Origin of the sequence: Psychrobacter sp. AOP7-B1-24 (assembly GCF_052376215.1) — a bacterium.
Lineage (GTDB): Bacteria > Pseudomonadota > Gammaproteobacteria > Pseudomonadales > Moraxellaceae > Psychrobacter.
The window spans coordinates 1-56,786 of record NZ_JBQSVL010000015.1; the positions used below are offsets into that span (position 1 = coordinate 1).

Here is a 56,786-nt window from a genome sequence, read left to right on the forward strand (position 1 = left end):
TAAGTAGTATAATAGCAACTACTAAGTGATATTAGTTTTTTTAAATAGTGTGGTGCATTATTTATATGAAAAACATACTTAGCCATTGATATTTTTTTAACAAAAATATCTCACAATTTTAGCGTTATCTTTTTTAATTACAATCAAGTGAATGAGAGAAAATATGTCAAATATCGATGCGTCTTTACAAGAGTTAATGGGTCTTGATGGTGCTATGGGTGCCTGTATTGTCGACTACATGTCAGGTATGGTATTAGGTATGACCGGTGCTGGTGGTAGTATTGATTTAGAGCTTGCCGCAGCAGGTAACGCACAAGTCGTAAAAGCAAAAGTTGCTACCATGAGATCGCTTGGTATTAAAGGTGAAATTGACGATATGTTAATCACTTTAGAATCTCAGATTCATATCATTCGTCCTACACATAACCACGAAGATTTGTTTATTTATTTGGTACTTGATAAATCAAAAGCTAACCTTGCATTAGCACGTCGCAAAGTACTGTCAGTAGAGAAAAGCTTAGAAGTATAATGCGGTGATTCAGACTTAAACCGATGTATATTTTATTGAGGTTTTGTAGTTGTTTGCGCGCCTAGCTAGTTGTTTGCTGTCTTAGAAAGACAGTCAATAGATAAAGAGACACAGCAAGTTACGCTTCACGCTATTTAGACAACTGTAATACGAATATCGCTATCCAACTGTTGGTTGGATAGCGATTTTTGTATTTAAGAAGACAAAAAATATAAATGATATCAACTATTTTTGCGGCTCATTAAGCTATTGGCGACCCATGCTGGCCCAATTAACAAAAACTGTAGATCTTTGAAGAATGAAGGCTTTTCTCCTTCGATTTTATGACCGACAAACTGTCCGATCCAAGCGACAATGAATATACCTGCCCAAACTTTGAAGCCTAAAGGTAACAGCGCCATCACAGATAAGCATAGTAAGATGAATATACCCATGGCTAAGAATAGTGGCGTAGATAATTGCATATAAAACAATAAAACCAAGGCGCTAAGTACTAAGGTAAACCAGACAGAGAGTGACATCCCGACACCTAACAGGCTGATAAAAATGGTTGGAACACATAGCCAATGAATTTTTTTATTAACCAAGTTTTGATGACTGACCGAATACTCACTAAGCCACTGCTCTAGTGTGCGTTTTGACATCCTCTTTTGCTGAATGCGAGACATACTAACCTCCTTGTTAGTAATGAAAATGTAACCCTATCTGAATGTTTAGGTAGGGACTGCTATCAGTTGTATCATTAATCAGAGCACATCACCATACGGTCTGATAGACGGCTCAGTCAAAACCGATGGCATTATTTACTTTTATGCCTAAAACTGTTGAAGTGTTTTTAAGCTAATTTGGTTGAATATAGCTATTAGCCTTGTTCACTGCGATGCCATTCATATAGGCCAATAAAAGAGTTTATTTGATATATCATTGTTTGAATGGCGAAAATATAGTTGCCAGACATAAGGTTGACGATGAGCCAAACGAAATTGACGATAATCCATAACCACCAGTTAAAAGAATAGCGCAAAATCATGGCTGCTTGCGCTGTGATGGATAGTACAAAAGCAATAACATTGATCCAAAAAAAGGAAATGAAGCCTAAAAATTTACTATTATCATCTTCAACTACTGCATAACCATAGCTTGCCAATAATTCGTTTACGGTAGGAAACAGTGCAAGCCCAATGATTATAAAAGCTGCGGTAATCAACCAAACAGCTTTGCTCGCAGATTTAGGTATCATGTCACCATCGGGGTCAGTATGTTTTGACCAATAGAAAATGCCATAGACGTGGGTGAAGAAATTAAAAAGTGGTGCGAGCATCAAACCCACGGCACCTGATGTTGCTTGAACCACCACTTCACCGGCGGTTGCGCCCATGCCAAAGCCATTACCCATGATGTTTTTGCGAAAAGATAGTGACACCACGCAAATCAAACCGATGAATGAAACTGCCAAATAAAACCAGTCAAGGGCAGTGTGGTCTGTGGTGAACCAAAAACCTGTAGATAAGGCAATCACACCACAAATGAACCACGTTATAATCCATTGCATCGCCCACTTTCCAGTGATGTTATCTAGTAACTGAATACGCATAAGGTTTTCATCCTAAAATGAGTAATAATAGCGGTAACACCTACCAAAATCTTTCGTATTACCACGTTTTTGATTTTATAATTTTTTATTATAGATATTTTGATCTATAAGACGTAATGCTTGTTGATAACGTGCATCATAGTCAGTCTCATCAATCATGTGAGGTTGAATATTATGACGATGAAAGATATCGATGAGTCGTTGCTCAAAACGTCCACGTGCTGCAGGTGTGCCTAAAGAGCGCATACCATCATCAATCCATGGTGTGCTATTGCTCAACATAATCGTATGGTCTAAATGAAACTCGTCAATACAAGCTGATACAAAAGGGTGGGTACGATTTTCGTACTCTTCACAAAAAGCTTGAGTCGTCACAAAGTCTGTATCAATTATGGTGACAGGTGCCGTTGCAACAGCAGTAGCATCGCGAATGGCTTGTGCATGATGAAGGGTAATGGGTGCATAATCACTATATTGTAGAGCAACTTCACTACCACCCAAATCTGTACCAACGTACAGTCGTCCCATTTCTAGTACAAATCTGGCTCCATAATAGTTGGCCAGCTTATGTACCAATGTTGTCTTTCCAGAACTTTCACCGCCAACAATCGCAACGGTCTTAGTATAATTTCGACGTGCTTGTGGATGAATCGCTGACCAATATGCAACAGGGTTGCGAGCGATAGCAAATGAGTCAAATTCAGGTTGCAGTGCAGTGGTTACTACTGGTATTTTTAGTTGTTTTTGAGTATCACGTTGCGCTAATGGGTGGTTTTCTGCCAAGAATAATACAGAGTCTGTTGGTAAGTTGAGCGCATCTGCCAAGTGCTGTAATTTAGCATTACTAAGAGGAATATTGATCGTTACGTCATCAAAGCTATCATGCAACGGAAGCTCAATTTCATGGGTGGTATGAATATGAATAAAAGGTAAGTCGGCACAAGCCATTTGTAGCCAGCGCGCCTTATCTTGCAAAGTGATGGTGAAATCTGGATGTGGTGAAGGATGTGCCGTAATGACAATATGCAGAACCTCTGCTTGTCCTGCCGCATCTAAAATACTGCGCATTTGTCCTAAATGTAGAGGCTCAAAATGCCCAATCATTAAGCCAGTATCGTACATAGTTATTCCTATAATGCTATTTATCTATTTGAGTAAGCCCAAAAATAACACAATCAGCAAAGTAAAGTCGTAAGGGTTTAGCAACAAAATCCATTCTGAAACATTTTGAAATAAATATTTAAAATCAGTAAGTTATGAGGTGTTATGAGAGATTAGGGCAAGCTTAGGTAGCATAAACTCACAAAGTACTAGTACATCATCAACAGATCTAGTTTTAGGAGTTGATATACTGGATCTCAAGTTAGAAATATAAAGTAAATTATCAATAGGTTTAAAAAACAAGCAAATAAAAAATAAGCAAAATAACTGTAAATAAAAAACGATAAAAATAAGCAACAGTAATAAAGAAAATAAAGAGGTATTTGATTTGGCTAAATTAGCAAAATTGCATCGCTCACAGAACAATCGTATGCTAGCAGGTGTGATGGGCGGCATTGCAGAATATGTCGGTTGGTCGCCTACTTGGGTGAGATTACTGTTCGTAATTATCTCATCATTGAGCGCAGCAGTCCCTGGTATTTTAATTTATATTATTCTTTGGATAGTAATGCCAAAGGCAACCAACGAGTCCTACCAATAAAAGCAGCTCCATTAAAAAACAAAAAGCCTGATTAATCAGGATGCTACAGACATGCTTTTCCTCCTGCCCAGATGCTCGCGCGTTTGGGTATTTTTTTATCATGATTATCGATATAAGAACGTGCTTCCGTGACATATGGGTCATATAACCAGATATTTGGGTCAATATAATAAAATTAGTTGCGGTAAATATGGATAAAATAGTCAATTTTTAGTAAGGTGAGCAGGCAAATAGAGTCGTTGCCAAATAGGCTATACGAGTGCTATCAATATTTTATTTAATAATACTAATTCCACAGTGGCTTTACTATGACAACCCAAAATATGACATCCCAAGCAAAAGAGTCTCAACCGATGACTTTTCAAGATTTGATCCTAACCTTACAGAATTATTGGGCGGCTAAGGGCTGTGTGGTTTTACAGCCGTATGATATGGAAGTCGGTGCGGGTACCTTTCATACAGCGACGTTTTTACGATCGTTAGGTCCTGAGCGTTGGAATGCAGCTTACGTGCAGCCATCTCGTCGTCCTACCGATGGTCGCTATGGTGATAATCCAAACCGCTTACAACATTACTACCAGTTTCAAGTAGTGTTAAAGCCCAATCCTCCTAATATTCAAGAGTTGTATTTAGATTCGTTGAGAGCCATTGGTATAGACCCATTAGTACATGATGTGCGTTTTGTCGAAGACAACTGGGAATCACCAACGTTAGGTGCGTGGGGTCTTGGTTGGGAGATTTGGCTAAACGGTATGGAAGTCACGCAGTTTACCTACTTCCAGCAAGTAGGCGGTATTGAGTGTTTTCCAGTAACTGGTGAGATTACTTACGGTCTTGAGCGTTTGGCGATGTATGTGCAAGGCGTCGATAGTGTTTACGATTTGGTGTGGGCAGACGGTGAGTTTGGTCGTGTTACTTATGGCGATGTTTTTCATCAAAATGAAGTTGAGCAGTCGACCTATAACTTTGAGCACGCTGATGTGCCAATGATGGGTCAGATGTTTGATTTTTATGAGCAGCAAGCAGATAAGCTGGTCACGGAAGGTTTGCCACTACCAGCCTATGAGATGGTGCTAAAAGCTTCGCATGCCTTTAATTTACTTGATGCTCGCGGTGCAATTTCGGTCACAGAACGTCAGCGCTTTATTTTGCGCGTACGTACACTGGCGCGTAAAGTAGCCTTTGGTTATGTCGAAGCACGTGCTAAGTTAGGTTTTCCACTGGCTGACGAGGCACATCGTCAAGCAGCACTTGATAAGTATTTGCCAAAACAAGATGTGGCAGATGAAAACTCAGGTAACAAGCAATCTACTAATAATAAATAGGAGCATCCCATGAGTACCATTTTATTTGAACTGGGGTGTGAAGAACTACCTCCAAAAAGCTTAAAGTCATTACGTGATGCATTGCAAGCAAGTGTTGTTGATCAATTAAAAGAAGCTGACATTAGCTTTGATAGTATCAAGGCTTTTGCTGCACCGCGCCGTTTGGCCATTCAGATTCAGGGTATTGGCGATAAACAACCTGATCGTAGTGAGCAAAAACGTGGTCCCGCGATCAAAGCAGCCTTTGATGCTGATGGTAATCCAACACGTGCAGCGATGGGTTTTGCCAAAGGCTTAGGTATTGAGGCCAGTGAGTTAATAACGATCAATACTGATAAGGGTGATTATGTCGGTTATGAGCAGACCATTCAGGGTCAGGCGACGACTGAATTGCTACCCACCATTTTTCAAACAGCATTAGACAAGCTGCCGATTGCTAAGCGTATGCGCTCAGGTGCAAGCCGTAATGAGTTCGTGCGTCCGGTACAGTGGGTTGTGTTAATGCAAGACAGTACTGTCATTGACGCCACCGTCCAAGGACATCAGGCTGGTACGCAAACCCGTGGTCATCGCTTCCACAGCCCTGACTACCATGATATTGCTCACGCCAATGACTATGAAGATTTGCTCGATGGCTTAAAAGTTGTGGCTGATTTTGATAAGCGTCAAATGCTTATCAAAAACCAAGTCAAAGCATTAGCGGACGAAGTCAACTCAGATGCTATCGTACCGCAGGCATTGTTAGATGAAGTGACGGCATTGGTTGATTTCCCTGTTGCTCTACGTGCTAGCTTTGAGGCGCGTTTCTTACAAGTACCACAAGAAGCACTTATCTCTACCATGCAAGCCGATCAAAAATATTTTTGCTTGACGGATAAAGACGGAAAATTGCAGCCTTACTTTATCTTTATTACCAATATTGAGTCAAAAGATCCCAATCAAATCATCGAAGGTAATGAGAAGGTCGTACGTCCACGTTTGGCTGATGCAGAGTTTTTCTTTTTACAAGATCAAAAGCAGCCATTGTTTGCATTGACAGAGAGTCTCAAAAACCGTGTATTCCAAGATAAACTGGGTACAATTTGGGAAAAGTCTGAGCGTATCGCCAAGCTTGCTGCATTTATTGCTGCCTTGCTGCAACAGCAAGGGCGTGATATTAGTATCGATGAAACGGTACGTGCGGCTATTTTGTCTAAAGCTGATTTGGCCAGCTCATTGGTTGGTGAGTATCCAGAGTTACAAGGTATCGCCGGTACTTATTATGCTCGCCTCAATAATGAGCCTGAAGCCGTAGCAGCCAGTTTAGAAGAGCAGTACTTGCCTAAATTCAGTGGTGATGTATTGCCACAGACGCCGATTGGCATCTGCTTGGCATTGGCAGATCGCTTGGATACGCTCATTGGTATTTTTGCGATTGACCAAGCACCGACGGGTTCAAAAGATCCGTTTAGCTTACGTCGTTCAGCGATTGGTATCCTGCGCATTCTCATCGAAAAACAGTTACCGATTAATTTGGTCGCGCTCGTTGAGCAAGCTATTAAAGGTTATAGTACAGCAGACGGTAGTAAAATTGCCAAAATGGGTGATACCTTTACCCAAGTCATGGCATTCTTAAACTCACGCTATCGTGCCATGTATACTGAGCAAGGCGTAAGCGTTGATACCATCCAAGCCGTGCAAGCAATTAATCCGCATATGCCGCTAGATTTTGATCAACGTATTCGTGCGGTACAAGCCTTTAGTGAGCTGTCACAAGCGTCAATGCTAGCCGATTCGAACAAACGTGTTGCCAACATATTAGCTAAGTCAGAAGTAAGCGTGGCTGATAATGTTGATGAGGCCTTGTTATCTGAGCCTGCTGAACAAAATTTATATGCCAGTGTGCAGCAAGCGCAAACAGCGGTACAACCGCTGCTAGAACAAGCTGACTATACACAAGTATTGCAAACGCTTGCCAGTCTAGACGAGCCATTGACGCAATTCTTTGATAATGTCATGGTGAATAGTGAAGATGCTGCACTAAAAAACAATCGCTTGGCATTGTTAAAGCAAGTTCGTGCGCTATTCTTAACTGTGGCTGATATCAGTGAGTTACAGCTGTAATTTTTCGATACCGATATAAGTACGAATTAATAAACGTATGACGTATTATCTGATACAGAAACTGGCCCAAAGTGGCCAGTTTTTTATGCTGTATAATGGCACTTAAGGAGCTCGCCAAGTTAATATTCTATCGTCATAATTGATGGTTGTTTTATACTATAGTCAAATCCATATAAATCCGCTACATCGTCACCCTCGCTGACCATACTAATGTATAGCTTGCACTCGGTTTCCTTGTATCGAAATTATTTGAACTCAACTATATAGTCAATCCTCATCCAAGGAGTACTGCCGTGTTTGCTGTTATTATTGTAATCCTTATTATTTGGGCGTCGATGTGGGCTTTTTATAAGTTTATGTACCCACGTCCACCCAAAAGCATGATGCCAAAAGAAGGTGATGTGACCACGCCACGGCAGTGTAATTTTTGTGGTAATAGCTTGGCTGAATATCGCGGTGTACTTGAAACCAAGCCGAACTTGCCAGCAGATAGTAATACCGAAGTCAGTCAGCAGTTGTTTTTTTGCAATTATGAGCATCAAGCTGATTTTCATGCTGGAAAGGTTTATAACGCTAATCATTAAATAGGTTTAGATTGATGTGTTTTTGATTGAACATAAAAAAGCGCTTCGCTTTGATAGGCTAGGCGCTTGTTTTTAAAGGTTCTATTTGTCTACAGAATGGAATGCGCATCCTTGATGATTTTGTTAAGTAACACTTTAGATTGTATGTCTTGCTGTTTGCGATCTTCTTCCGTTTTTTGATTAGCATGGATTTTTTCGTAAAGGTTTAAGCAGCATAATACCAATAGGCTTTCTTGGTTGAGACTGGGTGCATCTCGCTTGAGATCTAGTGCGTAGTCATTAATATAAGAAACGGCTGAATGTAGCTCTTCTTGTTCGTGTACGGGACAATAGATTGGATAGGTAACTCCAGCAATAGCAATATCTACTTTTTTGATTTGTGGTTCAGCATTTGTTTTTGTCTTAGCGCTTGGTTGAATAGAAGTGCTTGGTCTGATTGAGGCAGTTGCTGTTGCTCTCTGTGGTTTTAACTCACGATTTGTTGCCTGATTTTTTGGTAGCTGTTTTTCTATAGATTTTTTGTGGTCATCGGTCATGATAAATCCTACAATGTCTGGTCAGTAAGGTGAGTAATAAAAAATATTACCGTTATAATTTTGGCTTAATTTATAAGAATCAATGGTTGATTGCTCTTAATTATTACCCTTCTACTTGATCAATATGGGTTAATCGTTTTAGTACGACTTGTGTGCGCTCAGCCGCTAGTTGGTTCTTTTTTTGTAGTTCAATGTTTTGTTGTTTGATATCGCTATACTGCTGCTTTAATTCACCATTGTGCCGCTGTAGTTCGCTATTTTTTTGTTGTAACTGGCTGATTTGCTTTTGTAGTTTGTCCTGCTCTTCGCCAATCATATGATGTGCTTCTGCCAGGTTTTGATAGCGTTTGTCTAGATCGTTCAGTTGTTTTTTGGCTCCTTCACGTTCTGTATGGCTGGTTTGTAGTTTGGTTCTCAGAGCCGTAAGTTCCTGTGGGTCGACGACAGGATTTTTTTTGAGGCTGCTAAGTTCAGCACTGACAAGCTGATACTGTTTTTTGATGTCGAGTACCATTTTTTCTAATATTTTAAGTTGGTCATACATAGTCAGTTTTTATCCTTAACAAGTAAGCGTGAATGAATTTTGTTCTCTGCGTTTAATAATGCCATAGGTGACCGCATAATATCTATATTAACAAAGTAATTCACATATTAAGTTCGGTCTTTTTATTTTTTGCTTTCTTTTTCTCCTTCTCTTTTAAGTAATATTCAATCACTAGGACATCTATTATGAATGACAATATCTCTGGCTGGAATACTTGGCTGACCGCGTTTGACAACTGGAACGACGTGTCTATTAGTGAGGTACATGGCTTGATGACAGGGCTGATGACAGCTTGCAATGCACCAGATGAGGCAGTATGGGCTCAGGTGTTTGAAGAGCTGAGCTTTGCGGCATTACCAGAGTCTGCACTGACGTTATTAACCGAAGAGGCAGAAGACACTGTTTTTCAACTGAAAGACAAAGACGATGCTTACGCTTATATGCCACTGATACCTGATGATGAACATGACTTGTACGAGCGTGTGATAGCCTTGAAACAGTGGGCTAATGGCTTTATGACAGGCTTTGGTATCACTGATTGCAATATTAGCGCAGACGAAAACGAGATGCTATCGGATTTGGCAAAGATTGGAAGTATTCGTTTAGCAGATGATGAAGATTTTGAAGGTGGCGAAGAGTCTTATCTTTATATTTATGAATTTGCGCGTATGGTGCCAGTTATCTTTGCTACCCGTAAACGCAAGTCTGTCAAAGACATTGCTTTGATTTCTGGGCTGGCTATCGATGCTAAGACGACCAAAGAGTTACAAGCAGAAGGTAATCTGCCAAAACCAATGCCACCAGTGATTGATATTATGAATCAAGATAGCCCTTCATAAGGCGAAGCGGGCACATAGAAATAAGGATGTTTTATGGCTATAAATGACAGTAACGATAATGATAGGCAGACTATGTCTCATGCCAGTTATCCTGCAAACAGTATAGATTGGCTCTCTCGTTTGATAGGATTTGATACGGTCAGTCGCTATTCGAACTTGGCTTTGATCGAAGATGTGCGAGCCTACTGTGAGCAGTTGAATCTCATGGTGAACCTGACTTTTAATGAGGCTAAAAACAAAGCTAACTTGTTTGTCACGGTGCCAGCAGGAGAGGATGGCGACAAGGTTAATCACGGCCTCGTGCTCTCTGGTCATACAGACGTAGTACCTGTCGATGGGCAGGATTGGGCGTCAGAACCGTTTGATGCGACGATTCGCGGTGATCGGTTATATGGGCGCGGTGCTTGCGATATGAAAGGCTTTATCGCTTGTGCGCTTAATTTATTGCCACAGGCCGTTCAGTTGTCAAACAAGGGTCAGCTACGTCGTCCACTGCATTTGGCATTGTCGTTCGATGAAGAGGTTGGCTGCTTAGGTGCGCCATTGATTTTAGCAGACCTAAAAGCGCGCGGTATTACGCCTGATTACTGTATTGTGGGTGAGCCAACCAATATGGCGATGGTGGTCGCGCATAAAGGCATTGCGGTTTATCGTTGCCGCGTACATGGTAAGTCCGCACATTCATCGCTGACAGCGCAAGGAGTTAATGCCATCAGTTATGCCAGTCGATTGGTTGGTTATGTCGATACATTGGCAGAAACGCTCAGTACTCGTGATGATGGAGATGCACTGTTTGACGTGCCTTATTCAACGATATCTATCGGTACGATAAAGGGTGGTACCGCGACCAATATCGTTCCTAATCTATGTGAGTTTACCTTTGACTATCGGAACTTACCTCATATGACCCAAGACGATATCCTAGTGCCGATTCAAGCAAAGGTCGATGAGCTGACACAGCAAATGCAAGCACGTGCACCAGAGACGGGTATTGAGCTGTTACGAGAAGTCAGCGTACCGGCAATGACCGATAAGGACAGTGCCGAACTGCAAGCACTGGTAGCTGCACTGACTCAAGATCATGAGCGCCACAAGGTTGCTTATGCGACTGAAGGTGGGCAGTTTACCAATGGGGGTATACCAACGATTATCTGTGGCCCTGGTAGTATTGAGCAGGCACACAAAGCAGATGAGTATGTTGAGCTAAGTGAAATAGCGCGCTGCGATGAGTTTTTACAGAAACTGCTAGATAGCTGTACGGCTCAGTAGCCTATGCAGCAGTAGAAGCGTTATTTGTAAGATAGATGAGTATATAGCACACCGTCTCAATGGCGGTGTGTTTTGTTACATGTTATCCAGTTTATTTGAAACGACAAGGTAAGGGGTTGGTTGATGTCTTGGCATCTGTTTGCAGTGTTTTTCGCGAGTACATTTTTTATCTCAGCGACTCCTGGCCCCAATATGCTACTAGCATTTCAGTATGGTATGAATTATGGGGTGAAACGAACGCTATGGACGCTGGCAGGTCTGAGTGTTGGTCTATTTATACTACTATTATCTACATTGCTTGGATTGGATGTCATCAGTCGACAGTCGCCTTGGTTGCTTACCGTTATCAAAGCAGTAGGAGCATTATATTTAATCTATTTGGGCGTCACTTCGTGGCGTGATGCGAGTAGTAGTAGCTTGATGAAAGACGCTCGTGAGATGAGTGAGGAGGTGGCGGCGGAATATTCCATTTCTGACAGTCAGGATACGCTTGGTAAGCCTCAGGCTCGCTCACTCTCCAGTGCAGCAGTTAATATGGCACCAAGCAATACGCGCTTATTTCGTACGGGCGTGTGGGTGTCATTGTCTAATCCAAAAGCCATTTTATTTTTTGCAGCATTTTTTCCTAAATTCATCAATTTTAGTGCGCCGTTATGGCCGCAATATGTCTTGCTCACTATCGGTCTGTTTTTGAGTGAGACAATTTGGCAAACTATCTATACGTTAGGTGGTAAGAAGCTAGCAAGTTGGCTCGATATAGGTAATCGTTTGGCTTGGCTCAATCGTGGTTGCGGGGTGATATTTATTATTATTGCTGCGGCTTTATTGGCTGAAGTATTCAAAAGTTTAATGGTTTAAAAAATAATATAACTTTAAATTAAAGCGCTTAATTAAATGTACGTATCCTATGTTTTTTCTATAAAAATATAAATTAATTATTGACTTTAATTTTTAAATCGTTATTATTACCTCATTGATTTATAGCGCTTGTCTTTACAAGCGATAAATTGTCCCAATTAATCCGCTACTGTCATCTATGACAACTAGCCACAACTATGGAGGAATCATCGTGTCCTATTTAACTATTAAGACGTTTTTAAAGATTGAATGTGTAAACTACCTGACAGCAATGACGACTTCGCAAAGGTGTGGCTAAGCTTGTAAGTCAGTTGTACATTGATTTTCTATCTATGATTATCAAATAACAACTTGCTATATCTGCCCAATTTATCCCTTTTCTAAGTCCATTGTCCAAGATTGCTCTGCAAGCGTGTTAAGCGATTTTGCACCTACTGTTGTCTGTTTATCTAACATTCCTCTTTATCGTTATTGCTAATAAAGCGACTCAGGCTATGGTTTAGCTGTTGCTTTTCCATGCGTATAGTATTTACGCTGTGGCTGACGGTTTTGATTTATATCACCCTTCTTTAAAACGTCCATTATAAATAAACCATATTTTTTATTAGTTTTATAACTAATAAAAAACGGTATTTTATTGTCTAAATTTTATGAGTTATTAAATAATTTTCTTATTAAACGTTTTGTTTAATTGAGATAGGTAAGTAATGTCTAAAAATAATAATAGTCAAAAAAATACTATATGGTTATAAAAAAAATAAAATGGAAATAAAAAACTATGAGCATTCAATTAGTATTAAATGAAAACCGTAAACACGGCGTACCAGTCAAGATTTACACCTCGGATGTTGAGCAAGGGGCGATGCAGCAACTACGCAATTTGGCTCAGCTGGAGTTTGTACACTCGCATATTGCGGTGATGCCTGATGTACACGTTGGTAAAGGCGCCACAGTCGGCAGCGTGATTCCGACCAAGTCGGCAATTATTCCTGCTGCGGTCGGTGTCGATATCGGCTGTGGTATGAACGCAGTACGCTTGTCCCTGACGGCAAGTGATCTGCCTGATAGCTTGAAATCATTGCGGTTGATAGTGGAGCAGCAAGTGCCAGTCGGTTTTAATATGCACAAACAAATTCAAGCCAAGAACTCAACGCTTGATCCGTTAGGAAGGCGTCTAAAGCCAATTACTGACAAGCATCCGGGCTTGCTAAAGATGCTCAAAGGTTTTGAGCGTACGTGGGCAAAGCAGCTGGGCACATTAGGCGGTGGCAATCATTTCATTGAGCTGTGTTTGGATGAAAACAAAGATGTCTGGGTAATGCTACATTCGGGCAGTCGCGGTATTGGTAACTGTATCGGTCGCTATTTTATCAATCTGGCAAAAAAAGAGCGTCAATCGCGTTTTGGTCATGTGCCTGATCGTGATTTGGCTTACTTTGCTGAAGGGTCTGATAGCTTTGCTGATTATGTCGAAGCGGTGGGCTGGGCACAGGATTATGCGCTAGAGAACCGCCGTGAGATGATGCGCTTAGTGATTAAGGCATTACAGTCGCCACAAGCGGGGTTACCACGGTTTCAGCTGACCAAAGAAGCCATCAATTGTCATCATAATTATGTCAATGAAGAAGTGCATTTTGGCGAACAGGTCTATGTGACCCGTAAAGGGGCGATCAGTGCTTATGATGGTGAGCTTGGTATTATCCCAGGTTCCATGGGTGCAAAGTCTTTTATCGTACGTGGTCTTGGCGCGACTGAGTCGTTTTGCTCATGCTCACATGGCGCAGGTCGCCAAATGAGCCGTGGCAAGGCTGTACGAGCATTTACTATCGATGAGCTAAAGTCACAGACTGACGGCGTCGAGTGTCGTAAAGACGAAGGTGTGATCGATGAAATACCTGGCGCTTATAAAGACATTGATGAAGTGATGGCCAATCAAGCTGATTTGGTCGAAGTGGTACATACGCTGAAGCAAGTCATGTGTATTAAGGGTTAGATTTTTTATATAAAACTTGATCTTGTTTTGACGGTTAGCAGCCATAAGACAAGATCAAATTGAGGAGATAATTATGAGAAATTATCCTTATATCAATAAAAATGGTAAAAAAAGATCTCAATCAAAAGAGTGGGCTGATATACGAGCAGAGATGATGCGCTTGAAAACAGAGTTGAATCTAACGGATAAATCTTTTCGAGTTCTCACCCCTTACGATGATTATAAAGGTATAGAAGAGCGGATTTATCAAACCTTTTGCAAAATTGAAAATGGTAAAAGCCGTTCAGTTTGGTTATGGCAAAACTTGATACAAGAAACGTATTCAATGGAAGTCAAAGACTCTCTCAAGAGTTATCTGTTACGTTTGATTAAGCCCAATGAGAGTATCTGGTTTGCTATAACAGGAACGTTTAAGGAACGTTCTAAAATCTGGTTTTACGAGGGCAAAATTGAGGCAATAATAAAAATACTCGATGAAACCTGTTTCTTTGACGAGTGCTATTTTGTTTCTAAAAAGTATGACTGGCTCGTTTGTAGCAATCACCATGACGTTTTGATGGCTACAGGTAAAGGTATGCCACAAAAATTAAAGGCTATAGAAGATATAGCAAAGAATAAAGGATAAGATAATGAGCTTAAAACAAACATTAAAAAAGGCCAAACAAATCGAACGGCAGTTAGAGCAACAAGCTGACGCAGGCGTTCAGCAGTCGCTAGGCACAGTCAAGCCGCGCAACTATTTGGCATTGGATCCACTATTAAGAAAAGGCGGTATTCACGAAAAGGAGGATATCGATATCGTCCGCAAAAAACGTCGCCGTGAGACCAAGCAGCGTTTGCGTCAGACGGATTGGTTGGCTGAACAATAACAGTCAAAATTCACGCACAAAAAAGCCGTTCGCTATTATAGTGAACGGCTTTTTTATTCTTACTCAAATTTATAATTTAACCGTTACGCCAATACTTCAATTAACTCACCTTTGACCATATGCGGGCTGACGAAATCAGTAATACGTACGCTGACGAGCTTACCCAACATCTCATCCATTTGCTCAACATCATGAGGGAACATCACCGTACGAGTATTATCTGCCGTTCCGATTAAGCAGTCAGGGTGGCGATTGGCGATTTGTTCAACCAATACGCGTGTCGTAGTGCCGACCATTTCATGGGTTTTTGCTAGAGTCGAATCAATAATGACTTTTTGGAACTCCGCCAAGCGTGCTTTTTTAGTGGTGAAACTCACATCATCTGGCAACTCAGACGCTGGCGTGCCTGGACGCTTAGAGTAGATAAAGCTATACGAGTGATCGAAGTTCAATTCTTTTGCTAAGTTTAATGTGTCTTGGAAGTCTTGATCTGTCTCGCCAGGGAAGCCAATGATAAAGTCGCTCGACAAGTGAATATCTGGGCGAATGGCTTTAAGCTTATTAATCTGATTGATATAAACGTCGATCGTATGGTTGCGTTTCATCGCAGCCAAGATAGCATTGGAGCCACTTTGTACAGGTAGATGTAGGTGCGATACCAGTTCTGGCAGTTGTGCATAAGCATCAATGATGTCATCCGTAAACTCTAGCGGATGACTGGTGGTATAGCGAATACGCTCCACACCGTCGACATGCGACACATAATGCAACAGCTCAGCGAAGCGGCAAATGCTGCCGTCATCTTTTTCACCGCGGTAACCGTTTACGTTTTGACCCAATAGATTGATTTCACGCACACCTTGCGCTGCTAAGTTATCGATTTCTGCTAATACATCGTCAAGTGGACGCGACAACTCTTCACCGCGGGTGTAAGGCACCACGCAAAATGAGCAATACTTTGAGCAGCCTTCCATGATAGAAACGAAAGCTTTAAATCCTTCTACCCTTGGCTCAGGTAAGAAATCAAACTTCTCGATACTTGGGAACGAGATATCAATCGTGCCGATACGGTTTTTTGGGGCAATATCGCGTTGTTCGTTTGATTGATCATATAGCTCTGGTAGACGGTGTAATGTCTGTGGACCAAATACCATGTCGACATATGGCGCGCGTTTTTGAATATTATCGCCTTCTTGTGATGCCACACAGCCACCCACACCAATGACTAAGTCTGGGCGTTTTTCTTTTAATTTGCGCCAGCGACCCAATTCTGAAAACACTTTTTCTTGTGCTTTTTCACGAATGGAGCAGGTATTCATTAACAATACATCGGCTTCATCAATATCATGCGTGACTTCCATACCATGTGAGTCGCCGAGTACATCGAGCATTTTATCAGAATCATAGACATTCATCTGACAGCCTTGTGTGGTCACAAAGACTTTTTTGGTTGCTGGCTTATCGACTGGCGATTGGGCTGAACTTGCTTCTTTGAGTGCAGTGACAGCAGGCGCAGCAGCAGTTGTTTTGGCAACGGCAGCGTCATTGATGCGGGGATTGAATACAGTAACACTCATAAGGATAAGTCCATGATTGACTAAAAATATAGCAGGGTAGCCGATTAACAGGTGGCGTATTTTATCACAACCCTCTGCCAATGTGAAAAATTAGCGTCGGCGCTTAGTGGTAGTTATTATTAATTATTTATAACAGTATCAATTGCTTACTAAAATTAGTAGTACAATTGGCAAAATGCTCAAGCAACACCATTCCTATGTTACACCGTGCTGTCCTATTTATTAACAAAAGTAAAGGTAATGGTTGAAAGTGCAACGAGTATAGTATGATAAATAACCCCCTTTAGCGGTATGTTATAAACCGCTGTTCATATAGTTTTAGAGAGTTAATAAAGAGAGTCAATATGACAAAGTTGCGCGTTGCTCATAGCACCAAGGATAGAGAGTTAACCAGTCAAAAGCCTACTTCAAAGTACTTTAAAGCAGGTAGGCTGAGACGAGTGAGTGTACTAAGTTTGGCAACGGCAGCGAGTGCGCTAGGATTATCACAAGTCGCTTGTGCAGAGCTGACCTGGGGTGATAATGAGCGTTACCAGCAAGAAAATAACTATCAACCAAACAGTGGTGCGGATTCCTTCACAGCGGCAGCAATTGCAGCTGAGCGAGGTGATGTTAGCGCACTTTATAAATATGAACAGTCAATGAGTGGCGGTTTGTTTGCCATGTATCCGACATATTGGCGTATGAATTTGGATCTAAATACGCAAAGTGCGGCGGCCGTTTCACAGTTTGTTCGTAAATACCCTAATACGGTTATGGCAGAAAAATTGGTTGCTGATTTTGCTGAGACCAAGGCTGCCTCTAACGATTATGCCTCAGTACGCCAAGTGGCGAATTTGATTACCAATGCGGATGCGAGCGAGCGCTGCGCAGTTGCCCTTGGGTTCAATAATGGCGGTGATACCATGCGTGCGATGGCAGCGAAGTCCGATGTCTGGCTGACGACAAAAAAACAGCCCGCTTTGTGCGATCAGCTCGCGATGGAGATGAATAATAACGCATTAATCAGCGATCAGGATCGTGTTTCTCGCCTAAAACGCATGCTGCGTAAAGGGAAGACAGGTGACATCATGGCGTTATCCTCACGTCTTGGCACACCAATTGCTTATTCTGCATTGAGTGAGATTCAGCTAAATCCATCTTCTTTCTTTAGCAGCTTTGCTAGAGAGCCTGCCAGTCAGATCAATCAGTATCTCTATATGTATGCGTTAGGTCGTGTTGCTGATAAGTCGTATCGTGAGGCGGCACTACAGTTAGAGTTTGATATCAAGCAAGACAATCAACGTTCGACCAAACTGTTGAATGATGATACCCGTCGTTATGCCTATCGTATCATTGGCGTGCAGCGTATGAACCACAATACCGATGATGGCTTTAATGTCGAGGCGGTTGACTGGTTTCGCAATAGCTTAGATAACGATTTTAATTTTGAAGAAGCCGAAGATTATGCCATGGCAGCCATTCGCTTCAGTCGCTGGGATGATGTGGTCGAAGCCATCTCCAAAATGGATAGCGATACTCAAAAAAGCAATCAGTGGCAATATTGGGTAGCCCGTGCGTATGAGCAATCAAGTGATGCTAATAAACGTAATACCGCGAAGAAGATGTATCAAAATCTAGCAAAAAGCAACGACTACTATGGTTTAATGGCAAAAGATAAAGTTGGTCAGCGTTTTGATGCTAGTAAGTTGGGTGGTCAAAACTTACCAAACGTCAGTAATTCAGATCGTGCACGTGTTATGCAAGATGCTAACTTTGCTCGTGCTTTTGCGTTATATAACTCCGATGCTAGTCGTGGTTATGCAAATCGTGAGTGGAATTGGGCGGTAAAAGTGGCACGTGACAACCGTGATGAAAATTTAATTATTGCTGCTGCTCGTCAAGCTTACGATATGGGCTGGCTTGATCGTGCAATTTATGCGATTGATAATACCGATAAAGTGGATAGTTTAGCGCTATCGCATCCGATGCCGCACCAAGATGCCGTGGTTCGTTACAGCCAATCAGCAGGTATTGATCCAGAGTGGGCTTATGGCATTATGCGTCAAGAGAGTCGCTTTGTAACCTCTGCTCGCTCAAACGTTGGCGCTAGTGGCTTGATGCAGGTCATGCCCGCTACCGCAAAATATATTGCTCGCAACTTAGGCGAGACGTATAGTGCCAGTCGTGCCAATAGTGGTGATACCAATATTCGTTATGGTACATGGTATATGGGTGATATCTTAGGTAAATTGAATCGTCAGCCTGTCGTAGCCACCGCAGGTTATAATGCTGGACCTAATAATGCCAAACGTTGGCAACCAGTTTATGGCTCGCTCGCAGCTGATCAATACGTTGAGTCGATTGCCTTTCCTGAAACGCGCAACTATGTGAAGCACGTGATGGAAAATGCAACGATCTATAGCAACTTGTTAGGTCGTAGTAAGCCGATTAGTCAGCGTATGGGTACGGTGCCTGCTGCATTTTAAGAAGTTTGTACTGATAGAGAGCGGCTTTAATATTTAATTACGCTGTATGTGTAAAAAACCATGAACGAGCGATGAGATGACCTCAAAATCTTAGGCAGTGTACATTTACTTCAAGGACTGGGTTCTGTATTGCACAGGGCTCAGTCTTTTTAGTTTAAGCTAAGTTATTTCTTGACTGTAGGAGTGGAACTTAGCTTATGTTTACGTTTTTGCTATAGATTAAAAAAAACGTTTTGTTAACATGGCTTTAATCAGTGTTTTCTATTGATGTTTATAAACCGTTATTTATGTTCTTTGTTAGCTCTATGCTTAGTATTACGAGTGTTTGTGTTCCAAATACTGGCTCCTAAGCGATAGCCCATGTTTTATCACTGCTAGATGTCTTCAGCCCTTATGATCAAAAAATATCTCAATCTGTATCTGCTATCGAAAGTTAGGCCTCACTCATCTACTCAGATGCAGATGCACTCGCTATCTAAACGGCTGCCATATCTAAGTCAGTTAAAGATCCATTCATCGATTCAATCCATCAAAAATTTGCATAAATATCATACCAGCCTAGTAGGCAAAAAAACTTTTGGCACACTTAATACTACAGTAAGCATTGGCGCATTGTTGATATTGCAAGGTATTGTGCTGATACCAGCCCATGCTGCCAGTACTACTAAAAGTGGGCAGCGTGTATTGATGATTGAAATGACACCAGCATTATGTAGCCTGCAGCCAACACGTGCCCGTATGCGTCAATGTCTTGAAGGCTACTCATTAACCGTAGCGGGCTTGGACATGGGGTATGGTGAGCGTTGTGGTCGTGGTAGCGAGCCTCGTTTGACACCATTGCAGTTAAAGGTTGTTAACCGCATCATGCCTGACACCACTGTACGCAGCCAAGTATGGCAGCGGTTTGGTGTGTGTAGCCCACTCAGTGCTAGTAGCTATTTTCGGCAGATCACTAACTATGCTGGCGCATTGAAGTTACCGAATGAGCTCAATACTGGCAACAGTTATACGGTTTCTAAGTCGCGATTTCTCAGTCAAATGACACGCCTTAATAAAGGCATGTCATCGGCTAGTGTTGATCTTATTTGTCAAGCAGGTAGCCGAAAACAGTCCATATTAACTGAGATTGATGTTTGTTATGACGGTGCTGATTTTGGTCGTTGTCATAACATGGTAGATAGTTGTGGCAGTAAATTTATTATTTCAGGTGGTCGCTGAGTATTTTTAATAAATTCATTTGTATAAAATGTAACAATATAGTGCTGAGTAAGGTGGATATTGCTGCTAGACGATTCAGTAAACGAAGTGCTACACTAGCTCTCGGTTTATAGCTGCTATTAAGCATCAGCAGCAAACAAGTCGATATCTAAAATGATAATCACTAATTACAACTATCAATTAGAATCATGAGTTATCTAATAATCAAATAGGGAGTATTCAATGTCAATGAAACAGCCTTTACGTGTTGCCGTTACCGGTGCCGCTGGTAACATCAGTTATGCGATGCTATTCCGTATTGCCTCTGGTGAAATGCTAGGTAAAGATCAGCCAGTTATTTTGCAGTTGCTTGAAATCACTCCAGCACTTGACGCCCTAAAGGGTGTGGTTATGGAATTAGAAGACTGTGCATTCCCATTATTAGCGGGCATCGTTCAAACTGATGATGCAAACGTTGCATTCAAAGATATCGATTACGCTTTGTTAGTTGGTGCTCGCCCTCGTGGCCCAGGTATGGAACGTAAAGATTTGCTAGAAGCCAACGCTGCAATTTTCTCAGCGCAAGGTAAAGCATTAAACGACGTAGCAAGCCGTGATGTTAAAGTATTGGTTGTAGGTAACCCTGCCAACACAAACGCGCTAATCGCTCAACGTAATGCACCAGATCTTGATCCACGTAACTTTACAGCAATGACTCGTTTGGACCACAACCGTGCTATGGCACAGTTGGCTGGCAAAACTGACAGCACTGTAAATGACGTGAAAAACATGATCATCTGGGGTAACCATTCATCAACTCAGTATCCTGATCTAACCGCTTGCACTGTTAATGGCAAACCAGCATTAGACTTGGTTGATCGTACTTGGTACGAAGGTACTTATATCCCAGAAGTACAACAACGCGGTGCGGCAATCATTAAAGCACGTGGTGCATCATCTGCTGCATCTGCAGCTAACGCTGCTATCGCACACATGCGTACGTGGGCACTTGGTACTGATGAAAACGATTGGGTATCAATGGGTGTTTACTCAAACGGTGAATACGGTATCTCTGAAGGTTTAATTTACTCATTCCCATGCACTTGTGTGAACGGCGACTGGTCTATCGTAGACGGCGTTGATGTGTCATCTGATTTCTCAAAAGAGAAAATGGCTGTCACTGAGCAAGAGCTTAGCGAAGAGCGTGATGCAGTAGCACACTTACTACCATAAGTTAGTATCTAGCATTATTCGTTTTTAGTTAAAAAAGCCCTCTTAAATGTGAGGGCTTTTTTATGGTTTAACAACATTAACATAAGCATTAACATTGGATAACAGTGTTTGAAAAACCACTTGCTACAATAAAGGTGTTAAGCCAAAATATAAACCAGAGTTTATACTGATAACTAAAAAGGAGAATAACAATGTTAGGCGAACCTGAATACACTATGAATGAGTTGTTTGAACAGTTAGGACTTGATAGCTCAGATGAAGCAATTAATAGTTTTATCGAAAAGCATCAATTGCCAAAAAACGAGAAATTGATAGAATCTAGTGTTTGGACTGATACTCAGCGTATGTTTTTGCAAGAAGAATGGCAAAAAGATGCGGAATGGGTAGAAGTTATTGATGAGCTAAATGTACGTATGCATCCAGATGCCTAGCTAAGAAAGCAATCGTATCTTATGAAAAACCCACAAATATTTATGTTGTGGGTTTTTTTATGCTGTAGATATTTGCTCTAATGAGTTGGTTGATTGGCTCGCCACTCGATCAATTCTCTTACATCATTATGAATACCAGTCTTCAATGCCTCTAAGCCATCATAACGGCGTTCACCATGCAGGTAATGCAAAAATCGGACTTGTAAAGTTAAGCCATATAAATCCGCTTGTAGCTCTGGGAAATGAACCTCTAAGCGCCAATTCTGCTTTTTATCTACAGAGGGTCTAGTGCCTATATTGGCTGTACCAAATAAACTATTAGCACGCAATCCTGCTATACCCGTTTGACCATTAATGGCAGATAACGTCAAGCCATCCGCTATTACATTACCATCATTATCAAGACTCACCACATCGACTGCAAAAATACCATGTAAAGCAGGCTTTATTCGCTGCAAATCAATATTTGCGGTAGGGAAGTCTATCGTTCGACCTATCTGATCACCGCGGACAACCACTCCTGTAATTGCATATTCACGACCAAGTAGTCGGTTGGCTGCTTGAATATCACCTGCCAACAATAAATCACGCACACGAGTTGAGCTAATGCGAGCCGCTTCATCACTACTGTCAGTGATCGTATGTAAATTAGTCACATCTAAGCCATAGTTGCGTAAAAACTGGCTATCACCTGTACGGTCATGACCAAACTTAAAGTCATCGCCCAACACTAATGCTTGTACGTTTAGACGCAGTGCCAAAATGTCTGCAAAGGCTTGTGCTGATAGCGAGCGAAATTCTGTATCGAATCCTGCCACTATCAAAGTTTCTACACCGTATTCTGCTAGCAATGCTTGTTTTTCAGCGAGAGTGGTCAAACGTGCAGGTGCTTTGTCTGGCGCAAAAAATTCACGAGGTTGTGGCTCAAATATCATGACAGCAGAGCCAAGGTTTTTTGTCTGTGCGATTTTTTGGACTTGTGCAAGCATCGCTTGATGTCCTAAATGGACGCCATCAAAGTTACCGATAGTCAACACACAGGGTGCTAGGTCTACTGGGCTAATATTTGCAGGCAAAATATTTGGCGATGCAATCAGTTGCTCAAGAAAATAGGTGTTCATAAATTTTCAGCTATGATAGATAAGACCCGATAAAAAAAGAAAAACACACCATACTAAAAATCGATGTGTCTAAAATCAGTCATTATAAAGTAAAATGGCTATACTAACATCCTATAGTCTACTCATAATTTAAGTATAACGTTGTCAGTTCCATAATTTTAAAAGAATGTGGTGGTTTATACTTGCTTTTCTTTGATGGCTATCGTTAGAAATAAACCATTAAAAACCTTTATCTGTCATGCTATCAAATAAATATGGAGCCCTTATGTCTGATGTTGACTTCGATGCTGTGCCGTCTCTCTTGCTTAAATACAACCTCACTGACAAATTTACGGTACAGCGTGCAAGTGAAAAAGACTTGCCAGAGATTTTGGCGATTTATAATCAGAGTATTGCGGGTAAACAAGCAACAGCTGATCTGGCAACAGTGACCTGTGCAGAACGTGAAGATTGGTTTAACGAACATATAAATAGTGCCACACGACCTATTTATGTCGTTCGATCAGTGACCAAAACTGGCGAAAGTAATGACCTGACTGAGAGTTCGCCGATAGTGGCATGGGGCAGTTTTAGTGATCTTTATGCACGTACGGCTTACCATATTAGCACTGAGATTAGTATTTATTTGCATCAAGACTTTCATGGAAAAGGACTGGGCAGCTCATTGACACGCTGGATGCTCACACAAGCAGCAGATTTAGATATTCATAACATCATTGCACTTATTTTTGCCCATAATCAGCCAAGCTTAGGGCTATTCCGTAAGCTTGGTTTTGAGCAATGGGGTTATATGCCAAAGGTTTGTGATATGGAGGGCTTTATAGCCGATGTGGTTATGCTAGGTAAGGCTGTGTCGTCAGACTGAAACTTCTGAGATAACGCCACAGTAGATTGATAGTATTTTATCAATGACGGGCACTGTGGTGCTTTACCCTAAAATTTTCCATTGTCCTTCTATTTTCTGTAACTCATAGCTCAAGGGTGCCGGCTCACTCTGTCCTTTTAACAATATCTCGCCAGTGATGGTAGCACGTGTTTTATCATCATTGTATTGAGTATCAATGATGGTGACACTATCGACGGTTTGTTGGAAAGAGTATTGGGTCTTGGCGAGCTCTTCTGCGAAGTTTTCCATGTCTACTTTGTAGTATCCAGCAGCTTCTTTTGCATCGCCGTAATACAGACTGTCTAGTGATTTTTTAACCGTATCTTCTGGTGTGCCAGTTTCGGTATCATTGGTTAGTAGGCTTTTTTGCTCAGTGGCATCTGGCGTCCCGTCAACTGCTTGTTCGCTCTCACTTTTAGCTTCATTGTTAGTATCAGTGTCATTACTAGTATCCGCTGTTTCTGTGGTATCGGTTGTTGTCTCGGCATCTACATCCTTGCTACAACCGCTCAAAAGCAACCCAGTGCTCAGCAGACCTGTGGCAAGTAGGAGTGGCAAACGTTGGAAGGTTAGCTGTCTAGTAGTCATTGTTAAGCCTCAATATTGATTAACTGTCTATTATGGCAATTATTTGCATTGTATATTGTCAACTCTCATACCAAGCTTGTTTTGGTTTGGTAAGTGAAAACCTGCTCTATCTCTGTCTATCCGTGCTTTAGCTGACGAGGACGGAAGCCTGTGGCCAGTAATACCACACCATAAACCAGCGCGCCTACTGCACACATAATCAGTAGAGCTACTATGCGTTTCCACTGAGCATCATTGGTAGGGAAGTAGGGTAGCATGACATAAAGCATACCAACCATGGCACTGGTAGACATTACAAACTGAGCAAACAGTTTTTTCCAGTGGCTACCAAAGCGGAAGATATCACGCTTATGTAAGAAGTAATACAGTAAGCCTGCATTTACAAATGCGGCACCAGTTGTCGCCAATGCTAGACCACCATGTAGCGGTATCTCTAAAAAGTAAAAGATACTGATAAAAATAATACTAAAAATCATGTTGGCAAACACGGAAATAATACCGATTTTCACCGGTGTTTTGGTGTCTTGACGCGCAAAAAAGGCAGGTGCAAATATCTTGATTAACATAAACCCTAAGATACCGCCTGCCATACTCCGTAGCGCCAGCGCACTCATCTGTGAATCCTGTAAAGTAAATTCACCACGCATGAATAAGGACTGCATAAGTACATCTGCTAGCATAAACAAGGCAGCTGCTGCTGGAAGTCCAACCAATATAATCAAGCGTGCTGCCCAATCAAGGGTCTTTTTAAAACTTACATCGTCTTTTTGAGCCTCGCTTTTCGACAAGCTTGGCAAGATAACCGTGCCTATCGCCACCCCGATTAACCCTAGCGGTAACTCACTCATACGCTCTGCAGCATAGAGCCAAGACACCGAACCGCCAATCATTAATGACGCAAACACAGTGTTGAGCAATAAATTAATCTGCGTGACAGAGACACCAAAGATAGCAGGTAGCATAAGCTTTAAAATACGGCGAACACCTTCATGCTGAAAGTCTATCTTTGGTGCAACTAGTAGCTTTTGTTGCCATAGCTGCGGCAGTTGTATCAAAAACTGGAGCAAACCTGCGATAGCAACCGCATAGCCGAGCGCCATGATAGGGGTATCAAACATAGGCGCAAAAATCAGCGCACCGCCAATCATGCACAAGTTTAATAACACAGGGGCAAACGCTGGTGCCGCAAAACGTCCGTAGCTTTGTAATATGCCACTCGCAAAAGCGGTCATAGAAATGAACAGTAAATAAGGAAAAGTCAGACGCAGCAGTTCAGTCGTAATCGCAAACTTATCTGGTTGATCCGCAAAGCCTGGCGCAAACAAGGTTACGACCCAAGGTGCAATTAAGATAACCACTACCGTCAGCATGGACAGAGCCATTAATAGTGCACCTGATGTGCGGCTAACTAAAATCTGTACCTGCTGTAGGCTATATTTTTCTTTATATTCGGATAGTACAGGGACGAAGGCCTGACTGAAGGCACCTTCTGCAAACAGCCGGCGTAAAAAGTTCGGTATCTTAAAGGCGACCAAAAAAGCATCCATCAAACCACCAGCGCCAAAGGCACCCAACAATACGATATCGCGTACTAGACCTAAAATACGAGACAACATGGTCATACTGCTGACCACCATAGTTGAACGAAATAACCGACTTTTTGCCATGAGAACCTATTTTGCTAAGTTGTTTGCTGACTTACTGGTGTCAAAAAATTGACGAATTATAGCATTTTCATAATCGAGATAAATGGATTGAGTGTGGAATATAACTTAGAGTTTGCTATCAATTAGGCTATGGGCGACCATCTCACGCAGCTTTGGCCATTCAAAAAAATCACCGGGATCGGTTTTGCGGCCTGGTGCGATATCGCTATGGCCTGTCACATGACGACGTGTTTTGGGGTAAGCATCATATATAGCTGCGATAACTGGTGCTAGCGTATCGTATTGCTCTTGAGTGAAAGGCATAAAATCTGACCCTTCAAGCTCGATGCCAATGCTATAATTATTACATTCAGGTCGACCTAAATAGCTTGATCGACCCGCATGCCAAGCGCGTTCGTTAAAGTTTACAAACTGAGTAATGGTTCCATCGCGCTCAATAAATAGATGCGCTGAAACTTCCGCCCCTTCGATTGATTTAAAATAAGGATGGGCATTCCAGTCCAGTTGATTGGTAAACAACGCCTTTACATAGGGTATGCCATCAGAGTTACATGCGCCAAAATCATTGGGTGGCAAGCTAATATTATGAATGACAATAGTGTCGATACTGATATCTGTCGGTCTCATATTTTTATTTGGTGACGCAAGCCATGTGGCTGCAGATAGTAAGCCGTCTTTGATAGTCATTGATGCTGCTGTGGTCATGATATTCTCTTTTATAATAGTACTAAGGCGTGTTGATCATTCACAAGTCGGCACTGCTGATCGCTCAGGCAGTTCTAGGCACGCCCTAATAGATGTGCTATAGATGATTTATTGTGATCACTTTTTTATAAAATAATAGCAAAAGTGACGTGGATGCTTAAGCGGTCTAAAGCGAATATGGCTTTTTAAGTTATTTGATTTGACGACTCAGCAGGCATTACTTTCCAATTCTTAATCACGCAATCGGCGTATGAATAATAACATCTGAGGTTTTATCCTATGTCTAAACAGCCCGCTTTTCTATCTGTTGATTGTACCTTAACAGCAACTTGCCAACGAGCTTGTTTGTCATTTGCTATCACTGGATTACTATTTTCTATACAAGCACAAGCTTTTTTGCCAACGCCAGAACTGCTAGTTACCACAGGAGAGCTGGCAGATAAGCCACAAACGACAATAAATAGTGATACCGCACCTAGCAATAACGCACCATATAATGGTGCTGAAGCAAACGTTCAAAGTACACAAACGATGCTAGGTAAAAAAGACGGTAATACCCAATCGTTGCTAGCTGTGTGGCGCAAACAGGCAGAAACAAAGAATCTAGCACAGCATACAACTTGGCGACGGTTATTGTATTTCTTTGATGATCAAAAGAAGTTAATTGGTAAGAAAAAACAAACGAGCATGGTTGATGATGCTGATTTTTTCTTAAGTAAAAATGGTCGCAGCGATTCAGCAGCGGAACTTGATGCCATGCTCGTTGCGCTTGCAAATGAAACAGCGATGACTGTTAACAATAGCAACTCGGTACTGTGCCGTTTTCCTGCGCGAGTACAATGGCTAACTGATACCTTGAATATCGACGACCCAGCGCTACAAGTTGATTGTCCAGAGCTAGATGAGTGGATGCAAACGATTGCACCTGAGCAGCTGTCCCTCATGTTCGCACAGGAGTATTTAGACAATCCGCTCTCAGCGTTTGCTCATACTCTGCTGCGTATCGACTCAAAAGAAAGCGCGGCCGATCCCAATCAAATCCAGCACGCTTATGCGCTGAATTATACGGTAGATGGCAATCCTGAGGATAGCTTTCCGGCATACTCTGTCAAGTCAGTGATCGGTGCTTATGATAGCCTTATTGAGATTGACCCTTATCCTGAAAAGCTCGCTAATTATCTACAAGGAGATGAGCGCGATACGTGGACCTATCAGCTGGATCTGACACCGAGCGAAGTTCAGCAAATTATGTTGCACGTTTGGGAAACCAAAGATTTGAAGCTACCCTATTATTTCACCACAGATAATTGCGCGTCTGAAGTGTTGCGCTTAATTGATGTGGTGCGCCCGCAGCAGCATTTATTAAGTCGATTACAGTATGCCGTCGTTCCCTCGGATGTGGTGCAGTTACTTGATAAAGAGGGCTTGCTCGCCAGTACTATTTACACGCCAGCAGATAGTACCTTACGCCAATCACAGCTTAATGAGAGCAAGCAGCAACGTAAGCAACTGGGCTACCATAATAGTGCAGAACAGACTATAAACGAGATTAAATCTGCGCAGCTCAATCCTATCTCAAGTATATTAGCCGATGGTCAGACATTGCAGCAGCGGCGTATCGCTGTGTCGGATAATAATCCAGTGGATCGTCATCCCTTAAACCTGAGCCGTATTGCTATAGGGCAGCGCAGTGATAACGATTATATTGATCTTGGGGTGAGAGCTGGCTTCCATGACACCCTAGACTCCACTTCAGGGTATCCACAGTTTTTTAATTTAGAAGGCTTGGCTGCGACCTTACGTCTATATGACACGGACAGTGATAAAGACAATCAGCCAAAAAATATCGTCTTGCAAAATGCCACGTTAATTCGCGGTCGTTCTTTTAATCCCGTTAATTCTGCTAAGACAGGAAAATCGTGGGGTGCAAGTATCGAGGCGACACGCATCAATGATGGCTCGCAGAAGGATGGTACCGATCATCTAGTAGGTAGTGTGGGCTATGAGTCGGGCTGGTCTTGGGCCTTTGGAACTCCGAATGTGGGTACTGGCGAGATACCATCGCAGTTGTGCTATGCTTTTTTATCAGGGACGACGCAGGCAGGTCGCGGTATTAGTAAAGGCGTTCGTATCGGCGCAGGTGTGAATGCAGGTTGCCGTTATCAGGTTAACAATCAGTTACGTGCACAGGCTGAATTGCAACTACCATATTGGTATCATGGCAATAGCGGCGTGTCTGACGTACGAGATCACTATTGGCAGCCGATTTCGACAATCGGTCTGCAATACGATATCGATAAAAAACAGGCGCTACGTATCAATGCCAACTATGAGTGGCAAGACCGTATCGATGCCAATGAAGACATACAGCTGTCATATAGGCGTTATTTTTAGAGTTTAGTGGCTTTTATAATGGTTTTCAAAATGAGGACAGGGTCTAGTATTTTTTGAGTGTGACTATTGGTATTATCATCAGACGTTTTGCTAAATAAGGGGTATATGATGGGTAAGCAAAATTTACTGATTATAGGTCAAGGTGATATTGGTTTGCCAGTTACCAATAAGCTTGCACAGGACGGTTTGAATGTCACAGGACTGGCTCGTGGTGAACGGTATAATTATGAGCTAGATGACACAGTACAGTTTATGCAAGAGGATGCGTTGAGTTTGACCAGTCAGCAGTTGCAAGACTTCACTCATATTGCCATTATTGTGACTCCTGATGAGTATTCGGCCAGCGGTTATCACGATAGCTACCTTGCTATTTGTCAGCATTTGGCAACGCTTGAACCTCAGCTGCCCAATCTGTCGCGTGTTGTTTTTATCTCCTCAACAGGTGTTTATGGACAAAATGATGGCGAGTGGATCGATGTAGATACTAAGCCACTTACTCCTGAGCGTGAAGCCTCAAGAGTGATATTGCAAGCGGAACAAGCATTGCAACAAGGATTTGGTCATAAAGCCATTATTATTCGTCCTAGTGGTATTTATGGCCGAGCACGCTTAATGCGCCTACGTAAAGCCAAAGAGAAACATAAAGAGCCAGTGGCTGAGGCACATTGGAGCAACCGAATCATGGATCGTGATTTGATTAATATTATTGCAAAAGTAATGACGATAGAGGTGCCACAACCAATCTATTTAGCCACTGACTATGCGCCCGTCACCACATTGGAGTTAGGCGTTTGGTTAAGTCAACAAGTAGGTGAGACATCACCTATGATTGACGATGAAAAAACAGCAGTTACGGGAAAACGCTTGCATAGCAATATTCCATTAGCTTGGCTGGATTATCCTGATTGGCAAGTAGGTTACCGTGATATTTTGCGTCATCAAGCATAATGCTATACCAAAAAAGTAAGCATCATCGTGTCCAAGCTTGTTTAGATGACAATGTGTGGTACTAGCGCTTATGTTTCTCGCTACTCCAAATTTTGTGGATGGTATAAGATGACCGTTGGACCTGATTTGCCTTATTTGTTTTATATTTCGTAATCTATGGAGATTTCATGACCCAGCCTTCTACTTCTGATAATCGCTTAGCTACTACTGATATGACGGCGGTAGGCGGTAAGCTTGCAGAAGGCAACGCTGAGCAATCGCCTATTTTTTCTGATAGTAAGCGACCAGCTATCGTGCACCCTAACTTTGATCCAAAGCAATCACCACTTGACCCTGCAAGGCCTTTGACTGATATTCCAGAGCCTACACGTCGTCTTAATGGTCAGCTCCGCCGGTTATACGGTAATGCGGCGCGTTTTTCTCAGCGTAACAAAGACAATTTATCTAAATGGGCATTAATTGCTTCAGAAGACTTGAGGGATCACTTGTCGCTGCTGCGTGCCGCTAATTTGGCTGAGTTTCCAGACAGTTTTTATCATAATCATAGCGAGCAGCCATTATTAGTACCTCTAACTGACATGATATTGTTAGATATGTCAGATATTCAGAAAGCGCTTCATGCTTATCCAAAGCTGCAGCGTTATGGTTTTTCACTTGTTGATAGTTCATCAAATTCTGAGCTGAATAATACTAATGTCGAAAATAACGGCGCATCGCTACGTGCATTGACCAAACGTTATAATCCCGATGAGCTACTAAATAGTCTTTATGCAGATGATTGGCAAGTGATTTTGCAGCCGCAGCAGTTTGAGACAGGCAAGGGTAGTCTGGCTACTGATATCATGGCGTGTAGTGCTGCTTTGCATGTTTTAAAACAATGTAGTACGCGTAAAAGCATCAACCACAGCTATAGTGCGGCGCAAATTTGTCAGCATATACGCAGCTACCTGCTCAGTCAGGTGATTTGTGAGCCATCACAGCGTCATGTGTATCGTCAGATACGAGTTTTTTCAGGACATATTATTGTTGCTGCTTATCATTTGGGCTGGGAGATACAAGTGAGTCATGACGGACAATGTTACTTTAACCTCTCATCACGCAGCGGTTTGCTGACTCGTTATCCCAATATGCAAGACTACGATATCAATGGCTGGTTAAGTTAATGGTTGGTCAAGCTGACTAATAATGCGTACAATAATGCAAATTTTTCGTCCTTTTTTTTCCAATAGGAATGCCTTCATGTCCAATGCTTTAGTGTCTAATACTTCAATGCCTAATACTCAACACCCTTCTTTCTCCTCTCATCAATTTATTCAATTGGCTTTAGACAATCAAGTTCTCAAATTTGGTGAGTTTGTCCTCAAGTCTGGTCGTATCAGTCCGTATTTTTTTAATGCCGGTTTGCTTGCTAGCGGTGAGATGTTATCGTTATTAGCACGTGGCTATGCTGATGCATTGGCAGCGCAAGTGGCTGAAGCAAATAACGGCGCAGATGTGCAAGAGTTGGTCATCTTTGGTGCTGCGTACAAAGGCATTCCTTTTGTGGCTGCAACGGCACAAGCATTGTGGTTGCATCATGGTATCAATGCTAAATGGGGTTATAACCGCAAAGAGGCCAAAACCCATGGCGAAGGTGGTAATTTGGTAGGTGCTGATGTCAGTGGCAAAGCGGTTTGGGTGCTTGATGATGTCATTACAGCTGGCACGGCAATGCGTGAAGTCGTTGAGATTTTAGAACAAGCGGGTGCGAGCGTTGCAGGTATTATCGTTGCGCTTGATCGTAAAGAAAAAGGCCAAAGCGATCATTCTGCCATTCAAGAGCTGGCCTCAACATTAGAAGTGCCAGTACGTGCACTTGTCGATATTGATGATTTAATCAGTTATTTAGCAGATGACCATGGTGCACAAAACGGCCAGCATAAAGACGCGACCCAGCTGGCAAAAATGCAGCACTATCGTGAGCAGTACGGCGTATAGTTGGGCACTGAGTTCGTTTCATATTAACAATATAACGTAAGTGAGTCTTATCATGAGCCAACCAAAACAAGAAAAATCGCTAAATATACTCGTCATTATGGATCCTATTGAGCAGGTTAACTATAAAAAAGACACCAGCCTAGCCATGATGTGGGCCGCTCAAGATCGCGGACATCAGCTTGGTTACTGTCAGATTCATGACTTGTGGTTGGACCGTGGTCAGTTGATGGTTGATACACAGCCGCTTAAAGTGAAGCGTGATCCTACAGATTTTTATACATTGGGCGATAAAGCAACAGGGCCAGTGGGCGACTATGATGTGATCTTGATGCGTAAAGATCCACCGTTTGATATGCGTTTTATCTATACGACCTATATGCTCGATCATGCCAAAGCTGCAGGCGTATTAGTGGTCAATGATCCACAAGCGATTCGTGACTGTAATGAGAAACTGTTTGCCACTTGGTTTAGCAACTATATGAGCCCAACGATTGTGACCAGCAAACAAGCACATATTCGCAAGTTCATCACTGAGCAGCAAGACGTTATCGTCAAACCGTTAGATGGTATGGGCGGCACAGGGATTTTTCGTTTAACTGCTGATAGTCCCAATATTGGTGCCACGCTTGAGATGCTCACAGAGCTTGAAACATTACCCATCATGGCACAGCGTTATCTACCAGAAATCAAAGATGGTGACAAGCGTGTACTCATTGTCGATGGGGTAGTAGTGGACTATTCGTTGGCTCGTATTCCGAGCAAAGGCGAAACCCGAGGTAATCTGGCTGCTGGTGGTCGCGGTGTGGCTATGCCGTTAACGGACGTTGAGCGCCAAGTAGCTGAAGTGGTTGCACCGATCGTTAAGGAAAAAGGTCTAATGTTCGTTGGTTTGGACCTAATCGGTGGCCGTATCACTGAGATTAATGTCACTAGTCCGACCTGTGTACGCGAGATTGATGATCAGTGCGGTACAGATATTGCAACCGACTTTATCATTGCTATTGAAAATAAATTGGTCATTTGAGCAACTGAGTGCTGGCTCTAGCAATAATAGAGTGATTTATTTTTAAGGTATCTGAACAATGGTAAAAAATGGTTATGCTAGTATGTTGTATTGATACGCTATAAATAAGAGCGACTTTATCATTGTCTCACCATGTTTATCAAAGCCAAGTCGCGGTTACTCACGACTTGGATTTTTGTTATTGATAATGAATAAAATACTATATATAAGCTCACTATTTACACTATACTATGCGATATTTTATAGAGTCGTTATTTGTTGATGATTTGAATGTTGGTAGAGTAATAAGTTCTTTATATAAACAAAAAAGATAGGCAGATATACATGAAGACACCGCATATATTAATGATGGCTGCTGGTACAGGCGGGCATGTTTTCCCTGCATTGGCAGTGGCTGAAGAATTGACTCAGCGCGGTGCTGTTATCCATTGGTTAGGCACCCCAAATGGTATGGAAAATGGCTTGGTTCAACCAACTGGCTATAGTTTTCATGCTATCGACATGCAAGGGTTACGTGGTAAGGGAATAGGGCGCTTATTAAAGCTGCCAGTGACTTTGTTGGCAGCGACGATGGCTGCTATAAAAGTAATTCGTAACAATCAGATTGATATTGTTGTCGGCTTTGGTGGTTATGTGACCGCGCCTGGTGGTATTGCCGCACGGTTGACCAAGACGCCACTGATTATCCATGAGCAAAATGCCATCGCTGGCATGAGTAATCGTTATTTGTCTAAGATGGCGACCAAAGTATTGCAAGCCTTTGAGGATACGTTTGCCAATAGTGAGCTTGATGCAAAATTAGAGACAGTTGGTAATCCAGTACGTAATGCTATTACTGGGGTCGATGAACCAACCGTGCGCTATGATGTCAATGATAGCTCACCGCTTAAATTACTTGTGGTTGGTGGCTCACTTGGCGCGCAAGTATTGAATGAGACAGTGCCTAAATCATTGGCACTGATGAATCATGCTTTTGAAGTGCGTCACCAATGTGGTCGTAATAATGAGGCAGCCACACAAGCGGCTTATGATGAGCAGGATTTAAGCATTCATAAGTTTGTCGTACAGCCGTTTATCGATGATATGGCGGCAGCATATAATTGGGCTGATATTATTGTTTGCCGCGCAGGTGCATTGACGGTGACGGAAATTCAGAATGTCGGTATCGCCGCTATTTTTGTGCCGCTACCACATGCCGTTGACGATCACCAAACTGCCAATGCTAAGACACTAACTTCACATGATGCCGCGATTTTATTGCCCCAGTCAGAGCTTACGTCACAGCGTTTGAGTGAAGAGCTTTCTTCCCTTGATAGAGCGAGCTGTTTAGCAATGGCCAAAAAAGGTCACGCTCTTGCCAATCGCAGTGCCAGTAAGCAGGTTGCTGATATTATTTGGCAAGCCCTATAGTTTGTGATTCTATCAGCGGCTATTTTTATGACCAATTATTTTAATTTACTACATTTTACTCGCCTTTAATAAAGAGAATTTCTTATGCCTACTTCTGCAAAAGCTTTACCTAAGCGTTTGATTGAAATACCAGAAATGCGCCGTATTCAGCATTTACACTTTGTAGGTATTGGTGGTTCAGGAATGTGTGGCATTGCAGAGGTGATGAGTAATCAAGGGTATGAAGTCAGTGGATCTGATATTGCTGAGAGTGTAGTTACACGTCGTCTACAGCAAATTGGTGTTGATATATCCATTGGTCACGACTCAAAAAACATCGCCAATGCGGATGTTATCGTCGTATCATCAGCGATTGACCGTAGTAACCCTGAGATTAAAGCTGCGCTTGAGGCTCGCTTGCCAGTGGTACGCCGCGCGGATATGCTGGGCGAGTTAATGCGCTATCGCCACAGTATTGCTGTTGCAGGTGCGCATGGTAAGACCACAACGACTAGTTTGCTCACTACGATGATGGCAGAAGGTCAGCTCGATCCTACATATGTCATCGGTGGTAAATTAAATGCCTCTGGTAAAAATGCGGCACTAGGTAGCAGTCGTTTTTTAGTTGCAGAAGCCGATGAATCTGATGCATCGTTCCTATCTTTACATCCTATGGCTGCGATTGTGACCAATATCGATCAAGATCATATGGAAACCTATGAGAACAGTTTTGATAAGCTAAAAGCGGCTTATATTCAGTTTTTACAAAACATGCCGTTTTATGGTTTGGCAGTGGTATGCGGTGATGACCCAGAACTTTACGCGATGATTGATGACATCGGTCGACCTGTATTAACCTTCGGACTCGAGCCTTTTAATGATGTACAGGGTATTGATCTAGTCACTGAAGGTACCAAGACGCACTTTACTGTTTTGCGCCGTGACCGTGAACCATTACGTTTGACACTCAATATCCCTGGTACTCACAATGTTTATAATGCACTGGCCGCTATAACCATGGCGACCGATGAAGGAGTTGATGATGCAGCGATTACCCGTGCACTCCAGAAGTTCGAAGGTGTGGGTCGCCGATTTGAGCAACAGGCCTCTGTAGATATTGATGATGGTAATGTTCTATTGATTGATGATTATGGTCATCATCCAAAAGAAGTCGATGCAACTATCAAAGCTGCCCGTCAAAGTTTCCCTGATCGTCGCTTAGTCATGTTATTTCAGCCACACCGTTTCAGTCGTACGCGTGACTGCTATGATGATTTTGTTGAAGTACTCTCAAGCGTCGATGAGCTACTATTGTTAGATGTATATTCAGCAGGTGAAACCCCGATTGCAGGCGCTGATACCAAATCACTGGCACGAAGTATTCGCTTGCGAGGTGAAGTTGAGCCGACGATTGTAGATAAAGACAATTTGGCGCCTGTAATGCAGCGTTTATTGAAAGCCAATGATATGCTGATTACCCAAGGTGCTGGTAATGTAGGACAGATCGCTGTTGATTTGGCTGCAAATAACCTTTACATCAAGTAAGCTAAAAGAACTTTAGGAACTGTCCTCATGACGACAAATAATGATCAGAAGAATACAAAACATGAAGCCATAGATACTGCTGAAGATGCAGCGGTTTCAAACAATATGAACAGTAATGTAAAAGATGCTAGTCAGTTTGGTAAAGTTGCAGTCGTCTACGGTGGCAGTAGTAATGAGCGTATTATTTCTTTAGACAGTGGTGCAGCGGTATTGCAGGCATTACAGAACCAAGGAGTTGATGCCACGCATTTTGATCCTAAGCATCAAGACATCACTGAGTTACGTGCGTATGATCGCGTGTTCAACGTTTTGCATGGTCGCGGTGGCGAAGATGGTTTGTTGCAAGGCGTGTTGCAATGGTTCGATATTCCACAAACTGGTTCAGGAATCTTGGCATCAGCACTGGGTATGGACAAAGTACGTACCAAGCAGTTGTGGCAAGGTTGTGGTTTGGCAACAGCACCATTTTCATTACTGACCGCAGATACTGACTGGCAGCAAGTGGTCAACATGCTAGGACTACCATTGATTATCAAACCAGTTCACGAAGGCTCAAGTATTGGTATGACGAAAGTCAATAATCTTGATGAGCTTCCTGCTGCTTATGCAACTGCTGTGCAGTGCGGTGATGCGGTAATGGCTGAGCGTTGGATCACTGGGCGCGAGTTTACCATTGTCATTATCGATGATGAGGCGTATCCCGTTATTCGCCTAGAGCCGGCTGATATTAAGAATTTTTATGATTTTGAAGCCAAATATAACCGTAATGATACGAGCTATTATATTCCTTGTGGGTTGAGCGCTACCGATGAAAAACATTTACAGGATTTGAGTCTAGCAGCATTTAGGGCCGTTGAAGCAAAAGGATGGGGTCGTATTGATGCTATGCAAGATGCTGCAGGAAATTTTTGGTTACTTGAAATCAATACGGTACCAGGTATGACCAGTCACAGCTTGGTTCCGATGGCTGCTAAAGCTCGAGGTATGGACTTTGATACTCTGTGCTGGCATATTTTGGCGCAAACGTTATAGTGAAGCTTTCACTGCTGGTACATATATTGATTCGAACAAGTCTAAAGCATATTGCCATGTTAAAAATAGGGATACGCATACGTTAATGTATCGCTAGAACTGCTATACCACAGCTTCATGTAAACTTGTGTAAATTCGTTGTTACCAGTAAGCGTTAGGCTATTGTTTGATCATAAAATACGTTAATATTGTATGTTATAGGCCACTATGGACAATGTTTATGTTATTTTGTGAATGTAAGCCGTAAGTTAAGAAAAATGTTACGTTTAAATGTGTTTAATAGCATCATATAAATTGTTTTAGTCAAAGACTTTGATAATATATCGACTCAATAGGCTTCTGCGCACTATAGGCATACTCAAATTAATAATTAGCATGATCATTATGATGCAAATATAGGGGTAAAGGTCGTTATGGCTCAAACTGTCAACGAGGTAACTGACTTGATGAGTGATAAAACCCGTCGCCCACAAAACAAGCTCCAAGTACCAAACACGGTCAAATACTTTTTTATGGCCATGGTACTAGGATTGCTAGTACTCATATTGATTATGGGTGGGAAAGCATTACGTGATGCGCCGCCAGCTGCTATTCATGTTAATCATGAAGGTTTGACAGACGTTCAATATCGCTCATTGCAACAAATAATGGATCAGCAAGAGGTGAGCAGTTTTTTTACCTCTGATCTGCAGGCATTGAGAGATATATCTATTGGTTTGGCTTGGGTTGATCAAGTGAGCGTTTCTCGTGATTGGCAGCGTGGCATTGTCGTGACTGCACTACCTAAACAAGCAGTGGCGAATTTCGGTACAGAACGTTTGGTTGATGCAAAAGGTGCTGTATTTGTTCCTGCTGATAGCAGAGATTTGAGGCAAGAAAAATTTGCTACTTTGCAAGGTGAAATACGTCAAGCACCAGTCATTATGCAGCAGATGCAGCAAGTCAATGATTGGTATTCGCCACTTGGTATGCAAGTCGAAGATATTATTTTGTCGCCAAGAATGACATGGTTGATTCGTTTTGATAGCGGGCTACGTATTATTGTAGACAATGAAAATACTGCACAAAAGCTATTAAATTTGAGTCAGTTGCTTAGTAACCAACTAGGCGAGCGTAAAGATGAGATTCAATCGGTAGATTTGCGTTATAAAAATGGCTTTACTATTTCTTAAAAAATAGTAAAGCCATAGGTTCATGAAAGAGTATAGATAGTAGTAAGCAAAAAATAATAAAGGTTTATTGTTTTAGTTTCAGCAGTTTCGATAGTATTTAGCACTGAATACACTACATTACAGTGTATTGATAGCGCTTTTTTAAATGATCTAATGGAGACGTCATTTGGTCTCCTGTTTAGCGATAATAATTTGTCTGGTACCATGAAAAATACTGAAAATCTGGTTGTTGTCCATCTAAGTGCCACGGCAGTCTATGTCGTTATCGGTAGCGTTGTCTCTGCAAAGGACATCCGCATTTTGGGCGTGGGACAAGTTAAAAATAGTGATTTTTATCAAGGTCAAATAAAGCATCGGGAACGTTTGCAGGGGGCTATTAAGCAAGCCATTCAAGAAGCAGAAGATACAGCCAATTGCCGTGTGCATAGTGTGTGGCTGACATTGGCAACACCTGAGTTATTTAGCAAAAATAGTGCAGGTGAAGTGCAAGTAGAAGATGACGTAGTACGTGCTAAAGATATGGTACAAGCTTTGTCAAACGCTAAGTCACGAGATCTACCATCAGACTATTACTTGATGCATTGTTGTCAGCAAGGTATTTATGTCAACGATCAAGATTTTATAGTTGATGATGCAATCGAAACGATGGCGAATAATATTACTGTGATGTATCACATGATGATGATGCCAGTATCGAGTCGCCAAAATATTCAGAAGTTACTGCAAAGCTGTGACGTTGGTATTGATCATATCGTTTTTGATGCTGTGACCAGTGCCGAATATAGTCTAATGAGTGATGAGCGCCAACAGGGTGTGTGTTTGGTAGATATTGGTGCGAGTACTACCAGTATTTGTGTTTATAAAGAAAATAAACTGATATTTACCCATTGTATTGCGACTGGTAGCCATGAAGTTACTATGGATATTTCTGCTGACTTTGGTATCTCAATGATTGAAGCTGAAAAGCTCAAAAAGACTCATGGTACTGCTGATGTACATAGTGTTGATCCCAGTTCATTCTTTATCTTTAAACCACAAGGGTCAGGTGACGAGATCAATATCAATATTTATAATTTAGCTCGTATTATCGAGGCTCGTTATATCCAAATATTTACGGAAGTTGCTCGTCAACTACATGAGGCCGACTTAATTGGCTATATTGATAAAGGTATCGTTCTTACCGGTGGCGGTAGCGTGATTAAAGGTATGATACCTTTTGCTAAGAAATTACTCAAAATGCCAGTCGTGTTGACCAATACGCATCCTGCAATTAGTGCGTATAACCAATTTGATAATGATGAATCATTTAAGCAGTTGAATATTCAGGTTAACGATCGTACTTATCAAACGGCATTTGGTACACTACTATATAGTCAAAGCGAGCAGTTTCGTCGTAGTGAAAAAAGTGAACCTGAAGCCCTTCAAGAAAATAGAGTCACGAGTATTTTTCAAAGTGCGGGGCAACGTTTTGCTAGTGTACTAAAAAAAATACTATAGTGTTTCTTGATAAAATGCCAAGAAGGCTAATACTTTGTAGAATAGACCTAGATTATGTAAGCAAAAAATGAAGTAACATAAAAAGTAATGATTTGTGTAATGATGACCTATTGTCATCTACGCTGAAATATTAAGCCATAACCCTATTTTATTTAAATACATTTATATATAGTATGTCGATAGTGCGCCATATGAGTGCGTTACCACGTATTAATCATCACGCTATCTGCAACTGGAGAATCTTTTTTATGTCAAAATACACCATGCCAGATGATAACCAGCTTCAAAATAACGGCCAAGCGAGCTTCACTGTATTCGGTGTAGGCGGCGGCGGCGGTAATGCAGTTGAACATATGGTACAACAAGGAATTAGAGGTGTAACGTTTGTTTGTGCCAATACGGACAAACAAGCACTCGATCGCCTAACGGCTCCACATAAACTGCAACTGGGTGCAAAAACCAACCGTGGTCTAGGTGCAGGTGCAAACCCAGAAGTTGGTCGTGAAGCGGCAGAAAGCGAAGAAGAATCTATCCGTGCATTACTCGAACATTCAGATATGGTGTTTATTACAGCTGGTATGGGTGGCGGTACAGGTACAGGTGCAGCACCAGTGGTTGCTCGTATTGCTAAAGAAATGGAAGTGTTGACGGTCGCGGTTGTGACCACACCATTTAAATTTGAAGGCGGTAAGCGCATCAAGGCGGCCAAAGCCGGTATCGAGCAGCTAACTAACTTCGTTGACTCCATTATTACTATCCCAAATGATAAATTAATGAGTGTCTACGGCAACATCTCTATGCAAGACGCTTTTAAAAAAGCGGATGATGTACTACTGCATGCAGTGCAAGGTATTGCTGAAACCATCGCTAGCGAAGGCATGATTAATATCGATTTCAACGATATTCGTACTGCGATGACTGCTAAAGGTCATGCGATGATGGGTATTGGCCGTGCAAGTGGTGATGATCGTGCACGTCAAGCGACGGAAAAAGCTATTAGATCGCCATTACTTGATGATTTGCGTTTAGAGAATGCTAAAGGTTTATTAGTTAACGTTATTTCTTCTGAATCATTATCGCTAGATGAAATGAGCAAAATCAGCATAATAGTGGAAGAGATTACTGATATTGATGATGCTCATATTTTTTATGGTTCAGTCATTGATGAAAAAATGGGTGATGACTTACATGTGACGGTTATTGCAACAGGTCTGACCTTAGATGAAAATGCCGGTAAGGAACCTGAAGTAACGGAACAGGTTGTACCTTCTGTAAACAGTACACAGCCAGTTGATCCTAACTTGCATACCAGTGCGCTGAATAGCCAAAAACAGTCTCAAGCTAAGATGTATCAAGATAGTACTGTTCGTTCGCAGCCATCACAAGAGCAGCCCAAAACTAAAACCAACAGTATTCAAGATTATCTAAAACGTCAACAAAATAAGTAGTGCTTTTAGGTATCATGAACTGCAAAAGCCAGCGTTAATCGCTGGCTTTTTTGTGGTTATAGATAAAGTATATCTGTTTGCAAAAACGTTATTCTATGATTCTTTTAATAGATATAGTCGGTGAACTACTATAGTCAGTCCTAAATAAAAAAGATGCAAATACAACCACGCGATACGGGTTACATTTTGCTTGCTGTGCCTACGCAGACAGAGGCTGCGCAAAATGTAACCCGTATCGCTGTATTTATTTTATAGTGGATCGCTTATAAGTTGGTAGGGTGTTTATCTCCTTAGATATATTACCTGTACAATCTGCGGTTTATTACCTTGTACCTATTTTAAATTTCTTTGACTATAGAAGTAGCACTTTAAGAGTCGCTAATCATTAACGAGTAGTAGCATAAGACATCTCTCGATAATAAATATCGACTCTAATATGGCTACATACATAGGAATAGTTATGTTTGTAGAGCATGAAAATAGTTTCAGATTGGTGTGATAAGTGTTATCAATCAAAGAGATAAGAAAAATAGCAGGTTTTAACTGTGGCGAACTAGTGGTCTGTAATGGTACACTATGGCAATTGTAACAAAATATGTGAGAAGACAGTCATGAACCAAAGAACTATAAAAACTGCGATAGCTGTGACAGGTACTGGTCTTCATAGTGGTCAGCCTGTTGACTTAGAATTTCATCCACAGCCAGTGAATACCGGTATTGTTTTCGAGCGTTCTGATATCGAAGGCAGTCAAGCGATTCCAGCCAGTGCTTTCTTGGTACAAGATACCATGATGTCCTCTAATCTCGTATTTGGCGGTACACGGGTTGGTACGGTCGAGCATTTGCTAAGTGCGATTGCTGGACTTGGTGTCGATAACCTTTTAATCCGTGTTTCTGCTTCAGAGATACCTATTATGGACGGTAGTGCTGCGCCTTTTGTGGGACTGTTACTTGATGCAGGGGTTTGTGAGCAGGATGCCTTGAAAAAGTTTATTAAGATTGTACAACCAGTACGAGTTAAGGTCGATGATAAGTGGGCAGAGTTGCGTCCTTATGAAGGATTTGAGTTGAATTTTGAAATTGATTTTGATCATCCTGCTATCGATAAAAACTTTCAACATGCGCAACTACAGTTTTCTACGCAAAATTTTATTGAGCAGTTGAGCTCAGCACGTACTTTTGGTTTTTTACGTGATATTGAAGCATTACGTCAGAATAACTTGGCATTGGGTGGCAGTATGGACAATGCTATCGTTATTGATGAGGCGAATATTCTTAACGAAGAGGGTTTGCGTTTTAATGATGAATTTGTTCGCCATAAAATTTTGGATGCCTTGGGTGATTTATATTTAATTGGTTATCCAATTTTAGGTCGTTTTAACGCTTACAAGTCTGGTCATGCGTTAAATAATTTATTGGTGCGAGAGATTTTATCTAACCATGATAACTTTGAAATTGTAACTTTTGATGACAATGTAACTTGCCCTATTGAATATCTACCCATGAAAGGGTTAGCCGTTGAAGCTTGAAGACGGGAATATACAGGAAGTATCGAAACATTGACGCAATATTACATATGGCGACTATAATTACATTCTTATAATATTATATATTGTGAATATACACTCAATGTTATTTTAATAATTTTACTCTAAGTTAGAGTGTACAAAAGCTGTAGATAGTTTTTAAATCATTTGTTGGTACTATTCATTGTGTGAATGGAGCCAACAGATGATTTTTTTTATTTGCTCCATTACAAACTTCCATTGTTTTTATTCGATTTTTACGTTCTTATTTACATAACTTTACATTAAGCAGCCGGGTCTTTTTAATGTTTTGCTAAGCGTAACAGTGCTTTTTTGAGGTTTTCATCAGTGGTGACATGCTCTGCAGCCTGTGATATAGTCCGTTTTATGTTTTGGCTAAGCACCTGATTTTCATTAGCTTTATCAATCTTAGATAATTCTGTTGATAGTGTTGATGCTTGCTTAGATGAGTGGTTATTACTCGATTTACTAACGACTACGACGCGGATTTTTTTGAGTTGTTTAAATGTAATTGATTGCTCTGTTAGTACTTGCAAATAAGCATTTTGTAGATAACGGATGTGATTCGCAGCAGTTATTGAGCCAACACTGAGTATTAACTGTTCAGAAGTGAAGCCTACGACCCAACAGGTATTGAGGATTTCCTCAGGTAGACAGTCTACCAATAGTTCTTTTACTTCATTGGTCGTTTGTATATATAGACGCATATTATCAGCAAGTGTTTGAGGTAGTGCGCTACCAGCAAAAGCTTGGTGATCGATAAGCTGGGCAAGCCGATTAGGTTGTTTTTTTGACATCGTAATGACTCATCTAATAGGTGATAAAATCGATACTCATAACAGATATGCTAAAGCGATATATGTTAAACGATTTGTGTGAGAGCTGACTAGTCAGATATCTGTATTAGTCATTACAGAAGAAAGAGCGAAATGTTGTAATAAGGATTTTATCATGTTTGTTTAATGATTATATCCTCCTAACTTAATTGATGCTTCGTTATGGATGACGAGCTGTCTGGTATTAACAATAGGTAGTAAATTTATGAAACAAGCTTTATTAATTTTGTCAGTATTGGGAATGGGTATAGCACAGGCAAATGGTGCTGTCGAAACCACCTTTCAGCCAAATAATACCTTGAGTCATAGTAGATCCACTGTTCCTACTGCGAACTACGCTTCTAGTAGCAACATCTATAGCACTAAAAGTGGTGCTCATGTATCTAGTAACGATGAGATCAGTCAAGCCATTGATAAACTAAGTGCACATGCTAAGCAAAAAGAATATCAGCTTGCATCACTAACCAGCCAATTATCTTACGAGCAGCGTCAGCAGCAAGCAAGTCTTGTTCCTGATCGTTATTCAGCGCCTGCTATTGCCGCAGCAAATGCATCGCGATCTGCCTTATCTAGAAGTTCTGGTTACTGTGCTCGTTATGTACGTAAAGCATTGCAATCAGCTGGTTACGAATTTACGCCTAATCCTTCAGCCTATCAATACGCCTCTCGTGGCACGCTAGCGCAAGCTGGTTTTACTAAAATTAGTAACGATACGCAACCGCAAGTCGGTGATGTGGTTGTTTACGATCGAACTTCAAGACGTCCACATGGTCATATTCAAATATTTGATGGTAATGACTGGGTGTCTGACTTCCGTCAAAACAGTATAAGCCCGTACAGTGGTCATCATAATTATACGACATGGCGTGACTCAAAATACGTTGATGATGCATCAAATCGTGGTATTTACCTTGCTATGGCTGACAAATAGTAGTCAGTTAGCTACGCGTATGAGTGTATTCAATTGAACACTTTTTCTAGACTCAGTAATGTTGTTTATAACATTACTGAGTTTTTTATTTTGAGTAGCATGTTTCAATTGAGCGTGTTAGGCTTTTTGTTGCTTGAGTATTGATTAGAAAAGGGAGCTTTAATCACCTAAGATGTGTCCTAATTCTTACAACCATTGTTTGAATAAGGATAAAGCATAGCCGAGTTAAATTTCACCTTTTGACCAGTAATGGCAATTATGAAAATCAGGTGGTGTCGGATGAGAGACTGCAAAGTATAGAGCAGTTTTATTTAGCCATAAGATAACACAGGGATGTATGTACTCGATAGGTGTGCCATACATGGCATACTTGTTATGAGATACTTGGGTTATAGGTATATTGAAGCTTTGTTCAAAACCAATAGGTCTGGAGGTTTTCGATGAAGGTTCAGGTGTCTTAGTTAGGGTTATGTTTGATTTGATATAGCCGCTCCAATCAATAGAAGCACGTGTTTGATTGTCTGTTAGCATCAGAGGTGTAGGTGGCAGAATTACGGGCTTGCGGTAGCTTTTAAATTGATAAAGTGCGTAACGACCGTCTGGACTGGCATTGATTTCAATATAGGGTGATGTGTGTTTATCTATACGATTATTATTAATTAGATCGCCAGCGATAAAGCACTCAAGGCAAGTCTCCTCCCATAAGTAATCAGCAAAGCCAACTTGCTCTACCTTCCAGGTTGGCCAGTTGAGTTGGCTTATCAAAGATGGAGTAGGTAAGCTAATTTGATAATTAAACTGTAAACACATTACTGGTTGGTGGATTACTGTAAGGCCAACAACAATACGAATATTTTTTAGTTCATCTATAGTGCTATTAAGCTGCTTTGCATCAACTGCTATTGTGTCAGTTGCTAAGCATAAATGAAAAGTTTGGCTCATAATTTGATAACGTCCAACATTTAAAAATAAGAATCATAAAGTATCTTACTCACTAACTTCTCTCGTTTTTATAAAAAATTATATTTAGGGTAAGCGGTAAGTATGAAATAGGATATATATAGCATAAAAGCCGCGAGCAAAATTGCATCGCGGCTTTTATGTACTACCTAAATGAGTTATCGGTCTGATAAATCATTTAGGATAGTAAAATGCACAGTAAGCAGATATGAAAGAATTACTATGCGTGACGTGCGAGGTTAGACAGTTTTGGGTTGGCATTTGGGTTTTGGCGTAATAACAATGCCATCCGACCGATAGAGTGAACCAAAGACGCATTGGCTGCTGCTGCAAGTTCAGCTCCCACGATGTCACGCTCTTCTTTTGTGCCTGCTGGCAGCTTTACTTTAATAAGTTCATGATCTGATAAAGCGCGATCAATTTCTTCAGTAATAGTCGGAGTGATACCTTTATTGCCAATCATGACAATTGGTTTGAGTTCGTGACCAATGCCTCTTAGGCGCTTGATTGTAGCATTATCGAGTTGCATAGAATTCCTAGGTGTTGGTAAAAATAAAAGACAGTGCTATTAAAAGCAGTTGGTGACTATTATAGATAATCTGTGGTCAGATTGCATGACATCAGCAGGATTTTGCACGATTTTACGTGATGAAAATGTTAAACTAAATGTTTAGTCACATTATAGACGCTACTGTCTTATAAAACAGTATTTTAACCAATAGAATTTGATCAGTTTGGCACTATAAAATAAGTTTATGACCTGATTGATGATTGCTTTAAAGTCATTGAGCTCATCTGAAAAACCCATTTGATAAATGAATGGCTATTGAATAAATATGTATTCGTTTTTTGTAATGTAATAGGAGCAGGTATTTTGGCCACGCGTATCGAAAATAAAAAGCTGTCAAAGAGTAGCAGCGCTTGGATGAAAGAGCATATTGATGATCATTATGTGCAAAAGGCTCAAAAAGAAGGCTATCGTGCCCGTGCTGCTTATAAATTATTAGAAATCAATGAAAAAACGAACCTTATTAAAAAAGGTATGACAGTCGTAGATCTAGGTAGTGCTCCTGGTAGTTGGTCACAAGTAGCTGGTCAGTTGGTAGGTGAGCAAGGCATCTTGATTGCTTCTGATATTTTGGCTATGGATACATTACCTGATGTTACCTTTATTCAAGGTGACTTTCGTGAAGCAGAAGTGTTTGATAACATCATGGCAGAGGTTGGTGATAGACAAGTCGATGTGGTGTTGTCTGATATGGCACCGAATACAGCCGGTAACAGTGCTATCGATCAACCACGTATGATGTACTTATGTGAATTGGCAGTGGACTTTGCTTTAGCAACCTTACCAAAAGGTGGCGCGCTTATTATGAAAGTGTTTCAAGGTGAAGGAACACAAGAATTACGCAAGCAGATGCAGCATGATTTTAGTAAAATTCGTAGTATCAAACCAGGTGCTTCACGACCACGGTCAAAAGAGATGTTTTGGGTAGCTATTAAGTAGTTTGAACTGCGATGAGTTACTGCCATTGCAAATGAGATATTATGTCACCATAAAATATATCTAAATGATAGATTAAACTCATTACAATCGTTGATTGAATAATAGTGAAATCTGCTTGAATTATGCAGGTTAGTACCACATATCATGGTATATTAACTTTGTTTTAGGCAAAGTCGTCTGACAATAAACGCTTGATAAGCTCATCTACAATAGAGTCATATGTTATTGATATTTATGATATGTTATATCTGTTTTGATAAATGGTTTAATATGCATAGGTTATGGCTCATAAAATTCTAGTGTTGAGAAAGTTATTAAAAATGAATATTACGTTTATAGACGTCACGTGTTTAATAAACACACCAATAAGTAAGGGATGGGAATAACTAGTGAGCGACATGGTAAAAAATACCTTATTGTGGCTGGTGGTAATCGGCGTTTTAGTACTGGTGTTTAGCGGCTTCGATCAATCATCTGAGCCGGATAGCCTTAACTACTCTGAGTTTGTGACCGCTGTGTCAGAAAACCAAGTAGCCAGTGTTGAAATCGACGGTGAAGAGATCACTGGCGAGAAGAAAAATGGTTCATCTTTTGAGACCATTAGACCTGCTGTGTCAGATGATGAGCTTATGCCATTACTGCGTGAAAACCAAGTCGAAGTTCAAGGGACTGCACCAAAGCGTCAAAGCGTATTAATGCAACTACTGATCGCCAGTTTCCCGATTCTATTGATCATCGGACTGTTCTTATTCTTCATGCGTAATATGCAAGGTGGTGCTGGCGGTAAAGGTGGCGGTCCAATGAGCTTTGGTAAGTCTAAAGCTAAAATGTTGACTGAAGACCAAATTAATGTCGATTTTGAAGATGTAGCTGGTTGTGAAGAAGCCAAAGAAGAAGTGGTAGAGGTCGTTGACTTTTTACGTGATCCAGATAAATTTACCAAACTTGGTGCAACCATTCCACGTGGTATTTTGATGGTAGGTCCACCTGGTACTGGTAAGACATTATTAGCACGAGCCATTGCTGGTGAGGCTAAAGTACCATTTTTCTCAATTTCAGGCTCTGACTTTGTTGAGATGTTTGTTGGTGTTGGTGCATCTCGTGTACGTGATATGTTTGAACAAGCGAAAAAAAGCGCACCATGTATTATCTTTATTGATGAGATTGACGCAGTCGGTCGTCATCGTGGCTCTGGTATGGGCGGCGGTAATGATGAGCGTGAGCAGACACTGAACCAACTATTGGTTGAGATGGATGGCTTTGAAGGTAATGAAGGCGTTATTGTGATTGCTGCGACTAACCGTGCAGATGTTCTTGATAAAGCATTGCTACGTCCAGGTCGTTTTGATCGTCAAGTACAAGTTGGCTTACCAGATATCAAAGGCCGTGAACAAATCTTAAAAGTTCACTTGAGAAAGCTACCAAATACCATTGGTGTGGATGCCAATGCACTTGCTCGTGGTACACCTGGATTCAGTGGTGCACAGCTTGCCAACTTGGTTAACGAAGCAGCACTATTTGCGGCGCGTCGCAACAAGACTAGTGTCGATATGAATGACTTTGAAGATGCGAAAGACAAGCTTTATATGGGTCCTGAGCGTAAGTCTATGGTTATACGTGAAGAAGAGCGCCGTGCAACAGCTTATCATGAGTCAGGTCATGCCTTAGTCGCTGAGTTGCTACCTGGTACAGATCCGGTACATAAAGTAACGATTATGCCGCGTGGTTTTGCCCTTGGTGTTACTTGGCAGTTGCCTGAGCATGATCAAACTAGCATGTATAAATCTAAGATGTTAAATGATATTGCAATCTTATTCGGTGGTCGTATCGCTGAAGAAGTCTTTATCAATCAGATGTCAACGGGTGCCTCAAACGACTTTGAACGTGCAACCAAAATGGCACGAGCTATGGTTACCAAATATGGTATGTCTGATGCACTTGGTGTTATGGTGTACGAAGATGAAGATAGTTCGCAGGGCTATTTTGGCTCTAGTAATCGCACGATTTCTGAGGCCACACAGCAAAAAGTGGATGAAGAAGTACGTCGTATGCTAGAAGAGCAGTATGATATTGCTCGTGAGCTTATCGAAGGCAATCAAGAGAAAATGCATGCTATGGTTGATGCATTGATGAAGTGGGAAACGATTGATCGTGATCAGTTGCAAGATATATTAGCAGGTGAAGAGCCACGCCCACCAAGAGTCTATCAACACAATGAAGTGAACCTGTCAAAAAATGATGTGAAAACGACAGGCCCAACACCGCCGCCATTACCTGCGATGTAAGTTTATAAACATTGAAGTTAGATTTAATACGTTAATTGAAAAAGCCCTTTTTTATAAAGGGCTTTTTTATTGCTGTCATTTTATTAAGGATTTAGGACAGTATAAGATTTACTGGTATCATAAGAGTATTTAGTAAGAATTAAAACCATATTATATATTTTACTTATGACGGAACATTGATGTCACTATTTCAATCTTTACCCGCTTACCAAATATCTAGCCGTGATAAAACTCTAGATTTGTCGCAGCCGCATATTATGGGCATACTCAATGTTACACCAGATTCGTTCTCAGATGGAGGACAGTTTACTGCTATAGATAAGGCAGTTGATCATTGTCAGCAGATGATAGCGGAAGGTGCCACTATTATTGATATTGGTGGTGAATCTACTCGTCCAAATGCTGATGTGGTAGCCACTAGCGATGAGATAAAGCGTGTTATACCAGTTGTCAAAGCCATACGACAAAGTTTCGGTCATGATATTTGGCTATCTATTGATACCAGTAATCCAGCGGTCATGGCAGCTGCATTCGAAGCAGGTGCTGATATCTGGAACGATGTAAGAGCGCTTAAACGTGAGGGTGCCGCCATATTAGCTGCTGAACTTAATATACCAGTTATGCTCATGCACATGCGCGGTGAGCCCACAACGATGAATAATTTGGCACAGTACAATGATGTGATAAATGATGTCAGTACCGAGTTATTAGCTCGTGTTGATGAGGTGACTAGCATCGGTGTAAAGCGTGAAAAACTGATTATTGACCCAGGTTTCGGTTTTGCTAAAAACTATGAGCATCACTGCGCATTACTAAGTCAATTGAGCCACTTACAGGGACTTGGTTTACCGATGATGTTTGGGATTTCACGCAAGCGTTTTTTAGCAGAAGTATTGACCAACAGTGGGGTCGAGGCAGTTGCGATGACTCAAGCAGCAGAACGAGATATGATAGGTACAGCAGCTGGAATTTTTGCGTTACAACAAGGTGCCAGCATTATTCGAACTCATAATGTGGCGATGATGCAGCAATCAATTGCGCTGTGGCATCAGTTGTCTGGGTACCAGTAACATTAGATGAGCATATCGCTTAAATATAATATAAAAAAATAAACTTAATCATTAAAGGTAGCTTTATGACCAATCAGCCAGAACCAACCAATGAACAGCGTCGTATTATTTATCAAGCGCGCCGCGGACTAAAAGAGTTAGATTTTTATATTGACCCTTATGTCAAAGAGTTATACCTAACTGCAGATGCTGCTGAACAAGCCATATTTGCAGAAATGCTGACGCATGAAGATCCTGACTTGTTGGATTATTTCACCAATCAAGATCGTCCAAAAAGTGATGACATATGGGCTTTAGTTAATAAGATTAAGACATGGCGTCATACAAAAAGTTTGACTTGATACTTGGTCAGGCAGTATGAGTTTTAGATTTGTATAATAGCTTCGTATTTGTGCTGGTACTTGACTATGACCTCGTTAACATCTCTACGCATTGACACTGCTATTCAGCCTACCAGTTACTTGCGCTTGCTGCTGTATATTGGTTTAGCGAGCGTGATGATGGTAATTGCATGGTTTGCTGCGTTAATGTTGTGGCAGTATGTGCTTATTGTGATAGTCACAGTGATGGTTGTTGTTTATCTGGTATTATCAAGGCCTATACCGCTGCATATGAGCCAACCACCGCTTAGTCAGCGTACTGATAAAGGTTGGCAGCTGATGATTCGCACTGCTCATGGTGATGAGCTATGGCAGGCAAAATTGGTTACTGTTCATGCTTATCGGTGGGTAATGAGTTTTGAATTCAATATCGTAGAGCCTTATCAGCGTTCTTTATCAGTAACGGTATTTCGCGACCAAGTAAGTGCTGACCAATGGAGAGAGTTGCGTGTTTTGGCTAATGTAAGTGCTACTAAAAGATAATAAAGGGCTGTTTTCTAAATGTATTTTGCTAATACATGGCGGATTTTTTCAACTGCCTCTTTCTGAACAAAGTATGAGGACACGCCCTAATTTTTAACAAAAAATAATATGAGCAGAACAGGAGTATTGTATGAGTTTATTAGGTAATTTAGTGAGCCAAGTCGCCCGTAGTGCGATGAATCCAGAAGATAACCAAAGTGATACCGTTAATCATAGTACGAGTTCAAACAATACTGCTGGCTTAGGTGGTGTGTTGGGTAGCGTATTGGGTGGAATGGCTCAGACTAATAATAATACACAGCAGCAGAGTAGCCAAGCAGATAATGGTTTTGGTTTAGATGATATCATCGGTGATCTTGCTGGTGGTCAGAGCGGTAGTGGTGCTAGTGGTTTGGGAGATATTTTAGGAAGCGTGTTAGGTAGCAACCAGCAGCAGCAAGGTAGTATGGGCGGGAAAAGTATGCTGATCGCGGCACTTATGCCCATGGTGCTCAGCTGGATTAAGCGTAATGGTGGTTTGAGTGGTGCATTATCAAAAATCACTGCGATGGGTCACGAAAGCAAAGTGCGTTCTTGGATGAGTAGTCAAGAAACCAACGATAACCTTGATCCTGATGACATCAGTCGTTTGTTTGATGAAAATGAAATTCAGCAAGTAGCCGCGCATACAGGTACTAATGATGGAGAAGTGCGCCAAGGACTTGCAGAGTTGCTCCCAGAGGTTATGAATCAACTAACGCCAAATGGTAACTTGGATAATGAGGGTGAGGCCAACGAAGAGATTGATCAAATTATCAATCAGCTATCTAGTCGGCTGAATGCTTTTAAGTAAATTTTTTCAATTGGTTTTTAGAGTAGGGCGTGTTGAACATTCAAATGTTAAGATTGCAATAAAAAAGAGTGCCTCATGAGACGCACTCTTTTTTATTACCCATACGCGCAATTTCTTACTGTGTTTATCCAGAATTTTTGTTATCTACTCATTTTATAATCTAAAGAGATATGTTAAAAACAGTAATCAATAGAACACTAGACATATATATCTTATAAAATAATTAGTATGAGCACATCACTTTTGCATTTAGCGCTTGTTAGCTAAAGCATGTTTTCTAATAGCTATAATTTAATAGCATAAGGATTTTGACCTATGCCATTTAAGCCTATCCAAGCAGCGGTTGCCATTTTAGTCGGTTTGATAATTTGGTTTGTTATTCCGGTACCTACTGGTGTCACACCAGAAGCCTGGCATATGTTGGCATTATTTATCGCCACCATCGTCGCTATCATAGGGAAGGTGTTACCTATTGGTGCAATTGCTATTATTGCAGTTACCCTAGTGGCACTCACAGGTGTAACTAGTGATAGTCCAAAACAAGCCATTAGTGATGCGTTATCAAGTTATTCAAGCCCTCTCATTTGGCTGATTGGTATTGCAGTTATGATATCACGTGGTTTGATAAAAACAGGTTTGGGTCGGCGTATTGCTTATTATTTCATTTCTATTTTCGGTAAAAAGACGATCGGTGTGGCTTATTCCTTAACCGCTGCCGAGCTGATGATAGCGCCAATTACGCCTTCTAACACGGCGCGTGGTGGTGGTATTATTCATCCAATTATGAAGTCCATTGCACAAAGCTTTCATTCAACTCCAGAGGAAGGTACTCAAAACAAAATTGGCCGCTATTTGGCTATGGTTAATTACCATGCCAATCCGATTACTTCTGGTATGTTCATCACTGCTACGGCTCCCAACCCCTTAGTTGTAGAGTTGGTTAATAAAGCGACAGGTGGTGATATTCAGTTGTCGTGGACAACGTGGGCGGTGGCAATGTTTATACCGGGTTTGCTCTGCTTGATAGTTATGCCGTTAGTCATCTATATGATTTGCCCGCCTGAGGTCAAAGCAACACCCGATGCCAAACACTTTGCTAAAGACAATCTAAAAGAAATGGGTAGCGTAAGTTCACAAGAGAAAATTATGCTTGGTGTGTTCGCGCTTATGTTGATTTTGTGGGCAAATATTCCGGCATTGATTTTGGGTGATCAGTATAGTGTTAATGCCACTACGACTGCTTTTGTTGGTTTGATGACATTAATATTGACAGGCGTATTGACTTGGGATGATATTTTAAAAGAGAAGTCAGCATGGGATACCATTGTATGGTTCGGTGCCCTGATTATGATGGCGACTTATTTAAATAAACTTGGGTTGATTAGTTGGTTCTCAGGTAATATTGAGTCTCTAATTGGTACAACTGGTTTAGGCTGGATAGGTGCCGTAACAGTTTTGACTTTGGTCTATTTATATATACATTACTTTTTTGCTAGTACCACTGCACATATAACTGCGCTATTTGCAGCATTTTACGCTGTGGGTCTGACATTAGGTGCGCCGCCGATGTTGTATGCATTAATCTTGGCCGCAGCAGGTAATATCATGATGACATTGACCCATTATGCAACTGGTACAGCACCGGTTATCTTTAACTCAGGCTATGTGACACTAAAAGAGTGGTGGGGCGTTGGTGCGGTTATGAGTGTGGTGAACTTAGTCATTTGGATAGGTGCTGGTCTGATTTGGTGGAAAATACTTGGCTATTATTAAGGAGTAACTCAATTGAAATGAGCCATAGCACTGATTAAAAGCGCTCATCTAACGTTTCTAGCGTATAGTTGAGTGCGGCAAAGCAGATATCAGTATTAAATCCCCTGTATTGTAAAAACCGTAACTGGCGAGCTTTGTCTTTTTGTTCAAGCGGCACATCATCGCCGTACTTCTTAGTGCGAGCGATGACGGCAAGTTTTAGCCAGTCTATGCCCTCAACAAGATTGTCATCACTATCATCTACAAACTCACTAAACTCATCTGACTCTGCATTTGCCATATCTATTAGCTCATCAACATTACTGGGTATAGCAATTTTTTTGTGATAAAACTCTTGTTTGATACGACCGCGCCCACGGCCTTTGCGAATATTTTCGCGAATTAACATCAATGTTGTTCGGTAGTCACTTTGGTAGCCTTTTTCTTCAAACTCATTGAGCAGGGCGTCAATTTTATCTGGATCTTGCTCTTTATCAATGAGCTTCTGCTTGAGTTCGGCTTTGCCATACTCACGGCGTGATAAGTAATAAAATGCTAGCCAACGTAAGCGGCTTTCGGCTTTAACTTCATCTACTTCTGCTTGACGTTGTTCAGGTGTACGCAGATAGGCTTTGAGTGCAGCGGGCAGGTTATCGGTCTGTTGATTTGTTTCACCTTGGTGAGAAATAGTACCAGTTTCAGCACCATCATTATTATGATCACATCTTTCTTCTTCGGTACAAAGACCACCCTGTTTAATCTCTTCTAGCATCTCTTTAATGCTTTGTGCTTTTGGTTGCTGGTAAACAGGCACGTTGCTAGATTCAGGGCTAAAATCAGCAGCTGGATGGAAGCGTTTTTCACGCTTTTTATGTTTTGCGGGTTGGATTGTCTTATGGCTGGCTGGGGATGAAGAGAGAGGATTTTTTGAATCTATATCAGTAGTATTCTTGGTCGACGAATCATTGGCTGCAGCGTTATTTTTATGTGAAGAGATGGTTTTTTTGCCAGTTTTACGAGACTTTTTTGGCTCATCTCTATATGACTGTTTAGCAAGCCTAGTATGTTTTTTTGGATTAGTACGAGGAGCGCTCGCTGAATCAATATCTGATTCAGCGAGTATTTCAGCTAAGGTTTTAATTTTCATAATAAATCATGATAATCTATAGCAATTATTGAATATTCTATTATTGTGCAGGTTTAGCCTCTGACTTTTCTTTGGCTTCTTCAGAATCCTCATCTTTGGTACTCTCTTTTGAGCCAAGCTTTTCAGCACGAATCTTATCTTCGATTTCTTGAGCGATTGCCGGATTTTCTTTCAAGAAAAGTACCGAATTGGCCTTACCTTGACCGATTTTTTCATCACCATAGCTATACCAAGAGCCTGCTTTGCCAACTGCGCCAATTTCAACGCCCAAATCAATAACTTCGGCTAAGTGGTTGGTACCTTCGCCGTAAGTGATTTCAAATTCGGCTTGACGGAATGGTGGTGCCATTTTGTTTTTGATAACCTTGACACGAGTTTGGTTACCGATGATTTCATCACCATTCTTAACTGCGCCAATACGGCGAATGTCCATACGAACCGATGCATAGAACTTCAGCGCATTACCACCAGTAGTGGTTTCAGGACTACCAAACATCACACCAATTTTCATACGGATCTGGTTAATAAAGACCACCATGCAGTTAGAGCGTTTGGCATTGCCAGTAATTTTACGCAGTGCTTGGCTCATTAGGCGTGCTTGCAAGCCCATATGTGAGTCACCCATCTCGCCTTCAATCTCAGCACGTGGTGTCAATGCAGCAACTGAGTCAATCACGATCATATCGATAGCACCAGAGCGTACCAGCATATCGGTAATTTCAAGAGCTTGTTCACCGTTGTCAGGCTGCGACAGCAATAGCTCATCCGTGTTTACGCCAAGCTTGCGTGCATAGACAGGGTCAAGCGCGTGTTCGGCATCGATAAAGGCACAAGTACCACCTTGCTTTTGGCATTCTGCAATCGCTTGCAGAGTCATGGTCGTTTTACCTGAGCTTTCTGGGCCATAGATTTCAATAATACGCCCTTTAGGTAAGCCACCAATGCCAAGGGCAATGTCCAACCCAAGCGATCCTGTAGAAACTGCATCTACATCCATAGCGACCGAGTCATCACCTAAATGCATAATGGTGTTTTTGCCAAACTGCTTTTCAATTTGACCCAATGCTGCTTTGAGTGCCTTGGCTTTATTGTCGTCCATACTAGATTCCTTGTGTTCAATTATAAAGTTGAAGTTATCAATTGTGGTGTTACACGTTACATATTCGTATTATAAAAATAATGGTTTATTCGTGCTGAATATTGCTTAAGTCGAATGCCGGATAAGTAGTACGAAACGCTAATAGCAAGCAACGTTCAACGCTTTAGCTAAGACAAACAAGTTATACATACGACATTGTATAAAGTTATATCAGTTTACTATACAGTAAAATTAAATAGCGAGATAAGTAAAAATAAGTTCGCAAATAAGGCTGCTAACGTAAATTTCTCGCTAGATTTTATAGGTTCATGACATTTTATAGGTTCATGACAAAGTTACTTTGTAACTAACTATTCATAAGATGAAATAATTATAACAAATCAAAGCGAGTATTTAGAGGGTGAAATAACGATAGGCGACACTAGGTGTCGTATCATATATCTGTCATGATTCGTATAGATAAATTCTGAAATTAACCATAATTTCGAACTGTATAATGGTAGGGTTTGTCAATAGCTTTAGGAGTTGTTCACAGCGAAAAAAGCCTTGATATTCATTGATTGTGAAACATTGATGACAATGAGATTATTTTTTTAAAATATTAAAAATAATTTTTAATGATTGCATGTTGTTTGTAAGTAATTGATTTATATGAATATTTTTATTGTATAAAAAATGAACGATTTTACCTTATCCTTTAAGTTATCTAGGGGATTTCTTGTCAAGTATCTACTTATACACAGGGTTATCCACAGGTTATGGGGAGAACTCACCAATCCCTTATAGGGTCGATGTTTGCGTGGATTACGGGTAGGGGCTAGCAAGGTGATAATGTCGCTTTTGTATGTGCGTGAACAGGCATTCTTTAATGAACCATATCATAATTAACCATGTTTCACATATTAATATTTTA

Annotated in this window: 51 protein-coding genes; 36 read left to right on the forward strand and 15 right to left on the reverse strand. The window is 41.2% G+C overall.

What is annotated here, in order from left to right:
• Positions 1 to 163 precede the first annotated feature (163 nt).
• A complete protein-coding gene (locus ACT3QP_RS05100) occupies positions 164 to 529 on the forward strand; it encodes a hypothetical protein (RefSeq protein WP_192992564.1) in 366 nt (121 codons plus the stop codon).
• A 221-nt stretch (positions 530 to 750) separates the two neighbouring features.
• Here ACT3QP_RS05100 and ACT3QP_RS05105 read toward each other — a convergent pair whose 3' ends face one another.
• The 3 genes from ACT3QP_RS05105 to nadR form a co-directional block, all read right to left on the reverse strand.
• Positions 751 to 1,197 (reverse strand): Mpo1 family 2-hydroxy fatty acid dioxygenase, encoded by a 447-nt coding sequence (locus ACT3QP_RS05105; RefSeq protein ID WP_192519970.1) that lies wholly within the window; start codon positions 1,195 to 1,197, stop codon positions 751 to 753.
• A gap of 194 nt (positions 1,198 to 1,391) precedes the next feature.
• Entirely contained in the window at positions 1,392 to 2,123 is a 732-nt protein-coding gene (gene pnuC / locus ACT3QP_RS05110) for a nicotinamide riboside transporter PnuC (RefSeq protein ID WP_192519971.1), read from the reverse strand.
• A gap of 75 nt (positions 2,124 to 2,198) precedes the next feature.
• A complete protein-coding gene (nadR, locus tag ACT3QP_RS05115) occupies positions 2,199 to 3,245 on the reverse strand; it encodes a multifunctional transcriptional regulator/nicotinamide-nucleotide adenylyltransferase/ribosylnicotinamide kinase NadR (RefSeq protein ID WP_192519972.1) in 1,047 nt (348 codons plus the stop codon).
• A 367-nt stretch (positions 3,246 to 3,612) separates the two neighbouring features.
• Here nadR and ACT3QP_RS05120 point away from each other — a divergent pair, with 367 nt between their 5' ends.
• The 4 genes from ACT3QP_RS05120 to ACT3QP_RS05135 all read left to right on the forward strand — a co-directional run bounded on the left by ACT3QP_RS05120 (position 3,613) and on the right by ACT3QP_RS05135 (position 7,837).
• Positions 3,613 to 3,825 carry a PspC domain-containing protein gene (locus ACT3QP_RS05120; RefSeq protein WP_192519973.1) on the forward strand — a complete coding sequence of 71 codons (213 nt, stop codon included), beginning with the start codon at positions 3,613 to 3,615 and terminating at the stop codon, positions 3,823 to 3,825.
• 308 nt (positions 3,826 to 4,133) lie between these two features.
• Complete coding sequence (gene glyQ, locus ACT3QP_RS05125) at positions 4,134 to 5,150, forward strand: glycine--tRNA ligase subunit alpha (protein WP_413038458.1); 1,017 nt, start codon at positions 4,134 to 4,136, stop codon at positions 5,148 to 5,150.
• A gap of 9 nt (positions 5,151 to 5,159) precedes the next feature.
• Positions 5,160 to 7,253, forward strand: a complete 2,094-nt coding sequence (glyS, locus tag ACT3QP_RS05130) for a glycine--tRNA ligase subunit beta (RefSeq protein WP_444524706.1) — start codon at positions 5,160 to 5,162, stop codon at positions 7,251 to 7,253.
• Between the two features lie 293 nt (positions 7,254 to 7,546).
• Positions 7,547 to 7,837, forward strand: a complete 291-nt coding sequence (locus tag ACT3QP_RS05135) for a hypothetical protein (protein ID WP_318779541.1) — start codon at positions 7,547 to 7,549, stop codon at positions 7,835 to 7,837.
• An 89-nt stretch (positions 7,838 to 7,926) separates the two neighbouring features.
• On the opposite strand, the gene ACT3QP_RS05140 is transcribed toward ACT3QP_RS05135, so the two are convergent.
• Together ACT3QP_RS05140 and ACT3QP_RS05145 are read right to left on the reverse strand one after the other, a co-directional pair.
• Entirely contained in the window at positions 7,927 to 8,373 is a 447-nt protein-coding gene (locus ACT3QP_RS05140) for a cell division protein ZapA (protein WP_192519975.1), read from the reverse strand.
• A gap of 103 nt (positions 8,374 to 8,476) precedes the next feature.
• Positions 8,477 to 8,917 (reverse strand): hypothetical protein, encoded by a 441-nt coding sequence (locus ACT3QP_RS05145; RefSeq protein ID WP_192519976.1) that lies wholly within the window; start codon positions 8,915 to 8,917, stop codon positions 8,477 to 8,479.
• Positions 8,918 to 9,102: 185 nt separating this feature from the next.
• On the opposite strand from ACT3QP_RS05145, the gene ACT3QP_RS05150 reads away from it, so the two are divergent.
• From ACT3QP_RS05150 to ACT3QP_RS05175, 6 genes are all read left to right on the forward strand, one after another.
• Positions 9,103 to 9,756, forward strand: coding sequence for a UPF0149 family protein (locus tag ACT3QP_RS05150; protein WP_444524707.1), 654 nt, complete (start codon positions 9,103 to 9,105; stop codon positions 9,754 to 9,756).
• A 33-nt stretch (positions 9,757 to 9,789) separates the two neighbouring features.
• A complete protein-coding gene (gene argE, locus ACT3QP_RS05155; RefSeq protein WP_444524708.1) occupies positions 9,790 to 11,025 on the forward strand; it encodes an acetylornithine deacetylase in 1,236 nt (411 codons plus the stop codon).
• Between the two features lie 123 nt (positions 11,026 to 11,148).
• Positions 11,149 to 11,883: a LysE family translocator gene (locus ACT3QP_RS05160; RefSeq protein ID WP_192519979.1), complete on the forward strand. Its 735-nt coding sequence runs from the start codon at positions 11,149 to 11,151 to the stop codon at positions 11,881 to 11,883.
• A 778-nt stretch (positions 11,884 to 12,661) separates the two neighbouring features.
• A complete protein-coding gene (locus ACT3QP_RS05165; protein WP_192519530.1) occupies positions 12,662 to 13,876 on the forward strand; it encodes an RtcB family protein in 1,215 nt (404 codons plus the stop codon).
• A 73-nt stretch (positions 13,877 to 13,949) separates the two neighbouring features.
• Positions 13,950 to 14,501: a DUF6756 family protein gene (locus ACT3QP_RS05170; protein ID WP_192519529.1), complete on the forward strand. Its 552-nt coding sequence runs from the start codon at positions 13,950 to 13,952 to the stop codon at positions 14,499 to 14,501.
• Between the two features lie 4 nt (positions 14,502 to 14,505).
• Positions 14,506 to 14,745: a hypothetical protein gene (locus tag ACT3QP_RS05175; RefSeq protein ID WP_225739188.1), complete on the forward strand. Its 240-nt coding sequence runs from the start codon at positions 14,506 to 14,508 to the stop codon at positions 14,743 to 14,745.
• An 83-nt stretch (positions 14,746 to 14,828) separates the two neighbouring features.
• Here the strand turns inward: ACT3QP_RS05175 and miaB are convergent, their stop codons facing one another.
• On the reverse strand, positions 14,829 to 16,322 hold the full coding sequence (miaB, locus tag ACT3QP_RS05180; protein ID WP_192519528.1) for a tRNA (N6-isopentenyl adenosine(37)-C2)-methylthiotransferase MiaB: 1,494 nt from the start codon (positions 16,320 to 16,322) through the stop codon (positions 14,829 to 14,831).
• A 344-nt stretch (positions 16,323 to 16,666) separates the two neighbouring features.
• Between miaB and ACT3QP_RS05185 the strand changes: the two genes are divergently transcribed.
• The 4 genes from ACT3QP_RS05185 (at position 16,667) to ACT3QP_RS05200 (ending at position 21,651) form a co-directional block, all read left to right on the forward strand.
• Positions 16,667 to 18,790, forward strand: coding sequence for a lytic transglycosylase domain-containing protein (locus ACT3QP_RS05185; protein WP_192991977.1), 2,124 nt, complete (start codon positions 16,667 to 16,669; stop codon positions 18,788 to 18,790).
• 612 nt (positions 18,791 to 19,402) lie between these two features.
• On the forward strand, positions 19,403 to 20,008 hold the full coding sequence (locus tag ACT3QP_RS05190; protein ID WP_442061805.1) for a ribonuclease T2: 606 nt from the start codon (positions 19,403 to 19,405) through the stop codon (positions 20,006 to 20,008).
• Positions 20,009 to 20,230: 222 nt separating this feature from the next.
• Positions 20,231 to 21,220, forward strand: coding sequence for a malate dehydrogenase (locus tag ACT3QP_RS05195; protein WP_192519526.1), 990 nt, complete (start codon positions 20,231 to 20,233; stop codon positions 21,218 to 21,220).
• 191 nt (positions 21,221 to 21,411) lie between these two features.
• Positions 21,412 to 21,651: a DUF2789 domain-containing protein gene (locus tag ACT3QP_RS05200; RefSeq protein WP_192519525.1), complete on the forward strand. Its 240-nt coding sequence runs from the start codon at positions 21,412 to 21,414 to the stop codon at positions 21,649 to 21,651.
• Positions 21,652 to 21,728: 77 nt separating this feature from the next.
• Here ACT3QP_RS05200 and ribF read toward each other — a convergent pair whose 3' ends face one another.
• Positions 21,729 to 22,772, reverse strand: coding sequence for a bifunctional riboflavin kinase/FAD synthetase (gene ribF, locus ACT3QP_RS05205; protein ID WP_192519524.1), 1,044 nt, complete (start codon positions 22,770 to 22,772; stop codon positions 21,729 to 21,731).
• Between the two features lie 265 nt (positions 22,773 to 23,037).
• Between ribF and ACT3QP_RS05210 the strand changes: the two genes are divergently transcribed.
• Positions 23,038 to 23,637 (forward strand): GNAT family N-acetyltransferase, encoded by a 600-nt coding sequence (locus tag ACT3QP_RS05210; protein ID WP_192519523.1) that lies wholly within the window; start codon positions 23,038 to 23,040, stop codon positions 23,635 to 23,637.
• A gap of 63 nt (positions 23,638 to 23,700) precedes the next feature.
• Here ACT3QP_RS05210 and ACT3QP_RS05215 read toward each other — a convergent pair whose 3' ends face one another.
• The 3 genes from ACT3QP_RS05215 to ampD form a co-directional block, all read right to left on the reverse strand.
• Complete coding sequence (locus ACT3QP_RS05215) at positions 23,701 to 24,246, reverse strand: hypothetical protein (RefSeq protein WP_192519522.1); 546 nt, start codon at positions 24,244 to 24,246, stop codon at positions 23,701 to 23,703.
• A 116-nt stretch (positions 24,247 to 24,362) separates the two neighbouring features.
• Positions 24,363 to 25,913: a murein biosynthesis integral membrane protein MurJ gene (murJ, locus tag ACT3QP_RS05220; RefSeq protein ID WP_192519521.1), complete on the reverse strand. Its 1,551-nt coding sequence runs from the start codon at positions 25,911 to 25,913 to the stop codon at positions 24,363 to 24,365.
• 105 nt (positions 25,914 to 26,018) lie between these two features.
• Positions 26,019 to 26,618 (reverse strand): 1,6-anhydro-N-acetylmuramyl-L-alanine amidase AmpD, encoded by a 600-nt coding sequence (gene ampD, locus ACT3QP_RS05225; protein ID WP_192519520.1) that lies wholly within the window; start codon positions 26,616 to 26,618, stop codon positions 26,019 to 26,021.
• A gap of 279 nt (positions 26,619 to 26,897) precedes the next feature.
• On the opposite strand from ampD, the gene ACT3QP_RS05230 reads away from it, so the two are divergent.
• From ACT3QP_RS05230 to lpxC, 12 genes are all read left to right on the forward strand, one after another.
• Positions 26,898 to 29,012 (forward strand): Lnb N-terminal periplasmic domain-containing protein, encoded by a 2,115-nt coding sequence (locus ACT3QP_RS05230; protein ID WP_444524709.1) that lies wholly within the window; start codon positions 26,898 to 26,900, stop codon positions 29,010 to 29,012.
• Positions 29,013 to 29,120: 108 nt separating this feature from the next.
• Positions 29,121 to 29,960: an SDR family oxidoreductase gene (locus ACT3QP_RS05235; RefSeq protein ID WP_192519518.1), complete on the forward strand. Its 840-nt coding sequence runs from the start codon at positions 29,121 to 29,123 to the stop codon at positions 29,958 to 29,960.
• A 167-nt stretch (positions 29,961 to 30,127) separates the two neighbouring features.
• Positions 30,128 to 31,123 (forward strand): hypothetical protein, encoded by a 996-nt coding sequence (locus ACT3QP_RS05240; protein ID WP_192519517.1) that lies wholly within the window; start codon positions 30,128 to 30,130, stop codon positions 31,121 to 31,123.
• Between the two features lie 76 nt (positions 31,124 to 31,199).
• Positions 31,200 to 31,937 (forward strand): orotate phosphoribosyltransferase, encoded by a 738-nt coding sequence (gene pyrE, locus ACT3QP_RS05245; protein ID WP_444524710.1) that lies wholly within the window; start codon positions 31,200 to 31,202, stop codon positions 31,935 to 31,937.
• A 52-nt stretch (positions 31,938 to 31,989) separates the two neighbouring features.
• Complete coding sequence (gshB, locus tag ACT3QP_RS05250; protein ID WP_192519555.1) at positions 31,990 to 32,961, forward strand: glutathione synthase; 972 nt, start codon at positions 31,990 to 31,992, stop codon at positions 32,959 to 32,961.
• 324 nt (positions 32,962 to 33,285) lie between these two features.
• A complete protein-coding gene (gene murG, locus ACT3QP_RS05255) occupies positions 33,286 to 34,371 on the forward strand; it encodes an undecaprenyldiphospho-muramoylpentapeptide beta-N-acetylglucosaminyltransferase (protein WP_192519556.1) in 1,086 nt (361 codons plus the stop codon).
• 84 nt (positions 34,372 to 34,455) lie between these two features.
• Positions 34,456 to 35,895, forward strand: coding sequence for a UDP-N-acetylmuramate--L-alanine ligase (gene murC, locus ACT3QP_RS05260; RefSeq protein WP_444524711.1), 1,440 nt, complete (start codon positions 34,456 to 34,458; stop codon positions 35,893 to 35,895).
• Between the two features lie 105 nt (positions 35,896 to 36,000).
• Positions 36,001 to 36,927 carry a D-alanine--D-alanine ligase gene (locus ACT3QP_RS05265; RefSeq protein ID WP_444524728.1) on the forward strand — a complete coding sequence of 309 codons (927 nt, stop codon included), beginning with the start codon at positions 36,001 to 36,003 and terminating at the stop codon, positions 36,925 to 36,927.
• A gap of 413 nt (positions 36,928 to 37,340) precedes the next feature.
• Complete coding sequence (locus tag ACT3QP_RS05270) at positions 37,341 to 38,099, forward strand: cell division protein FtsQ/DivIB (protein WP_444524712.1); 759 nt, start codon at positions 37,341 to 37,343, stop codon at positions 38,097 to 38,099.
• A 204-nt stretch (positions 38,100 to 38,303) separates the two neighbouring features.
• Entirely contained in the window at positions 38,304 to 39,596 is a 1,293-nt protein-coding gene (gene ftsA / locus ACT3QP_RS05275; protein ID WP_444524713.1) for a cell division protein FtsA, read from the forward strand.
• A 248-nt stretch (positions 39,597 to 39,844) separates the two neighbouring features.
• Positions 39,845 to 41,044 (forward strand): cell division protein FtsZ, encoded by a 1,200-nt coding sequence (gene ftsZ, locus ACT3QP_RS05280; RefSeq protein WP_444524714.1) that lies wholly within the window; start codon positions 39,845 to 39,847, stop codon positions 41,042 to 41,044.
• Positions 41,045 to 41,655: 611 nt separating this feature from the next.
• Entirely contained in the window at positions 41,656 to 42,573 is a 918-nt protein-coding gene (gene lpxC / locus ACT3QP_RS05285) for a UDP-3-O-acyl-N-acetylglucosamine deacetylase (RefSeq protein ID WP_444524715.1), read from the forward strand.
• A gap of 299 nt (positions 42,574 to 42,872) precedes the next feature.
• Here the strand turns inward: lpxC and ACT3QP_RS05290 are convergent, their stop codons facing one another.
• Positions 42,873 to 43,388 (reverse strand): hypothetical protein, encoded by a 516-nt coding sequence (locus tag ACT3QP_RS05290; protein WP_444524716.1) that lies wholly within the window; start codon positions 43,386 to 43,388, stop codon positions 42,873 to 42,875.
• Between the two features lie 244 nt (positions 43,389 to 43,632).
• On the opposite strand from ACT3QP_RS05290, the gene ACT3QP_RS05295 reads away from it, so the two are divergent.
• The gene (locus ACT3QP_RS05295; protein WP_444524717.1) at positions 43,633 to 44,358 is read left to right on the forward strand and encodes a CHAP domain-containing protein; all 726 of its coding nucleotides are present in this window, start codon (positions 43,633 to 43,635) and stop codon (positions 44,356 to 44,358) included.
• Between the two features lie 225 nt (positions 44,359 to 44,583).
• On the opposite strand, the gene ACT3QP_RS05300 is transcribed toward ACT3QP_RS05295, so the two are convergent.
• Both ACT3QP_RS05300 and ACT3QP_RS05305 read right to left on the reverse strand, forming a co-directional pair.
• Entirely contained in the window at positions 44,584 to 45,300 is a 717-nt protein-coding gene (locus tag ACT3QP_RS05300; protein ID WP_444524718.1) for a hypothetical protein, read from the reverse strand.
• Positions 45,301 to 45,538: 238 nt separating this feature from the next.
• Positions 45,539 to 45,847, reverse strand: coding sequence for a YhbY family RNA-binding protein (locus ACT3QP_RS05305; RefSeq protein ID WP_192519565.1), 309 nt, complete (start codon positions 45,845 to 45,847; stop codon positions 45,539 to 45,541).
• A 345-nt stretch (positions 45,848 to 46,192) separates the two neighbouring features.
• Between ACT3QP_RS05305 and ACT3QP_RS05310 the strand changes: the two genes are divergently transcribed.
• From ACT3QP_RS05310 to ACT3QP_RS05340, 7 genes are all read left to right on the forward strand, one after another.
• Complete coding sequence (locus ACT3QP_RS05310; protein ID WP_444524719.1) at positions 46,193 to 46,825, forward strand: RlmE family RNA methyltransferase; 633 nt, start codon at positions 46,193 to 46,195, stop codon at positions 46,823 to 46,825.
• Positions 46,826 to 47,214: 389 nt separating this feature from the next.
• Positions 47,215 to 49,110 (forward strand): ATP-dependent zinc metalloprotease FtsH, encoded by a 1,896-nt coding sequence (gene ftsH, locus ACT3QP_RS05315; RefSeq protein WP_444524720.1) that lies wholly within the window; start codon positions 47,215 to 47,217, stop codon positions 49,108 to 49,110.
• Between the two features lie 179 nt (positions 49,111 to 49,289).
• Positions 49,290 to 50,180 (forward strand): dihydropteroate synthase, encoded by an 891-nt coding sequence (gene folP / locus ACT3QP_RS05320; RefSeq protein ID WP_444524721.1) that lies wholly within the window; start codon positions 49,290 to 49,292, stop codon positions 50,178 to 50,180.
• Positions 50,181 to 50,245: 65 nt separating this feature from the next.
• Positions 50,246 to 50,521 carry an FAD assembly factor SdhE gene (locus ACT3QP_RS05325; protein WP_444524722.1) on the forward strand — a complete coding sequence of 92 codons (276 nt, stop codon included), beginning with the start codon at positions 50,246 to 50,248 and terminating at the stop codon, positions 50,519 to 50,521.
• Between the two features lie 66 nt (positions 50,522 to 50,587).
• Complete coding sequence (locus ACT3QP_RS05330; protein WP_444524723.1) at positions 50,588 to 51,043, forward strand: protein YgfX; 456 nt, start codon at positions 50,588 to 50,590, stop codon at positions 51,041 to 51,043.
• Between the two features lie 130 nt (positions 51,044 to 51,173).
• A complete protein-coding gene (locus ACT3QP_RS05335; protein ID WP_444524724.1) occupies positions 51,174 to 51,875 on the forward strand; it encodes a YidB family protein in 702 nt (233 codons plus the stop codon).
• A gap of 315 nt (positions 51,876 to 52,190) precedes the next feature.
• Positions 52,191 to 53,648, forward strand: a complete 1,458-nt coding sequence (locus tag ACT3QP_RS05340) for an anion permease (RefSeq protein WP_444524725.1) — start codon at positions 52,191 to 52,193, stop codon at positions 53,646 to 53,648.
• A 34-nt stretch (positions 53,649 to 53,682) separates the two neighbouring features.
• Here the strand turns inward: ACT3QP_RS05340 and ACT3QP_RS05345 are convergent, their stop codons facing one another.
• On the reverse strand, positions 53,683 to 54,774 hold the full coding sequence (locus ACT3QP_RS05345) for a regulatory protein RecX (protein WP_444524726.1): 1,092 nt from the start codon (positions 54,772 to 54,774) through the stop codon (positions 53,683 to 53,685).
• 40 nt (positions 54,775 to 54,814) lie between these two features.
• Positions 54,815 to 55,873 carry a recombinase RecA gene (gene recA / locus ACT3QP_RS05350; protein WP_444524727.1) on the reverse strand — a complete coding sequence of 353 codons (1,059 nt, stop codon included), beginning with the start codon at positions 55,871 to 55,873 and terminating at the stop codon, positions 54,815 to 54,817.
• Positions 55,874 to 56,786: the final 913 nt, after the last annotated feature.

Coding starts and splice junctions, on each gene's coding strand:
- ACT3QP_RS05100 (WP_192992564.1), top strand. CDS start 164: ATGTCAAATATCGATGCGTCTTTACAAGAGTTAATGGGTCTTGATGGT.
- ACT3QP_RS05105 (WP_192519970.1), bottom strand. CDS start 1,197: ATGTCTCGCATTCAGCAAAAGAGGATGTCAAAACGCACACTAGAGCAG.
- pnuC (WP_192519971.1), bottom strand. CDS start 2,123: ATGCGTATTCAGTTACTAGATAACATCACTGGAAAGTGGGCGATGCAA.
- nadR (WP_192519972.1), bottom strand. CDS start 3,245: ATGTACGATACTGGCTTAATGATTGGGCATTTTGAGCCTCTACATTTA.
- glyQ (WP_413038458.1), top strand. CDS start 4,134: ATGACAACCCAAAATATGACATCCCAAGCAAAAGAGTCTCAACCGATG.
- glyS (WP_444524706.1), top strand. CDS start 5,160: ATGAGTACCATTTTATTTGAACTGGGGTGTGAAGAACTACCTCCAAAA.
- ACT3QP_RS05140 (WP_192519975.1), bottom strand. CDS start 8,373: ATGACCGATGACCACAAAAAATCTATAGAAAAACAGCTACCAAAAAAT.
- ACT3QP_RS05145 (WP_192519976.1), bottom strand. CDS start 8,917: ATGTATGACCAACTTAAAATATTAGAAAAAATGGTACTCGACATCAAA.
- ACT3QP_RS05150 (WP_444524707.1), top strand. CDS start 9,103: ATGAATGACAATATCTCTGGCTGGAATACTTGGCTGACCGCGTTTGAC.
- argE (WP_444524708.1), top strand. CDS start 9,790: ATGGCTATAAATGACAGTAACGATAATGATAGGCAGACTATGTCTCAT.
- ACT3QP_RS05160 (WP_192519979.1), top strand. CDS start 11,149: ATGTCTTGGCATCTGTTTGCAGTGTTTTTCGCGAGTACATTTTTTATC.
- ACT3QP_RS05165 (WP_192519530.1), top strand. CDS start 12,662: ATGAGCATTCAATTAGTATTAAATGAAAACCGTAAACACGGCGTACCA.
- ACT3QP_RS05170 (WP_192519529.1), top strand. CDS start 13,950: ATGAGAAATTATCCTTATATCAATAAAAATGGTAAAAAAAGATCTCAA.
- ACT3QP_RS05175 (WP_225739188.1), top strand. CDS start 14,506: ATGAGCTTAAAACAAACATTAAAAAAGGCCAAACAAATCGAACGGCAG.
- miaB (WP_192519528.1), bottom strand. CDS start 16,322: ATGAGTGTTACTGTATTCAATCCCCGCATCAATGACGCTGCCGTTGCC.
- ACT3QP_RS05185 (WP_192991977.1), top strand. CDS start 16,667: ATGACAAAGTTGCGCGTTGCTCATAGCACCAAGGATAGAGAGTTAACC.
- ACT3QP_RS05195 (WP_192519526.1), top strand. CDS start 20,231: ATGTCAATGAAACAGCCTTTACGTGTTGCCGTTACCGGTGCCGCTGGT.
- ACT3QP_RS05200 (WP_192519525.1), top strand. CDS start 21,412: ATGTTAGGCGAACCTGAATACACTATGAATGAGTTGTTTGAACAGTTA.
- ribF (WP_192519524.1), bottom strand. CDS start 22,772: ATGAACACCTATTTTCTTGAGCAACTGATTGCATCGCCAAATATTTTG.
- ACT3QP_RS05210 (WP_192519523.1), top strand. CDS start 23,038: ATGTCTGATGTTGACTTCGATGCTGTGCCGTCTCTCTTGCTTAAATAC.
- ACT3QP_RS05215 (WP_192519522.1), bottom strand. CDS start 24,246: ATGACTACTAGACAGCTAACCTTCCAACGTTTGCCACTCCTACTTGCC.
- murJ (WP_192519521.1), bottom strand. CDS start 25,913: ATGGCAAAAAGTCGGTTATTTCGTTCAACTATGGTGGTCAGCAGTATG.
- ampD (WP_192519520.1), bottom strand. CDS start 26,618: ATGACCACAGCAGCATCAATGACTATCAAAGACGGCTTACTATCTGCA.
- ACT3QP_RS05230 (WP_444524709.1), top strand. CDS start 26,898: ATGTCTAAACAGCCCGCTTTTCTATCTGTTGATTGTACCTTAACAGCA.
- ACT3QP_RS05235 (WP_192519518.1), top strand. CDS start 29,121: ATGGGTAAGCAAAATTTACTGATTATAGGTCAAGGTGATATTGGTTTG.
- ACT3QP_RS05240 (WP_192519517.1), top strand. CDS start 30,128: ATGACCCAGCCTTCTACTTCTGATAATCGCTTAGCTACTACTGATATG.
- pyrE (WP_444524710.1), top strand. CDS start 31,200: ATGTCCAATGCTTTAGTGTCTAATACTTCAATGCCTAATACTCAACAC.
- gshB (WP_192519555.1), top strand. CDS start 31,990: ATGAGCCAACCAAAACAAGAAAAATCGCTAAATATACTCGTCATTATG.
- murG (WP_192519556.1), top strand. CDS start 33,286: ATGAAGACACCGCATATATTAATGATGGCTGCTGGTACAGGCGGGCAT.
- murC (WP_444524711.1), top strand. CDS start 34,456: ATGCCTACTTCTGCAAAAGCTTTACCTAAGCGTTTGATTGAAATACCA.
- ACT3QP_RS05265 (WP_444524728.1), top strand. CDS start 36,001: ATGAACAGTAATGTAAAAGATGCTAGTCAGTTTGGTAAAGTTGCAGTC.
- ACT3QP_RS05270 (WP_444524712.1), top strand. CDS start 37,341: ATGGCTCAAACTGTCAACGAGGTAACTGACTTGATGAGTGATAAAACC.
- ftsA (WP_444524713.1), top strand. CDS start 38,304: ATGAAAAATACTGAAAATCTGGTTGTTGTCCATCTAAGTGCCACGGCA.
- ftsZ (WP_444524714.1), top strand. CDS start 39,845: ATGTCAAAATACACCATGCCAGATGATAACCAGCTTCAAAATAACGGC.
- lpxC (WP_444524715.1), top strand. CDS start 41,656: ATGAACCAAAGAACTATAAAAACTGCGATAGCTGTGACAGGTACTGGT.
- ACT3QP_RS05290 (WP_444524716.1), bottom strand. CDS start 43,388: ATGTCAAAAAAACAACCTAATCGGCTTGCCCAGCTTATCGATCACCAA.
- ACT3QP_RS05295 (WP_444524717.1), top strand. CDS start 43,633: ATGAAACAAGCTTTATTAATTTTGTCAGTATTGGGAATGGGTATAGCA.
- ACT3QP_RS05300 (WP_444524718.1), bottom strand. CDS start 45,300: ATGAGCCAAACTTTTCATTTATGCTTAGCAACTGACACAATAGCAGTT.
- ACT3QP_RS05305 (WP_192519565.1), bottom strand. CDS start 45,847: ATGCAACTCGATAATGCTACAATCAAGCGCCTAAGAGGCATTGGTCAC.
- folP (WP_444524721.1), top strand. CDS start 49,290: ATGTCACTATTTCAATCTTTACCCGCTTACCAAATATCTAGCCGTGAT.
- ACT3QP_RS05325 (WP_444524722.1), top strand. CDS start 50,246: ATGACCAATCAGCCAGAACCAACCAATGAACAGCGTCGTATTATTTAT.
- ACT3QP_RS05330 (WP_444524723.1), top strand. CDS start 50,588: ATGACCTCGTTAACATCTCTACGCATTGACACTGCTATTCAGCCTACC.
- ACT3QP_RS05335 (WP_444524724.1), top strand. CDS start 51,174: ATGAGTTTATTAGGTAATTTAGTGAGCCAAGTCGCCCGTAGTGCGATG.
- ACT3QP_RS05340 (WP_444524725.1), top strand. CDS start 52,191: ATGCCATTTAAGCCTATCCAAGCAGCGGTTGCCATTTTAGTCGGTTTG.
- ACT3QP_RS05345 (WP_444524726.1), bottom strand. CDS start 54,774: ATGAAAATTAAAACCTTAGCTGAAATACTCGCTGAATCAGATATTGAT.
- recA (WP_444524727.1), bottom strand. CDS start 55,873: ATGGACGACAATAAAGCCAAGGCACTCAAAGCAGCATTGGGTCAAATT.